The 46,943-nt window shown below is 63.3% G+C and carries 49 protein-coding genes; 28 read left to right on the plus strand and 21 right to left on the minus strand.

What is annotated here, in order from left to right:
- Positions 1-150: 150 nt before the first annotated feature.
- On the minus strand, positions 151-1,404 hold the full coding sequence (locus tag Q0X85_RS11835) for an FAD-dependent monooxygenase (RefSeq protein WP_297772201.1): 1,254 nt from the start codon (positions 1,402-1,404) through the stop codon (positions 151-153).
- A 52-nt stretch (positions 1,405-1,456) separates the two neighbouring features.
- Between Q0X85_RS11835 and Q0X85_RS11840 the strand changes: the two genes are divergently transcribed.
- From Q0X85_RS11840 to Q0X85_RS11850, 3 genes are read left to right on the plus strand one after another with little or no spacing between them, the layout of a single operon-like run.
- A complete protein-coding gene (locus tag Q0X85_RS11840; protein ID WP_297772202.1) occupies positions 1,457-2,788 on the plus strand; it encodes an amidase in 1,332 nt (443 codons plus the stop codon).
- A gap of 31 nt (positions 2,789-2,819) precedes the next feature.
- Entirely contained in the window at positions 2,820-3,440 is a 621-nt protein-coding gene (locus Q0X85_RS11845) for an FMN-binding negative transcriptional regulator (protein ID WP_297772203.1), read from the plus strand.
- A gap of 59 nt (positions 3,441-3,499) precedes the next feature.
- Positions 3,500-4,102: a glutathione S-transferase gene (locus tag Q0X85_RS11850; RefSeq protein WP_297772204.1), complete on the plus strand. Its 603-nt coding sequence runs from the start codon at positions 3,500-3,502 to the stop codon at positions 4,100-4,102.
- A 47-nt stretch (positions 4,103-4,149) separates the two neighbouring features.
- On the opposite strand, the gene Q0X85_RS11855 is transcribed toward Q0X85_RS11850, so the two are convergent.
- On the minus strand, positions 4,150-4,842 hold the full coding sequence (locus tag Q0X85_RS11855; RefSeq protein WP_297772205.1) for an outer membrane beta-barrel protein: 693 nt from the start codon (positions 4,840-4,842) through the stop codon (positions 4,150-4,152).
- 227 nt (positions 4,843-5,069) lie between these two features.
- Here Q0X85_RS11855 and petA point away from each other — a divergent pair, with 227 nt between their 5' ends.
- The 5 genes from petA to Q0X85_RS11880 all read left to right on the plus strand — a co-directional run bounded on the left by petA (position 5,070) and on the right by Q0X85_RS11880 (position 9,759).
- The gene (gene petA, locus Q0X85_RS11860) at positions 5,070-5,630 is read left to right on the plus strand and encodes a ubiquinol-cytochrome c reductase iron-sulfur subunit (RefSeq protein WP_297772206.1); all 561 of its coding nucleotides are present in this window, start codon (positions 5,070-5,072) and stop codon (positions 5,628-5,630) included.
- Between the two features lie 12 nt (positions 5,631-5,642).
- Positions 5,643-6,965 (plus strand): cytochrome b, encoded by a 1,323-nt coding sequence (gene petB, locus Q0X85_RS11865; RefSeq protein ID WP_297772207.1) that lies wholly within the window; start codon positions 5,643-5,645, stop codon positions 6,963-6,965.
- 10 nt (positions 6,966-6,975) lie between these two features.
- Positions 6,976-7,827, plus strand: coding sequence for a cytochrome c1 (locus Q0X85_RS11870; protein WP_297772208.1), 852 nt, complete (start codon positions 6,976-6,978; stop codon positions 7,825-7,827).
- Positions 7,828-8,007: 180 nt separating this feature from the next.
- Entirely contained in the window at positions 8,008-9,048 is a 1,041-nt protein-coding gene (locus tag Q0X85_RS11875) for a fatty acid desaturase (RefSeq protein ID WP_297772210.1), read from the plus strand.
- 42 nt (positions 9,049-9,090) lie between these two features.
- A complete protein-coding gene (locus Q0X85_RS11880; RefSeq protein ID WP_297772211.1) occupies positions 9,091-9,759 on the plus strand; it encodes a cupin domain-containing protein in 669 nt (222 codons plus the stop codon).
- Positions 9,760-10,015: 256 nt separating this feature from the next.
- Here Q0X85_RS11880 and Q0X85_RS11885 read toward each other — a convergent pair whose 3' ends face one another.
- Both Q0X85_RS11885 and mutY read right to left on the minus strand, forming a co-directional pair.
- Positions 10,016-11,155 (minus strand): alkane 1-monooxygenase, encoded by a 1,140-nt coding sequence (locus Q0X85_RS11885; RefSeq protein ID WP_297772212.1) that lies wholly within the window; start codon positions 11,153-11,155, stop codon positions 10,016-10,018.
- Between the two features lie 31 nt (positions 11,156-11,186).
- Positions 11,187-12,248 (minus strand): A/G-specific adenine glycosylase, encoded by a 1,062-nt coding sequence (gene mutY, locus Q0X85_RS11890; RefSeq protein ID WP_297772213.1) that lies wholly within the window; start codon positions 12,246-12,248, stop codon positions 11,187-11,189.
- Between the two features lie 81 nt (positions 12,249-12,329).
- Here mutY and Q0X85_RS11895 point away from each other — a divergent pair, with 81 nt between their 5' ends.
- From Q0X85_RS11895 to Q0X85_RS11905, 3 genes are all read left to right on the plus strand, one after another.
- The gene (locus Q0X85_RS11895) at positions 12,330-12,839 is read left to right on the plus strand and encodes a DciA family protein (protein ID WP_297772214.1); all 510 of its coding nucleotides are present in this window, start codon (positions 12,330-12,332) and stop codon (positions 12,837-12,839) included.
- Between the two features lie 27 nt (positions 12,840-12,866).
- Complete coding sequence (locus Q0X85_RS11900; RefSeq protein WP_297772215.1) at positions 12,867-13,469, plus strand: DsbA family protein; 603 nt, start codon at positions 12,867-12,869, stop codon at positions 13,467-13,469.
- Between the two features lie 112 nt (positions 13,470-13,581).
- Entirely contained in the window at positions 13,582-14,931 is a 1,350-nt protein-coding gene (locus Q0X85_RS11905) for an aminotransferase class III-fold pyridoxal phosphate-dependent enzyme (RefSeq protein ID WP_297772216.1), read from the plus strand.
- Positions 14,932-15,006: 75 nt separating this feature from the next.
- Here Q0X85_RS11905 and Q0X85_RS11910 read toward each other — a convergent pair whose 3' ends face one another.
- From Q0X85_RS11910 to Q0X85_RS11920, 3 genes are all read right to left on the minus strand, one after another.
- Positions 15,007-15,291 carry a hypothetical protein gene (locus tag Q0X85_RS11910; protein ID WP_297772217.1) on the minus strand — a complete coding sequence of 95 codons (285 nt, stop codon included), beginning with the start codon at positions 15,289-15,291 and terminating at the stop codon, positions 15,007-15,009.
- A gap of 114 nt (positions 15,292-15,405) precedes the next feature.
- Positions 15,406-16,962: an alanine/glycine:cation symporter family protein gene (locus tag Q0X85_RS11915; RefSeq protein WP_297772218.1), complete on the minus strand. Its 1,557-nt coding sequence runs from the start codon at positions 16,960-16,962 to the stop codon at positions 15,406-15,408.
- A 28-nt stretch (positions 16,963-16,990) separates the two neighbouring features.
- Positions 16,991-17,425 (minus strand): universal stress protein, encoded by a 435-nt coding sequence (locus tag Q0X85_RS11920; protein ID WP_297772219.1) that lies wholly within the window; start codon positions 17,423-17,425, stop codon positions 16,991-16,993.
- Positions 17,426-17,699: 274 nt separating this feature from the next.
- On the opposite strand from Q0X85_RS11920, the gene Q0X85_RS11925 reads away from it, so the two are divergent.
- Positions 17,700-18,119, plus strand: coding sequence for a TIGR01244 family sulfur transferase (locus Q0X85_RS11925; RefSeq protein ID WP_297772220.1), 420 nt, complete (start codon positions 17,700-17,702; stop codon positions 18,117-18,119).
- A complete protein-coding gene (locus tag Q0X85_RS11930; protein WP_297772221.1) occupies positions 18,116-18,862 on the plus strand; it encodes a 2-dehydro-3-deoxygalactonokinase in 747 nt (248 codons plus the stop codon). Before Q0X85_RS11925 ends, Q0X85_RS11930 begins: the two co-directional genes overlap by 4 nt.
- Before the next feature lie 64 nt (positions 18,863-18,926).
- Here the strand turns inward: Q0X85_RS11930 and Q0X85_RS11935 are convergent, their stop codons facing one another.
- A complete protein-coding gene (locus Q0X85_RS11935) occupies positions 18,927-19,667 on the minus strand; it encodes a glutamine amidotransferase (protein WP_297772222.1) in 741 nt (246 codons plus the stop codon).
- 271 nt (positions 19,668-19,938) lie between these two features.
- Between Q0X85_RS11935 and Q0X85_RS11940 the strand changes: the two genes are divergently transcribed.
- A complete protein-coding gene (locus tag Q0X85_RS11940) occupies positions 19,939-21,159 on the plus strand; it encodes a glycosyltransferase N-terminal domain-containing protein (protein ID WP_297772223.1) in 1,221 nt (406 codons plus the stop codon).
- Positions 21,156-22,178, plus strand: a complete 1,023-nt coding sequence (gene lpxK, locus Q0X85_RS11945) for a tetraacyldisaccharide 4'-kinase (RefSeq protein ID WP_297772224.1) — start codon at positions 21,156-21,158, stop codon at positions 22,176-22,178. Before Q0X85_RS11940 ends, lpxK begins: the two co-directional genes overlap by 4 nt.
- 5 nt (positions 22,179-22,183) lie before the next feature.
- Here lpxK and Q0X85_RS11950 read toward each other — a convergent pair whose 3' ends face one another.
- From Q0X85_RS11950 to Q0X85_RS11980, 7 genes are all read right to left on the minus strand, one after another.
- Entirely contained in the window at positions 22,184-23,497 is a 1,314-nt protein-coding gene (locus tag Q0X85_RS11950) for a pitrilysin family protein (RefSeq protein WP_297772225.1), read from the minus strand.
- Positions 23,494-24,837: a pitrilysin family protein gene (locus Q0X85_RS11955; RefSeq protein ID WP_297772226.1), complete on the minus strand. Its 1,344-nt coding sequence runs from the start codon at positions 24,835-24,837 to the stop codon at positions 23,494-23,496. Before Q0X85_RS11955 ends, Q0X85_RS11950 begins: the two co-directional genes overlap by 4 nt.
- Positions 24,838-24,910: 73 nt before the next feature.
- A complete protein-coding gene (locus tag Q0X85_RS11960) occupies positions 24,911-25,429 on the minus strand; it encodes a DUF3035 domain-containing protein (protein WP_297772227.1) in 519 nt (172 codons plus the stop codon).
- A gap of 51 nt (positions 25,430-25,480) precedes the next feature.
- Entirely contained in the window at positions 25,481-25,951 is a 471-nt protein-coding gene (gene lspA, locus Q0X85_RS11965; RefSeq protein ID WP_297772228.1) for a signal peptidase II, read from the minus strand.
- Positions 25,952-25,959: 8 nt separating this feature from the next.
- Positions 25,960-27,549 carry a bifunctional phosphoribosylaminoimidazolecarboxamide formyltransferase/IMP cyclohydrolase gene (gene purH, locus Q0X85_RS11970; protein WP_297772230.1) on the minus strand — a complete coding sequence of 530 codons (1,590 nt, stop codon included), beginning with the start codon at positions 27,547-27,549 and terminating at the stop codon, positions 25,960-25,962.
- 25 nt (positions 27,550-27,574) lie between these two features.
- Positions 27,575-29,317, minus strand: a complete 1,743-nt coding sequence (locus Q0X85_RS11975) for a heparinase II/III family protein (RefSeq protein ID WP_297772231.1) — start codon at positions 29,315-29,317, stop codon at positions 27,575-27,577.
- Positions 29,318-29,442: 125 nt separating this feature from the next.
- Entirely contained in the window at positions 29,443-30,714 is a 1,272-nt protein-coding gene (locus tag Q0X85_RS11980; protein ID WP_297772232.1) for a transcription antitermination factor NusB, read from the minus strand.
- 68 nt (positions 30,715-30,782) lie between these two features.
- Here Q0X85_RS11980 and Q0X85_RS11985 point away from each other — a divergent pair, with 68 nt between their 5' ends.
- Positions 30,783-30,974 carry a DUF1674 domain-containing protein gene (locus tag Q0X85_RS11985; protein WP_297772233.1) on the plus strand — a complete coding sequence of 64 codons (192 nt, stop codon included), beginning with the start codon at positions 30,783-30,785 and terminating at the stop codon, positions 30,972-30,974.
- A gap of 8 nt (positions 30,975-30,982) precedes the next feature.
- Here Q0X85_RS11985 and Q0X85_RS11990 read toward each other — a convergent pair whose 3' ends face one another.
- Complete coding sequence (locus Q0X85_RS11990; protein WP_297772234.1) at positions 30,983-31,336, minus strand: dihydrodipicolinate reductase; 354 nt, start codon at positions 31,334-31,336, stop codon at positions 30,983-30,985.
- Between the two features lie 59 nt (positions 31,337-31,395).
- Positions 31,396-32,214, minus strand: a complete 819-nt coding sequence (gene dapB, locus Q0X85_RS11995) for a 4-hydroxy-tetrahydrodipicolinate reductase (protein WP_297772235.1) — start codon at positions 32,212-32,214, stop codon at positions 31,396-31,398.
- Between the two features lie 164 nt (positions 32,215-32,378).
- Between dapB and rbfA the strand changes: the two genes are divergently transcribed.
- Genes rbfA through Q0X85_RS12015 form a run of 4 tightly spaced genes read left to right on the plus strand, consistent with a single transcriptional unit; the run spans position 32,379 to position 35,027 of the window.
- Positions 32,379-32,774: a 30S ribosome-binding factor RbfA gene (gene rbfA, locus Q0X85_RS12000; RefSeq protein ID WP_297772236.1), complete on the plus strand. Its 396-nt coding sequence runs from the start codon at positions 32,379-32,381 to the stop codon at positions 32,772-32,774.
- Complete coding sequence (locus tag Q0X85_RS12005; RefSeq protein ID WP_297772237.1) at positions 32,761-33,519, plus strand: phosphodiester glycosidase family protein; 759 nt, start codon at positions 32,761-32,763, stop codon at positions 33,517-33,519. The genes rbfA and Q0X85_RS12005 overlap by 14 nt, the downstream gene beginning before the upstream one ends.
- A gap of 36 nt (positions 33,520-33,555) precedes the next feature.
- Complete coding sequence (gene truB / locus Q0X85_RS12010) at positions 33,556-34,461, plus strand: tRNA pseudouridine(55) synthase TruB (RefSeq protein ID WP_297772238.1); 906 nt, start codon at positions 33,556-33,558, stop codon at positions 34,459-34,461.
- Positions 34,458-35,027 (plus strand): DUF1643 domain-containing protein, encoded by a 570-nt coding sequence (locus Q0X85_RS12015; protein WP_297772239.1) that lies wholly within the window; start codon positions 34,458-34,460, stop codon positions 35,025-35,027. The genes truB and Q0X85_RS12015 overlap by 4 nt, the downstream gene beginning before the upstream one ends.
- 21 nt (positions 35,028-35,048) lie before the next feature.
- Here Q0X85_RS12015 and Q0X85_RS12020 read toward each other — a convergent pair whose 3' ends face one another.
- Both Q0X85_RS12020 and Q0X85_RS12025 read right to left on the minus strand, forming a co-directional pair.
- Entirely contained in the window at positions 35,049-35,681 is a 633-nt protein-coding gene (locus Q0X85_RS12020; RefSeq protein WP_297772240.1) for an enoyl-CoA hydratase/isomerase family protein, read from the minus strand.
- Positions 35,678-36,427: an SDR family oxidoreductase gene (locus tag Q0X85_RS12025; protein WP_297772241.1), complete on the minus strand. Its 750-nt coding sequence runs from the start codon at positions 36,425-36,427 to the stop codon at positions 35,678-35,680. Before Q0X85_RS12025 ends, Q0X85_RS12020 begins: the two co-directional genes overlap by 4 nt.
- Positions 36,428-36,554: 127 nt before the next feature.
- Between Q0X85_RS12025 and Q0X85_RS12030 the strand changes: the two genes are divergently transcribed.
- The gene (locus Q0X85_RS12030) at positions 36,555-38,075 is read left to right on the plus strand and encodes a DUF2125 domain-containing protein (RefSeq protein WP_297772242.1); all 1,521 of its coding nucleotides are present in this window, start codon (positions 36,555-36,557) and stop codon (positions 38,073-38,075) included.
- Positions 38,076-38,088: 13 nt separating this feature from the next.
- On the opposite strand, the gene Q0X85_RS12035 is transcribed toward Q0X85_RS12030, so the two are convergent.
- The gene (locus tag Q0X85_RS12035) at positions 38,089-39,282 is read right to left on the minus strand and encodes an MFS transporter (RefSeq protein ID WP_297772243.1); all 1,194 of its coding nucleotides are present in this window, start codon (positions 39,280-39,282) and stop codon (positions 38,089-38,091) included.
- A gap of 183 nt (positions 39,283-39,465) precedes the next feature.
- Between Q0X85_RS12035 and Q0X85_RS12040 the strand changes: the two genes are divergently transcribed.
- The 3 genes from Q0X85_RS12040 (at position 39,466) to Q0X85_RS12050 (ending at position 42,578) form a co-directional block, all read left to right on the plus strand.
- A complete protein-coding gene (locus Q0X85_RS12040; protein ID WP_297772244.1) occupies positions 39,466-40,812 on the plus strand; it encodes a TldD/PmbA family protein in 1,347 nt (448 codons plus the stop codon).
- Positions 40,799-41,578: a 3'(2'),5'-bisphosphate nucleotidase CysQ gene (locus tag Q0X85_RS12045; RefSeq protein ID WP_297772245.1), complete on the plus strand. Its 780-nt coding sequence runs from the start codon at positions 40,799-40,801 to the stop codon at positions 41,576-41,578. The genes Q0X85_RS12040 and Q0X85_RS12045 overlap by 14 nt, the downstream gene beginning before the upstream one ends.
- Before the next feature lie 79 nt (positions 41,579-41,657).
- Positions 41,658-42,578 carry a DMT family transporter gene (locus tag Q0X85_RS12050; RefSeq protein ID WP_297772246.1) on the plus strand — a complete coding sequence of 307 codons (921 nt, stop codon included), beginning with the start codon at positions 41,658-41,660 and terminating at the stop codon, positions 42,576-42,578.
- Here the strand turns inward: Q0X85_RS12050 and Q0X85_RS12055 are convergent.
- Positions 42,517-43,335: a glycosyltransferase gene (locus tag Q0X85_RS12055; RefSeq protein ID WP_297772247.1), complete on the minus strand. Its 819-nt coding sequence runs from the start codon at positions 43,333-43,335 to the stop codon at positions 42,517-42,519. The genes Q0X85_RS12050 and Q0X85_RS12055 overlap by 62 nt on opposite strands.
- A gap of 347 nt (positions 43,336-43,682) precedes the next feature.
- Between Q0X85_RS12055 and rpsL the strand changes: the two genes are divergently transcribed.
- From rpsL to Q0X85_RS12075, 4 genes are all read left to right on the plus strand, one after another.
- Positions 43,683-44,054 carry a 30S ribosomal protein S12 gene (gene rpsL / locus Q0X85_RS12060; RefSeq protein ID WP_008281863.1) on the plus strand — a complete coding sequence of 124 codons (372 nt, stop codon included), beginning with the start codon at positions 43,683-43,685 and terminating at the stop codon, positions 44,052-44,054.
- A 63-nt stretch (positions 44,055-44,117) separates the two neighbouring features.
- Positions 44,118-44,588 carry a 30S ribosomal protein S7 gene (rpsG, locus tag Q0X85_RS12065; RefSeq protein WP_297772248.1) on the plus strand — a complete coding sequence of 157 codons (471 nt, stop codon included), beginning with the start codon at positions 44,118-44,120 and terminating at the stop codon, positions 44,586-44,588.
- A gap of 21 nt (positions 44,589-44,609) precedes the next feature.
- Positions 44,610-46,733 (plus strand): elongation factor G, encoded by a 2,124-nt coding sequence (fusA, locus tag Q0X85_RS12070; RefSeq protein WP_297772249.1) that lies wholly within the window; start codon positions 44,610-44,612, stop codon positions 46,731-46,733.
- Positions 46,734-46,816: 83 nt separating this feature from the next.
- Positions 46,817-46,943 (plus strand): GTP-binding protein (locus tag Q0X85_RS12075; RefSeq protein WP_297771155.1); only part of this gene is annotated, 127 nt, incomplete at its 3' end.

Here is a 46,943-nt window from a genome sequence, read left to right on the forward strand (position 1 = left end):
CAAACACTCCCGCGTTTTCAATGGCTTGAAACGTTGCAAAAGCGCCCGCCCGAGGGGGCGGTCGGGCGCTGCGCGGCGGTGCCTGCGGCACCTTGATTCCGCGCATTGGTGCTGCACTTGAACGGCAGCTCCAAGCCAATAGCCCCCAACTCACCCCTTCATCAACTCCGGCAAATCCCCCGTCAGCCCCGCCGCCTCGCGGATGAAGCCCCGGCGCAGCCCCGGCATCTGGTTGATCGCCCCCATTCCGAGATCACGCGCCGCGCGCAGAAGCGGATTGTCGTTGGAGAACAGCCGGTTGGTGAGGTCCGTCGCCATCGCCAGCGTCGCGGTGTCGAACCGCCGCCACTGCTGATAGCGGGCGAGCACGTCGGCGGCGGCGATATCCTCGCCCCGGCGGCTGGCCTCGGTCATCACCTGCGCCAGGGCGGCCACATCCCGCAGCCCGGCGTTCAGCCCCTGACCCGCAATCGGGTGCATTCCGTGGGCGGCGTCGCCAATCAAGGCGAGCCGGTCGGCGACAAAGCTGTTCGCCACCGTCAGGCTGAGCGGATAGGTATAGCGCTTGCCGCGCAGCTTGATCTCGCCGAGGAAATCGCCAAACCTTGGCCGCAGCACCTCCATGAACTCTGCATCCGGCAGCGCGGCGAAGCGCGCGGCGGTGGCGTCGGTCTCAGACCACACGATGGAGCTGACATTCCCCGGCAGCGGCAGAATGGCCAGCGGGCCGGGCGGCATGAAGAACTGATGTGCGATGCCGTGATGCGGCAGGTCATGTTCGATGGCCGCGACAAGCGCAGTCTGGCCATAGCCCCACCCCGTCCGGCTGATACCTGCCCGCGCCGCGGTGCCCGAACCGCGCCCGTCGGCCCCGATGAGCACGCGCCCGGCGAGCACCTTGCCCGAGGCGAGTGTGACGCAGACACAGGTCGCCCCAACCTCCTGCGCCGTCACCGTGTCACTGGATACCTGCGCAATCAGCGGCTCCCCGGCCATCGCCTCGATCAGTGCGCGGCGCAGGAAGCGGTCTTCGAGCATGTGGCCCATCGGGCCTTCCTCGATCTCGGCATGGTCGAAATGCAGAAAGAACGGCGAGGGCCCTTCGCCCGCGCGGCCGTCCGAGACCTTGATTTCCAGCATCGGCTGCGCGTTGTCCGCTACTCGCTCCCAGAGGCCGAGATTGCGCAACAGCCGCACCGAGGCCAGCGCCAGCGCGTAGGACCGCCCATCGAACGTGGCGTTCTTGCGGGTGGGTTCGGGCAGGGCGTCGATCACTGTCGAGGAAAGCCCCGCCTGTGCCGCGGCAAGCGCCAGCGCCGGGCCATTCAGGCCCCCGCCGACGATCAGGATATCGCTGTCATGTTCCATAACCCTCAATATGTCCGTGCGTGCGGGATTGTCCATGCGCCGCTCTGCCGCTAGCACTGTTTTGAGCATAACGACAGGGGACGGCACGATGCAGAAATGGCTGAGACTGACGGCGGGCGATCTGGGACGCGGCATTGGCTGTGGTGAGATCGACCCCGAGGCGCTCTGCGATACCTATCTGGCGGCAATTAACGCCCATCCCTTGCGCGACCGCATCTACAGCGCCGTCACCGAGACCCGCGCCCGCGCCGAGGCGGCGGCAGCGGCGGCACGTGCCAAAGCGGGGCAGCGGCTGGGACCTCTGGATGGCGTGCCGATCAGCTGGAAGGACCTCTTCGACAGCGCGGGCGTGGCGACCGAGGCGGGATCGGCGCTACTCAAAGGCCGCGTGCCCACACGCGATGCCGAAGTGCTGCGAAATGGCACGGCGGCGGGGCTCGTCTGCCTCGGCAAGACACATATGAGCGAGCTGGCCTTCTCGGGTCTCGGCCTCAATCCGGTGACCGCGACACCGCCCTGCGTGAACAACGCGGATGCGGTGCCCGGCGGCTCATCCTCGGGGGCCGCGACGAGCGTGGCCTTCGATCTGGCCGCCTGCGGGATCGGCTCGGATACCGGCGGCTCGGTGCGGATCCCGGCGGCCTGGAACGATCTGGTCGGGCTCAAGACCACCTCGGGCCGCGTGTCCCTGCAAGGGGTCGTGCCGCTCTGCGCCAAATTCGACACGGTGGGGCCGCTGGCGCGCTCGGTTGAGGATGCGGCGCTGATGCTGGCCGCCGTTGAGGGGGGCAAAGCGGCGGATTTGCGCGGCGCGTCTCTTGCGGGGATGCGATTCGCCGCGCTGCAAACGGTGGTGATGGACGATATCCGGTCAGAGCCGGAGGCAGGCTATGCGGCGGCTTGCGCCCGCCTGCGCGACGCCGGGGCCGTGATCCAAGAGATCGACGCCCCCGAGGTCGCCGACGCGATGCCGCTCTCGCCCGCGCTCTTTACCGGCGAGGCCTATGGGCTGTGGCGCGACGTGATCGAGGCCGACCCGGGCAAGATGTTCCGCCCTATTCTGGAACGGTTTCGCGGAGGCAAGGAAATATCCGCCGCCGACTACGTGGCTGCGTGGCAAAAGCTCGAAGGGCTGCGCGCGCGATGGTACGCGCGGGTCGCGGGCTATGACGCGGTTTTGATGCCCGCAGCCCCCAATCTGCCGCCCGATCATGCGTGGCTGATGCAGGACGAGCAATATTACGTGACAGAGAACCTGCTCACGCTGCGCAACACACGGGTCGGAAATCTGATGGGACTGTGCGCTTTGACGCTGCCGACGGGCGTTCCAAGCTGTGGTGTCATGCTCTGTGGTCCGCCGTTTCAGGAAGAGCGGCTGTTGCGCGTCGCAAAGGCCGTAGAAGACGCATTGGGCCGATAATCGCGCACGTAGATACAAGAGGTTAGATCGGATGCACCCCAACCCTGCCTTTCGCCAATCCCCCGACGCTGTCAATTTGGCCTTTGCGCGTGCGCAGGGGTTTGGCATTCTTGCCATCAACTCTGACAACGGGCCGCTGATGAGCCATATTCCCTTCCTTTTGTCGGAGGATGGCCGATGCGCGGAATTTCATCTCGTGCGCTCAAATCCGATTGCGCGTGCGATGCATGAACCGCTCAAGGCCCGGCTCGCGGTGGAAGGGCCGCAGTCCTACGTCTCGCCCGACTGGTACGGCATCGAGGATCAGGTTCCGACATGGAATTATGTCGCCGTGCATTTGGTCGGGGAGATCAGGTTGCAGCCACACCAGCGATTGCGCGACCTGCTGGATCGGCAATCGGCGCAGTTCGAATCGCGTCTCCTGCCCAAGCCTGAATGGCGGGCGGACAAGATGACCCCCGACGTTCTAGACCGGATGATGCGCCAGATTGTGCCATGCATGATGCGGGTGGACCAGATCTCGGGAACCTGGAAGCTGGGCCAGAACAAACCCGATGATGTGCGGCTGCGCGCGGCCGACCACCTGGGACCGACTGGCGAGGGACAGGAGACGGAGCGGCTGGCGGAGATGATGCGTGCCCCGCCTGCATGACAGGCTTTACAGGCTGATGACTGCCACCTAACGTCGCAGCACATGATCTGGAGTGCGCAATGCAACTTGTTTCTTCGCCTCTGTCCCCGTTTGTCCGCAAGGTGCGCGTGCTCTTGCTGGAGGCCGGGCTTGCCGAACAGGTCGAGGTGGTCGACGTGGCCACGACCCCGTTCGAGACCGATGCGCAGGCCGCTGCGGCCAACCCCTTGGGCAAGATACCCGCACTGATGCGCAACGATGGCCCGACGCTCTATGACAGCCGGGTGATCACCCGATACCTGGATGAGCGCGCAGGGGGCGGTTTCTATCCGCATGCACGGTTGTGGGAGGTCTTGACCCTAGAGGCGACGGCCGAGGGTATCATGGAGGCCGCGCTTTCGATGGCCTACGAGGCGCGGTTCCGTCCCGAACCGATGCAGTATGCCCCATGGGTCGAGGCGCAATGGTCAAAGGTCGCGCGCGCACTCGACGCGGTCGAGGCGCGCTGGATGAGCCATCTGGCCGGGCCCCTCGACATGAGCCATATCTCCGTGGGATGTGCGCTGGGATATCTCGACTTTCGTCACGATGCGCGCGGTTGGCGTCAGGCGCGTCCGGCACTGGATGACTGGTACGCTGTCTTCGCGGAGCGCGACAGCATGAGGCAAACCGCGCCGGCATGACATGACCGGCGCCAAGCTGAGTTGTAGGTCCGCGCTGCTGCGACAGGTCAGAAGCTGTAGCTGATCCCAAAATTCACGGCGTGCGTCACCAGTTCTGTCTTGAGCTTGCCCTCCGATTGTCCGGGCACGGCCACATCCGGGTCGATTGTGGCATCATTGTCCGACCAGGTAATCTGATATTCGCCGAACAGTGCCCATTTCTCGTTGAGCGCATATTTCAGCCCGGCAATGCCGCGGATGGCGGGGCCGGTCGTCTCATAGTCAAAGGTGCGACTCGCGGCACCTGTCACCTGAATGTCCACATGCGGGATCGCCACACCGACGCCTGCGCCTGCATAGGGTGTGAAATTCGGCGTTGTCTTGAAGGCCCCGGGCCAGCGTTTCATCACGTTGGCGGTGATAATGTTGTGCCCGTCGGTGAATTCGAGCTTGTCGACCCCGAGCGCGGCCCTGTCTGCGGGGTCGGCGATGGCCTTGGTATGCGTTCCCTCTACGCCAAACCCGATATTGTTCCGGGTCCACCACGTCGCGCGGCCGCCATAATAGAGCGGATTGTCGAACGGATTCACCTTCCAGCTGATGTCGCGGCTGACCGGTCCGGCAGGACCAGGCAGATCGACGGAGTCGGTGTCGCTATGTGCGCTCTGAACACCAAGGTAGAGGCTGACCTCGAGTTCTGCCGCGGCGGGCGTCGCCGCGAGCATCAGCGCGGCGGTCGCAAGTTTGAGATTTTGAAGCATGTGCCGGGCCTTCGGATCGGGGAGTGAGGGCATTTTTTGCGTCCTTATACGGCCAGTGGGGCTGCGACAAGCGCGACAGATGCGCGCTCTGATCGCTTCTTGAGTCAATGCAGGCTGGACGGGTGCCGAAAGCCTCGCTAAATAGCCGGGCAGAGTGGTCGCGGGAATCCTGTGGCCCGAACGCCGTATGAGGCCGCAAGCGGCTCTGATATAATGGAGTAAACCTCGTGTCCCACGCAGAAGATCACGAAGGCACCCGGAGGGATTTCCTCTACTACGCCACCGCAGGCGCAGGTGCCGTCACCGCAGGGGCGGCCATCTGGCCGCTGGTCAACCAGATGAACCCGTCGGCGGATGTGCAGGCCCTGTCCTCGATCCGCGTCGATGTGGGCGGGGTCAACCCGGGCTCGCAGATCAGCGTCAAGTTCCTCGGCAAGCCGGTTTTCATCCGTCGCCGCACGGAAAAGGAAATCGAGGCAGCCCGTTCGGTGGACCTGTCAGCCCTGCCCGACCAGAACGCACAGAACCGCAACAATATGTCGCTGGACGCTGCCGACCAGAACCGCACATTGGATGAGGCGGGCGAATGGCTGGTGATGATCGGCGTTTGCACCCATCTGGGCTGCGTCCCGATTGGCGATGGCGCCGGTGACTTCGGCGGCTGGTTCTGCCCCTGCCACGGCTCTCACTACGACACCGCGGGACGTATCCGCAAAGGCCCCGCGCCAGAGAACCTCTGGATTCCCGTGGCCGAATTCGTCGACGACACGACGATCCAACTGGGATAAGGAAACGCGCACATGTCCGGAATTCCACACGATCATTACGAGCCCAAAACCGGCGGCGAAAAGTGGCTTCACTCGCGCCTGCCCATTGTCGGGCTGCTCTATGACACAATCATGATCCCGACCCCCAAGAACCTCAACTGGATGTGGATCTGGGGGATCGTCCTGACCTTCTGCCTCGTGTTGCAGATCGTCACCGGCATCATCCTCGTCATGCATTACACGCCGCATGTCGATCTGGCCTTCGCCTCGGTCGAGCATATCATGCGCAACGTGAATGGCGGGCACTTCATCCGCTACCTGCACATGAACGGCGCGTCGCTGTTCTTTGTCGCGGTCTACCTGCACATCTTCCGCGGGCTCTACTACGGCTCTTACAAGGCCCCGCGCGAGGTGACGTGGATCATCGGCATGCTGATCTACCTGATGATGATGGGCACCGCCTTCATGGGCTACGTTCTGCCCTGGGGTCAGATGTCGTTCTGGGGGGCCACAGTGATCACCGGTCTCTTCGGTGCGATCCCCTTCATCGGTGAGCCGATCCAGACCTGGCTCCTTGGTGGGCCGGCGGTGGACAACGCGACGCTCAACCGCTTCTTTTCGCTGCACTACCTGCTGCCCTTCGTGATCGCGGCGCTGGTGGCGCTGCATATTTGGGCCTTCCACACCACCGGTAACAACAACCCGACCGGGGTTGACGTGCGCCGCACGTCGAAGGCCGAGGCCGAGAAGGACACGGTGTCATTCTGGCCCTATTTCGTGATCAAGGACCTCTTCGCCCTCGCGGTGATCATGGTCGTCTTCTTCGCGATCGTCGGCTTTATGCCCAACTACCTGGGGCACCCCGACAACTATATCGAGGCTGACGCACTGGTGACGCCCGCACACATCGTGCCGGAATGGTACTTCCTGCCGTTCTACGCGATCCTGCGTGCCTTTACCTCCGATGTCTGGGTGGTGATGTTCGCAAGCTGGATCACCGGCGGCATCATCGACGCCAAGTTCTTCGGCGTGCTGGCGATGTTCGGCGCGATCGCGGTAATGGCGCTGGCGCCCTGGCTCGATACCTCTTCGGTGCGCTCAGGCCGCTACCGACCGATGTTCAAATGGTGGTTCGCGCTGCTCTGTGTTGATTTCATCGTCCTGATGTGGGCCGGTGCGATGCCCGCCGAGCCGCCCTATTCCTCCATCTCGCTAATCGGGTCGGCCTACTGGTTTGCCTACTTCCTGGTGATCCTGCCGCTTCTGGGCGTGATCGAGAAACCCGAGTCTCAGCCTGCCACCATCGAAGAGGATTTCGATGCGCATTATGGCAAGGCCGAAACGCCCGCCGAATAAGAAAGGACGGATGACAATGTTCAAGACAACAGGCATTGCGGCCCTCGTGGCCCTGTCCCTTTCGGCCGGCGGCGCGTTGGCCGCCGGGGGCGAGGGGCATATCGAGGATGTCGCTTTCTCCTTCGAAGGCCCGTTTGGCAAGTTTGACCAGAACCAGCTTCAGCGCGGTCTCAAGGTCTATACTCAGGTCTGTTCGGCCTGCCACGGCTTGCAATATGTGCCGCTGCGCACCCTGGCCGATGAGGGCGGGCCCCACCTGCCCGATGACCAGATGCGCGCCTATGCCCAGCAGTTCGAGGTCTATGACGAGGAGATCGACGATTACCGGGCTGCCAAGCCGGTGGATCATTTCCCGATGTCACAGCTGGAAACAGCCCCCGACCTGTCGCTGATGGCGAAAAAGCGGGCTGGGTTCCACGGGCCTTACGGCACTGGTCTCAGCCAGCTGTTTAACGGCATGGGTGGTCCGGAATACATCTATTCGCTGATGGTCGGCTATGAAGAGCCGCCGGAATGCGCGCCGGAGGATTTCGAAGGCAGCTATAACGCCGCTTTCACCGCCGGTGGCTATCCTGACGAGTGCAAGGACGAGCATGGTCACCCGACCGTGCCCGGTAGCTGGATTTCCATGGCGCAGCCGCTCTGGGGTGACGATGTCGAATATGACGACGGCACCGAGGCGACGATGGAGCAGGAAGCCGAAGACGTCGCTGCCTTCCTGATGTGGACGGCGGAACCCAAGATGATGGCGCGCAAGCATGCGGGCCTGACGGGTGTGATCTTTCTGACCGTTCTGTCGGTGCTCCTTTATCTCACCAACAAGCGGATCTGGGCGCCGATCAAGGGCAAGAAGACCAGCTGACCGGCCGACCCTATCAAACCCTAAGCCCCGCAGGCATGCCGTGCGGGGCTTTTGCTTGGCGCACCGGGCGGCCAGATGTCCGTCTTGGCCAAAATAGCGCAGGTCCATGCAGCATGCAGCGTTTGCAAACGCGCGCCAATCCTTTATGCAGTTCGCCAACGATACTAAAAAAGCAGGCCCATGCCCGATCATTCCAATCCTGTCCTGCCGCATCCCGAGATACGGGCCGGCAGGGAGTGGGCCCAGCTCCTGGCAAAGTACCGCGAGCCGAGTTCCCCCCGCGCCGCCTTTGAGCTGGCTGTCACCCTTGTGCCGTTCCTCGCGCTGTGGGGGCTGGCATGGTGGTCGCTTTCGGTCAGCTACGCGCTGACGCTCTTGCTCGCGCTCTGCGCGGCTCCGTTCCTGTTACGCCTTTTCGCGATCCAGCATGATTGCGGCCATGGCGCATTCTTCAAGAGCCGGACACTCAACGACTGGCTCGGGCGCGCGCTGGGCGTGGTGACGCTGACGCCCTATGATGTCTGGCGGCATTCGCATTCGATCCATCACAGTTCCTCGGGTAATCTGGGGCGGCGCGGGATCGGCGATATCCATACCCTGACGGTGGCGGAATATGCAGCCCTCACCCCGTTCCAGCGGCTGAAATACCGGCTCTACCGTAACCCGGTGGTGCTGTTTGGGCTGGGGCCGGGCTATATTTTCCTGCTGGAGAACCGGCTGCCGCTTGGCTTCATGGGCCGCGCGCGCTATTGGGTCAGCGCGATGGCCACCAATGCCGTGCTTCTGGCGGTGCTGGCGATGGTGGGCTGGTTCGGAGGGGTGATGCCGATCCTGTTGATCTTCCTGCCCTCGACCGTGCTGGCGGCGACGGCGGGGATGTGGCTTTTCTACGTGCAGCATCAGTTCGAGACCACCCATTGGGAGGCCGAGGAAAACTGGCAATTGCACGATGCGGCGCTCGAGGGGAGTTCGCATTACGTGATGCCCGGCTGGATGCAATGGCTGAGTGCCAATATCGGCATTCACCATGTCCATCATGTGAACAGCCGCATCCCGTTCTACCGCCTGCCCGAGGTGCTGCGCGATCACGCCTATCTGGACCGGATAAACCGGATGACCATCCGCGAGAGCCTCGCCAATGCGCGGCTGCATCTGTGGGATGAAAAGGCGCGGCGGCTGTTGTCCTTTGCCGAGGCACGGGCGGCGATGGAGGCTGCTTGAATTCGCGGGGCGGGCGCTTATGTCCGGTTCAGGAGGACTGACATGCGCCTGAATGCAGATTTCTCACAGCGGGTCGTGATCCGGCCCGAGGATTACGACTGGGTCCAATCGCCGGCAGGCGGGGTGGAGCGGATGATGCTCGACCGGATTGGCGACGAGGTGGCGCGCGCCACGACCATCGTGCGGTTTGCGCCCGACTCGTGGTTTGATGCCCATACCCATGGCGGGGGTGAGGAATATCTCGTGCTCGACGGGGTGTTCTCGGACGAATCGGGGGACTATCCGGCGGGCACCTATGTGCGCAATCCCATCGGCACCCGCCACAAGCCGCATACGCGCGAGGGCTGCACCATCCTGGTGAAGCTGCATCAGTTCGACCCCTCGGATACCGAACAGTTCCATATCGACACGAACAAGGCCGAGTTTCGGCCCGGTCAGGTCGAGGGGCTGAGCGTGCTGCCGCTGCATGCGGCGGTGAACGAGAACGTGGCGCTGGTGTGTTGGGCCCCCGGCACGCGGTTCAACACGCATCGCCATTGGGGTGGGGAAGAGGTCTTCGTACTGGAGGGGACGTTTCAGGATGAGCATGGCGATTATCCTGCCGGGACCTGGCTGCGCAGCCCGCATCTGTCCGAGCATACGCCGTTTTCCGATGAGGGCTGTCTGATTTACGTGAAGACGGGGCATTTGCTGGATCAGGCGGCGGCCTGACGGGGCTGGTCCGAAGCGCACAATAGATTAAAGCACCCGCGCGATACGCGGCCGTCAGGCCGCCGCGCATCGACGGGCCGCCCCGACGGCACGGCGATTTGGCTGTAAACTGAGCATCACATGGATGTTTTCCTGACTTGGCAGTGATAAAGGTCTGCCGAACGCGCGTTGGATCGCCGCACCGCGGCCCGTCGATGCGCGGCTTGCACCAAAGTGCGTCCTGTCCCGAAAACCGCGATCCGGTGCGTCACCCTGCCTAGCGCGGCAACGGGTTCTGTGCCCGGTTATAGGCCCGCCAGTCGGTGATCTCGGGGTAATACATCTGCCGCCAGCGACGCACGCGCGGGTTCATCACCCGCCGCCAGACGGGCGGCAGCATTGCCGCCATGGTCATCAGCGGATAGCCGTAAGGCAGCTGCGGGGCATCGGCCTCGGTATAGGTCTGCAACAGCGGAAAGCGGCGGTTGGGCTTGTAATGGTGGTCGGAATGGCGTTGCAGGTTGATCAGCAGCCAGTTGGACGCCTTGTGCGCGGCGTTCCAGCTGTGGCGCGGCTGCACATGCTCGTATTTGCCATTGCCCAGGTGTTTGCGCGTCAACCCGTAATGCTCGATGTAATTGACCAGTTCCAGCTGCCAGATGGCGACGAAGGCCTGCCAGACAAAGAGCGCGAGGCCGATCCAGCCGCCGACCAGAACGGCCAGCAGAGCCATCAACCCCTGCAAGGCCCAATAGCGAAAGAACGGGTTTCTCGGATCGTGCCAGGGCCGGCCCTTGCGCGCGAGCATCTCGCGCTCGGCGCGGAAGGCGGAGAGAAAACTGCCCCGGAGCACGCGCGGAAAGAAGCGGTGGAACCCCTCGTTATAGCGCGCTGTCACCGGGTCGCGCGGGGTGCCGACATGGCGGTGATGCACTTGCAGATGTTCCGAGCGGAAATGCGAATAGAGCACCATCGCCAACAGGAGATCGCCGAGAAACCGCTCGCCCCGGTCCTTTTGGTGCATCAATTCATGGCTGTAATTGATCCCGACGGTGCCGGTGATGACCCCGACGCCGAAAAACAGCACGATGGTTTCCAGCGCTGACAGATGCGCGTCGCCGGGCCCGGTGACATACCAGATCATCCAGTAGAGCAGCCCGAATTGCACCGGCGCCCAAATGAGCGTGATCGCCTTGTACCAGGTCAGTTGATCCTCGCGGGTCTCAAGATCGGAGTTCTCGGTGTCGAGGCCCAGAAACGCGTCGAGGATGGAAAAGAAATACCACGTCACCACCGGCAGCAGGATCACCGTCCAGCCGCCGTGAAGCGCGCCGAGGATGGCGACCGGTATGAGCAGCAGGGACATCCAGAACGGCATGGCCCGGCTGAGCCTGGCGACCTGTGGGGCGGGGATCATGACACACTCCTTTTTTACCGCTGAGCGCAGCCTAGGCGCTATTCTTGAACGCGCCTTGCGCAAGGTCAAATACCTTCCGCATGAGGGTGGGAAGATGCGCGGGGCGAAAGCTGTGAGCCGCGTGGAATGCGCCGCGCTCCGGCGGGGTGTCGTGCGGGACCTCTGCCACGAGAATCCTCAGTCGCAGGTGAAAATGGGTGAAGGTGTGCCGCGCCTCGGCGTCGATCATGTGCCAGTCGGCGGCAATCGGCGGTGCCGGGTCCGGCGCGTCGCCCCAGGTGCTGCCGGGCCAGCCCAGCATGCCGCCCAGGAGACCGCTGTCGGGGCGCTCTTCCAACAGCCAGGCCCCGTCGCTGCGGCGGGCGACATAGGCATAGCCCAGCCGGGTCGGCTTGGGCTTTTTCGGGGTCTTGCGGGGCAAGTCCACCGCCGTGCCCGCGCGGCGCGCGGCGCAGGCCTGCATCCACGGGCAAAGGCCGCAGGCCGGCGATTTCGGTGTGCAGATCGTGGCACCGAGATCCATCACCGCCTGCGCGTAATCGCCGGGGCGCGATTCGGGCGTTAGCGCTGCCGCCGCCTCGGTCAGGTCCGGCTTGGCCTTGGGCAGGGGGGTGTGGATGTCATGCAGGCGGGCCATCACCCGCTCGACATTGCCATCGACCACCACCTCGGAGCGGTCGAAGGCGATGGCGGCGATGGCCGCCGCCGTGTAGGGGCCGATGCCCGGCAGGTCCATCAGCCCGGCGCGCGTGTCCGGGAACGTGCCGCCATGCTCAGCTGCCACCACGCGCGCGCATTTCAGAAGGTTGCGGGCGCGGGCGTAATAGCCAAGCCCGGCCCATTCGCCCATCACCTGCGCATCCGGGGCCTCTGCCAGATCACGCACGGTGGGCCAGAGCGTGGTGAACCGCTCGAAATAGGCCTTCACGGCGGCGACGGTGGTCTGTTGCAGCATCACCTCGCTGAGCCAGACACGATAGGGATCGGGCCGAACCCCGGCCGCCCGGTCGGCGGGCGAGACGCGCCACGGCAGGTCGCGGGCATGGGTGTCATACCAGCGCAGCAACTCCTCCGCATCGGCGGCATAACGCATAGTTTATTCCTCATCTCTCAATCAGGTCTGGCATCCCCGGCCACATGTCATAGATTAGCGTCAATGAGGAGGGTGCCAAGCATGGCCGGTCAAAAGGCGACAAAATACGGGTTCAAGCGCACTTCGACGCTGTTGCAGCCGAGCATCCGCCGCGCGTCGGAAACGCGCGGCTTTGCGCAGTCGCGCCTGCTGACCCATTGGGCCGAGATCGCGGGCGAGGATATCGCCGCCATCGCCCGGCCGGTCGAGGTCTCTTATGCCCGGCAGGGGATGGGGGCGACGCTGACCATTCTGACCACCGGTGCGCAGGCCCCGATGCTGGAAATGCAGAAAGAAAAGCTGCGCGAGCGGGTCAATGCCGTCTACGGCTACAACGCCATTGCGCGTCTTCGCATTACCCAGACCGCGCCTGTGGGGTTTGCCGACGGAAAAGTGGATTTTGACCACCGCCCGAAACCCAAGATTCAGACCAAGCCCGCCCCTGAAACAACCCGAGCCGCTGCAGAGCTGACGGCCCCCGTTTCTGATGACGGTTTGCGTGCCGCGCTGGAATCGCTCGCGCGCAACGTATTAAGCAGATCGCAACGCTGAACTTCCCGAACAGACAAAGGTGAGACGATGAAACAACTGATCGCAACCGGGGCGTTGGCCCTTGCCATGCTTGCAGGCCCCGTTCAGGCACAGGACGCCGACACCTCGCAGATCACCGAAATGACGATGGGCCCGGCGGATGCCAAGGTGACGATCATCGAATATGCGTCCTTTACCTGCCCACATTGCGCGAATTTCCACAAAGGCCCGCTTAAAGATCTCAAGGCCGATTACATCGACACTGACAAGGTGCATTTCATTTATCGCGATGTCTATTTCGACCGGTTCGGTCTCTGGGCCTCGATGGTGGCGCGCTGTGGCGGGCAAGAGAAATTCTTTGGCATCTCCGACATGATTTATGAGCAACAGCGGGAATGGACCCAAGGCGAACCGGACGAGATTGCCGATAACCTGCGCCGCATCGGCAAGGTCGCGGGTATTGAGCCTGACACGCTCGAAGCGTGCCTGAACAACAATGACAAGGCCAAGGCTCTTGTCGCATGGTATCAGGAGAATGCCGAGGCGCATGAGGTAAGTTCCACCCCGACGCTGATCATCAACGGGCAGAAATACTCGAATATGGCGTACGATGAACTCAAGACGATCATCGACGAGAAGCTGGCCGAATAAGCGCGACGCGGTGCAGGGCCGGGATTGATGTCCTGGCCCGCATATCTTCTGGACACGGCCCCGCTCTGGTGGCAGGATTTGATCAAATTTTCCAATCTGTCCGGAGGCCGCCATGAAAGACGACAACTTCCTGCGTGAAATGAACGCCCGTCACCTCTGGCACCCGATGGGGCATCCCGGTGAGCAGCAGGCCAATGCGCCCAAGATCATCAAGGGCGCTGAGGGCGTGCGGATCACGGATATCGATGGGCATGATCCGGTGGATGCGGTGGGTGGTCTTTGGTGCGTCAACCTCGGCTATTCCAACGATGCGGTGAAGCAGGCGATCTCCGATCAACTCTGGCAGTTGCCCTATTATTCGGCCTTTGCCGGCACCACCAACCCGGCGGCCATCGAGGCGTCCTATGCGGTGCAGGAATTCTTTGCCGAGGACGGGATGACGCGCGTGTTCTTTACCTCGGGCGGGTCGGACAGCGTCGATACCGCGCTGCGGATGGCGCGGCAGTATCACCGCCTTCGCGGTGAACCGACGCGCACCAAGTTTCTCAGCCTCAAGAAGGGCTATCACGGCACCCATTGGGGCGGGGCGAGCGTCAACGGCAACAACCGCTTCCGGATCACCTATGAGCCGCTCTTGCCGGGCTGTTTCCACCTGCCCAGCCCCTATACCTATCGCAACCCGTTCGACGAAACTGATGGTGCCAAGCTGGCTGAAAAGATCGCCGCCGCGATGGTCGACGAGATCGAGTTTCAGGATCCCAGCACCATCGCCGCCTTCATCATGGAGCCGATACAGGGCGCCGGTGGGGTGATCGTACCGGATGCGAGCTTTATGAAGCACATGCGCGAGATCTGCGACCGCTACGGCATCCTGCTGATCTCCGACGAGGTGATCACCGGCTTTGGCCGCACCGGCGACTGGACCGGCGCGCGGCATTGGGGCGTGCAGCCCGACATGATGACCATCGCCAAGGGCATCACCTCGGGCTACTTCCCGGTGGGTGGCGTTCTGCTGGGTGACAAGGTGGCGGATGTCTTCGAGAACGCGGGACCCGAGGGCAGCATCTGGACCGGCTACACCTATTCGGCGCATCCCGTGGGGGCGGCGGCGGTGGTGGCCTGCCTGTCAGAGACGCTGCGGCTCGATACCAAGACCAACGCAGCGGCGCGCGGCACGCAGCTTTACGAGGGTGTCTGCAAGCTGGCGGAGAAACACGACATCATCGGCGATGTGCGGGGCGGGCATGGCCTTATGACCGGGATCGAACTGGTCAGCGACCGGACGAAAAAGACGCCGCTGGACGGCGAGACGATGAAACGCGTGCATCAGGCGACCTATGAGGCGGGGGCCATGGTGCGGCTCGGCGCGCATAACGTGCTGATGTCGCCGCCGCTGGTGATCACCGAGGCCGAGGTCGATGTGATCCTCGCCTCGCTCGACGCGGGCTTTGCCGCGGCCTGAGGGGCAGGCCAAGCCGTTTCAAACGGCTTGGCACGAGCGCTTTGAAAAGCGCTTGTGCGCTGAGCCTTCGAAGGCTCAGCCAAATCGGCTCCACGCCGATTTCATGGCGTTCGACATGTTGTCCCATGCCTGATCGGCACCGGTCTTGAAATCCTTCCATGCCTCGGCGCTGGCGGCCTGTATCTTGTCATACTCGGCCTCCATCTCACCACGCCTTTCGCGCAGGTCCTTGATTTGCTCGTGATACTTGGCCTGCATGTCGGCGGAGGCTTCCTGGGATTGGGCCTGTAGCTTGTCGATCTCGGCTTTCCACTGATCGAGCTGGGCTTGCAGTTTCTTCTGATAGGTCTCTTTGTCCATATCGCGTCCTCCTTTTGCGTCGGTTTACTGAGTAAAGCTAAGTGTTCTGTATGGAAATGAAAGGGGCCACCGGATTGCCGGTGGCCCCTTCGCGTGTTCTCAAGACGTGCGAGTTTATTCGAACTTCTTGATTTCACCCGATTTCAGGCGGCTCATGTAGCTGTTGAGCTCGCGCTTGACAATCGGCATCAGGAAGTAGAGGCCGATAATGTTCACAACCGCCATGGCAAAGATCGCCGCATCCGAGAAGTCGATCACCGGGCCGAGCTGTGCTGCAGCTCCGATAACCACGAAGATGCAGAAGATGACCTTGAATACCAGTTCCTTGGTCTCGCCCTCGCCAAAGAGGTAGGTCCACGCCTTTAGGCCGTAGTAAGACCAGGTGATCATCGTCGAGAAGGCAAACAGCACCACGGCGAGCGCCAGGATATAGGGGAACCAGCTGATCTTGCTGCCGAAGGCCGCTGAGGTCAGGCCCACGCCCGAGGTGTCGCCAACGGTCTTGACGGCGGTGCCAGCCTCGTTGAGCAGGTAGCGTCCGGTTTCGGGATCCATTACCAGTTGCTGAGTGATGATGATCACCAGCGCGGTCATGGTGCAAACCACGACCGTGTCGATGAAAGGCTCCAGCAGCGAGACCAGACCTTCGGTGATCGGCTCCTTGGTCTTGACCGCCGAGTGCGCGATGGCCGCAGAGCCGACCCCGGCCTCGTTGGAGAACGCCGCCCGCTTGAAGCCCTGGATCAGCGCGCCAACCATGCCGCCCGCAACGCCCAGGCCCGTGAAGGCACCGGCAAAGATCTGACCGATGGCCCAGCCGACGAGGTGATAATTCATCATGATGATAAGCAGCGCTGTGCCGACGTAGAGAACTCCCATGAACGGCACGACCTTTTCTGTCACCCGCGCGATTGACTTGATCCCGCCGACGATCACCGCAAAGACGATGGCCGCAAAGACGATACCGGTGATCCAGCCGGGATAATCGCCGACAACACCACTGATCTGTTGATGGGCCTGGTTGGCCTGGAACATGTTGCCGCCGCCAAGCGCGCCGAGGATGCAGAAGATCGAGAACAGGACGGCGAGGATCTTGCCCCCCGGCAGCCCGCGCTCGGCAAAGCCCTTGGAGAGGTAATACATCGGCCCGCCCGAGACGCGCCCGTCAGGGTATTCGTTGCGGTATTTGACGCCCAGTGTGCATTCGGTGAATTTCGATGCCATGCCCATCAGCGCGGCAAGGATCATCCAGAACGTGGCCCCCGGACCGCCAATGCCGATGGCCACCGCGACACCGGCGATATTGCCGAGGCCCACGGTGCCCGACAGGGCGGTGGCAAGCGCCTGGAAATGGCTGACCTCGCCCGCATCGTTGGGGTCGGAATAGTCGCCCTTCACGAGCGAGATGGCATGGCCCACGGCGCGAAATTGGATAAAGCCGAAATAGAGCGTGAAGACTGTGGCACCGATCACTAGCCAGGCCACGATCCAGGGGAATGTGGTGCCCGGAAAGTTGGAGAAGATCAGGCTGACGAACCAGCCGGTGGAATTGGCGAAAATCTGGTTGACCTTGTCGTCAAGCGAGGCCGCCTGCTCTTGGGCGAAGGCAGGAACGCTCGTCAGCGCCAGCCCCGCCGCGGCGAGGGCCGCGGAAAATACGTTGCGATTCATATGTTTCATCCCTGTTCTTGTTTTTGCATCACGGCACGATGGTGCAGGGCACCGGCGCAGTCTGGACAAGCGCCCCCGCAACGGATCCAAAGACCCGCGCGCCAATCGCCGATTGCCCGTCCCGCCCGATGATGATCTGTACGGCGTTATGCTCTTTCGCGACACGGCCCAGAATTTCGGGGGTGTTGCCATAGCGGATCTCGGTTTCCACCGTCATGCCCGCATCCTTGAGTTCGGCCACGACCGTTGTCATGATCGCCTCTTCGGCACGTGTGAGCTCTTCTTTGCGGCGTTTGTGGCGCTCTTCGAGTTCCGTGGGTGTGAGGAAAGAATAGGGCGACCATTCGAGCACATGGGTCAGAACGATTGTGCCGTTCTGCGCGCGCGCGCGGTCCACCGCGAATTCCAATGCGCGCCGGGCTGACACGCTGCCGTCGTAGCCGACGACGAATTTTCCAGACATAATGAGATCTCCCTTACTGTTGAATGTGCAGGTCCGATGCGCGAGACCTGATGAACCACTCTACCAGAGGTATCTTTTTCGTTTTTCCCTGTTTTCTCGAATTCGCGACCCGAATGCGCCAAAATTTTGCCATTTCCGATCCGTCATGCACGAATCTTCCAGTCTTGCCGGGCGGCCGAATGACGCGTGCGCTTCTGCCACAGGCGGTGATACCCGCCATTGAACTTGGTCGATATTTTGCGCATATGATGGCCCAAGCATCAAGGAGAGGCCGATGGACCTGCGCAAGATCAGTCAAGACTTCACGGTTTCGCCGCAGATTGAGGCTGCGGATATTCCAGGAATCGCCGAGGCGGGGTTTCGCGCGGTTCTTTGCAACCGACCTGATGATGAGGAATACGGCCAGCCACCATATGATGCGGTCGCCGAGGCTGCCGCTGCGGCGGGGCTCACTGTGCGCTTTGTTCCGGTGGTCTCCGGACATTTGACCCAGGTCGACGCCGATGCGTTTCGAAATGCGCTCGAAGAGTTGCCCAAGCCCATCCTTGCCTACTGCCGGACCGGTACCCGCTGCACCATGCTCTGGAGCCTCACCAAGTTCGAGGATCTGGGCGGAGACGAGGTATTGCGTGCCACTTCCGACGCAGGATACGATATGTCGGGCCTGGTCGCTCAACTGCAACGCGCACGATGACGGTCTGGGCCGTTATCGGTCATGACGGGCAGGAGGCGCGCGCGATGTCACTGCGCGGTTCGACCATTGTGCACGAGGCGCGCGGGCCCGATACCAACACGGCCGTATCCCGGCTCGACCCAGTGCCCGAAGCCCGTTACCGCATCGGCGAGGGCCGATCGGTTGATTTGCCGGCGGCCCTGCTGCCCGGGCCGAGCCAAGGTTTGCCCGGGTTGTCGCAAACCAGCCCACCCGATCTGCTCGACGGCTGGGTTCGCTTGTTGCTGATCGGGCTTGTGCGACAGCGCCCGGATTGGGACGGCGTGGCGTGGATCATCGGTCGAGATCTCAGTCATTGGGTCCAGATCAGTGCCGCCGAGGCGGTGAGTTGCCAAAGTTTTCTGACACCGAAATTGAGGGGCATTCTCGGTGGCGGGTTGCCGCCCTGCCCAAGAGCCCTGTCGGACAGTCTAAGCCGGCCCGAGCGTCTCGCGGCGCATTTGCGCACCGCCCAGGTCAGTGGCGACGCGGCTGCGCTCAGTGGTTATCTGCTCGGGGCAGAACTTGCGGCGGCCCGGCCCTATTGGCTGGGTCAGAGCGTCAGCCTTGTCGCTGAATCCGCCTGCGCGGCGGGTCATGCAGACGCGCTCGAAGCGATGGGCGTGCAGGTCGTCTCGTTCGAGCCTGACAGTTTGCTGCCGTCTGCTTGTGCAGCGCTGGCACAGTCGCTCGGCCATGCGGATGCCGGACGCGGGGCCCACTGATCCCGCCCTTGCGGCTTCGCCGTTCCGGAAATACTCACATAAAGCGCTGCCAACGGTGCGCGGCTCAACTGCCGTAGCGCGCGACAAAGTTTCTGAGGATGCGCTCGGGGGCGTGGACATCGGCTGCGCGGCAGGTGGCGATCAGATCACTGGCGGTTTCCGGGGCAAAATAGCCTTTGTGGCGATAAATCCGGATGCGGGTCTCGAATCCGGCGGCGTCGGCCTCGGGATGGAATTGCGTTGCGTAGACATGCGCGCCGTGTCGAACCATCTGGAACGGACAGGCTGGCGACTCGATCAGGTGGGTGCAGTCCTGAGGGAGAGCCTGCAATGCTTCCTTGTGCCCGACAAAAGCGTCGAATCGGTCGGGTACGCCTTCCAGAAGGAGGTCGGTCCGGCCCGCGTCTGTCACCTGGCAGGCGGTCGTGCCGACCGGCTCGCCATGGGCGCGCTTGCTGACATCGCCGTGCAGATGTTGCCCTAGAATGCCGATCCCATAGCAGCAGCCTAGAAACGGGAAATCCCGCGTTGTGATCTGCGGCATCATTGCCATGACCTGTGCCTCGATGCGCGCCTCTTGCGCGGTCTTGTCCTCTGGCGCATCGCTGACACAGCCGGGCCCGCCGCCTACGATGACCCCGGCATAATCGTCAAGTTTCAAATCCGCGGGCAGGTCCTGCTGGTCGAGGCGAATGCGACGGGTGTGCTCGGGTGCCAGCCGCCCCTTGTCCAGAATGGCGGCGTATTCGTTGTCGGCGGCCTCGGTCTCGGGGCGCAATTGCAGGATCAGAAATGGCTTGGACATGAATGAGCTTCCTTTGCGACTGTTTCTGGGTGCCCCGCTGGCATGCGCGGGTCAAGGTGTTTTACCCGCCTGCGCTTGACGGCGGGGTGCAATCCAATAGGGTGCGACTATCCCGAAACGACCCCGAGGAATGGACAATGAGCCAACGCCTGCATCAGGTTTTCAGGGCCGGATTGATTGGTGCGTTGCGCAAAGAGCGAGGGGATCACCGCGCTGGACGACGATCACGTCGTCTTCAGACACGCCCAGGCACCTGCCGGTTGAACGGTCGATGAGCCGCTCTCTCAGTCTTGCGGCGTATCTCGCGTATACCCGGCGCGCGGGGCGTCCCGGTCCTGACCCGGCGCAAGAGCGCCCCGACGGGACGTTGATATGGGTCCATGCCGTAGACGCCGGGCGCGCCGATACTCTTGTGCATTTGGCGGATCGGCTCGTCGGACAGCGTCCGGGTTTGTGCGTGCTGCTGACCACCAAGGGAGAGATCCCGGCGCGGATCAAATCCAAGGGGCCTGTGCTTTGGCAATCCGTGCCCGATGACAACGTCCCGGCAGCCGAAAGTTTCTTGTCGCACTGGCGGCCTGATATCTGTCTCTGGACCGGGGGAGACTTGCGCCCGGCGCTACTGACATGTGCGGCGCGACAGAACATACCACTCTATTTTGTCGATGCCGATGAAGAGCGGCTTGAACGCCCTGTTTGGCGGTGGTTTCCGGATATACCACGCGCCGTTTTCTCTCTTTTCTCCGAGATCCTGACCCGCACCGAGAGTGCCGCACGGCTGGTGCGCCGATTTGGCGCGCCCGAGAGTATCGTTTCGGTCACGGGCGCCTTTCAGGAAGGGGCAATGACCTTGCCTTTCAACGCAGCCGAACGCGACGAGATGGCGGAGCTGTTGCGCAGTCGCCCGCTCTGGCTCGCTGCGATGATACGCCTGGATGAGCTGGAGATCGTTCTGGAGAGCCACCGGGAGGTCAGTCGGCTGGCGCATCGAAGTCTTCTTATCCTGGTGCCTGACGATCTGGAGGATACGGACGCGATCAAAGCCGTTCTCGATGCGCAGGATTGGCGCACGGCGATCTGGTCGGAAGGGGGATTGCCGGGCGAGACCACACAGATCATCCTTGCCGATACCCGAGGCGAGATGGGGCTCTGGTATCGCCTTGCACCCGTTACGTTCATGGGGTCCTCGCTGGTTTCGGGACAGCACGGGCGTGACCCGAACGAGCCCGCTGCGCATGGATCGGCCATTCTCTATGGGCCGAATGTGGGGCGTTATCTCAATCGGTACTCCAACTATGCAGAGGCCGGGGCGGCGCGGATCGTGCGCGATGCCGAAACCCTGACCGCCGCCGTTCAACGGTTGATCGCCCCGGATCAGGCTGCGGCGATGGCGCATGCGGCGTGGGATGTCGCCTCGCGCGGGGCGGCGGTGACGGATCGCATACTCGACATGCTGCTTGACCGGCTTGATCGGCTGGAAGCCGAGAAATGAGACCCCCGGAGCACTGGTTCACCGCGCCTGACCGTCCCGGTCTGATAGCCCGGTTCCTTGCGCCCGTTGGCGCGCTCTACGCAAAGATAACGGCCTGGCGCCTCAGGTCGAGGTGCGGCTGGCGCGCGCCTATACCGGTAATCTGTGTTGGCAATATAAACGCGGGCGGCACCGGCAAGACGCCTACAGTGCTGGCCGTGGTCACGTATCTGCAACGGATGGGTCTGGAGCCGGTAATCCTGTCGCGGGGGCATGGCGGGGCATTGCGCGGACCGGTAGAGGTCGATCCGCGGGTGCACAGCGCATCGGATGTCGGGGATGAGCCGTTGCTTGCTGCGGCCTTCGCCACCACATGGGTCGCGCGGGACCGGGGCGAAGGTGCGCGGGTATTGCTCGGACAGGTGCGCGAGGGCCTGCCCCCGTTTGATTGCATCGTGATGGATGACGGCTTTCAGAACCCTGACCTGAAACAGGATATCTCTATTGTCGTTGTTGATGCGGTGCGTGGGTTTGGCAATGGCCTGTGTATCCCCGCAGGCCCCCTGCGTGAACCTGTAAATGTCGGTCTGGAGCGCGCCGATCTGCTGCTTTCGATCGGACCGCGCGGCGCTCAGCAGTCGTTTGCTGATACCTGGGCTGCGCGTCTCACCCTGCCGCATATGCGCGGTGAGGTGCAGCCGCTCCAGACCGGTATGGATTGGGCTGGCGCACGGGTGCTGGCGTTTGCCGGGATCGGCCACCCGGGCAAGTTCTTTGCCACACTGCGGGGGCTCGGTGCCGAGGTGGTGCGTGGTGAGGCGCTCGATGACCATCAGCGCTTTACCCAAGCATTGCTCTCGCGACTGGAACGCGAGGCACTTATGCGCGGGGCACAACTGGTGACGACGGAAAAAGATGCTGTGCGCCTGCCGGTCGAGTTTCGCCGAAAGGTGTTGACCGTGCCTGTCCGCCTTGAGATCGCAGATATTTCGCCCCTCGATACGGCCTTGCGGCGCGTCGGCTTGTTGCGCAAAAGCTGAGCGCGTCAGTTCACCGTGCTGTCCAGCCCTTCGGGTTGTCCCACCACGACAAAGGTCAGCGCCTCAGGATCCAGCAATTCTTTGGCAACACGATTGATCTGCTCTTGGGTCACGGCATTTACCTTGTCGTTGCGGTTGACAATGTAATCCGTCGGTAGACCCTCCATCTGCATACCCACGGCGATGTCGGCAATCGGGCCATTCCCTTCGAATTGCAGGGGATAAGCGCCGGTCAGATAGGTCTTGGCGTCCTGTAACTCCTGACTGGTTACACCGTCTGTGCGGATACGCTCCCATTCAGAGCGGATGACGGCGATGGCTTCGGCAATTCTGTCATTGGCGGATGCGACCGACCCTTTCCAGAGTTGCGCGGCATCCTTGTCCGACAGGTACGAATACACGCCGTAGGTCAGCCCCCGCTTTTCTCGCACTTCGGTCATCAACCTGCTCTCGAAACCGCCGCCACCCAGAATGTGGTTCAGGATGTAGGCGGCAAAGAAATCGGGGTGATCGCGGTCGATGCCTGGCTGTGCGAAGGCGGCAATGGATTGTGGCGTGGCAAAATCCACGACCTCGACTCCGCCGGGCAAGTTCGGATCGGCGGGCCCGGGCAACGGTGCGCCGGTCGCGGGCAAGTCGCCAAGCAATTCATCGAGAAGCGTGGCCAGCTCGGCCTCGGTGATGTCGCCCACGGCACTGATGTAGAGCCGGTCACGGGCAAGGGCCGCCGCATGGGCTGCCACGATATCCTCGCGGGTCAGACCTTCAACGGACTCAAGTGTGCCATCCAGCGAGGTGGCGTATGGGTGTTCGCCATAAACCAGACGGTCAAACGCCTTGCCTAACAGATCCCGTGGGTCGGTTTGGGATGAACGGATCATGGATGTGACCTGAGAGCGCACTCGGTCAATCGCGTCCGGGTCAAAGCGCGGTTGCACGAGGCTCTTGCGCAGAAGGTCCATCGCCGCGTCCCGATTCTCGGAGAGGAAACGTGCCGACACGCTCACGCGATCATCATTGACCGAGTACCTGAAATCAGCCGCCAGCGCCTCGGTCTGGCGGGCAAATGCCTGGGCGTCCATGTCGCCTGCACCTTCTTCGAGAAGGCCAACCATGAGATTGGTCGCGCCGCGCTTTCCCGCAGGATCAAGCGAGCCACCGCCGCGAAACCGTAGTTCGAGTGCGACGAAGGGAATCGAGTGATCCTCGACCAGCCACGCCTCCAGCCCGCCGGGTGTGGTCATCTCCTGAACGCTTACATCGGCTCGCGCAGGCAGGGCAGCAAAGACGAGGAAGAGACTGAGAAGGATGCGAATCATTGAGTGACCTCCGGGGCCATGAGCCAGCCCGTCACGGAGTGCGTACGGTCAAGAACCTCGCGTGCGGCGGCCATGATTTGATCGGCTGTGGTGGCTTGCAGGATGTCGGGCCAGGCCTGCACGTCCTCGACGGTCAAGCCTTGGGTGAGTGCGCGGCCATATCGATTGGCCAGCCCGCTGGCATCGTCACGGGCATAAATTTCCGAGGCGCGGGCCTGCATCTTGATCCGCTCCAGCTGTTCGCTGTCGATGCCGGTCTCGAGGAAACCGGTGAGCACGTCATCCATCGCCGTCTCGGCCTGCTCTAATGTGACGCCGGGGGCGGGCACGATATAGAGATTGAAGGTCGTGTCATCGAGTGAGAGGCCGGAATACGAGGCTCCGACTTGGACGGCGGTCTGGTTTTCGAATTGCAGCTTTTCCGCAAGCACCGATGTTTGCCCACCGCCCAGAATGTCAGCCAAGAGTGAAAGGGCGGCTGCCTCCTGCTGCGCGCCACTGTCGCGTTCTGGCGCAAGGTAGGAGCGCGTGACATAGGGTTGCGACACGCGCGCATCGCGCAGGGTCAGCCTGCGTTCAGCCAGCTGCGGTGGTTCTTGCGGGCGCGCACGCGCGGGCAGGTCGGGATTGGCAGGGATCTTGCCATAGTAGGTTTGCGCCAGATCGCGTACTGTGTCGGGCATGACATCGCCTGCGACGATCAGGATTGCATTGTTGGGGGCATAGTATTCACCGTAGAATTCGAGCGCCGCGTCAAGGTCGAGCGCCTCCATCTCGTGGCGCCAGCCGATGATCGGCACGCCATAGCGGTGATTGAGATACTGCGTGGCGCTTTTCTGCTCGCGAAACAGAGCGCCGGGGCTGTTCTCGACGCGCTGGTTGCGTTCCTCGATTATCACGTCACGCTCGGTGGCGATATCTGCCTCATCCAATTGCAGATTGGTCATCCGGTCGGCTTCCATCCGCATGACCAATTCCAACCGATCGGCGGCGATGCGTTGGAAATAGGCGGTATAATCGTAGCTCGTAAAGGCATTGTCCGAGCCACCATTTCGCGCGACGGTGGAAGAGAATTCGCCCGGCTCCATCGTCTTGGTGCCTTTGAACAGAAGGTGTTCCAGAAAGTGCGCAACGCCGGAGACGCCCGGTCGTTCATCCGCTGATCCCGCGCGATACCAGAGCATCTGGGTCACCACAGGGGCGCGGTGGTCTTCGATGACCACGACATCGAGGCCATTGTCGAGCGTGAACGTCGTGACCTGATCCGAGGTCGACGCAAGGGTTGCGGGTGCGATAAGCGTGGTTAGCACCAGCGAAAGACAGGCGAGGTAGGCGCGCATTGGCAGGTCTCCGGTCGGTGTCGTATATCTGGTGTTATAGATACGCCTTGGCCGCGCCGTTTCAACCGCCTGTCTATCGCGTGGGCGGCGGCGGGCTTGCGGGGGTGAGCACGCCGCGATTGCGCAGCCTGCGCTCTTCGCGATGGGCGTCGAGCCAGTGTCGGCGATAGGCTTGGGTATAGTCGTCGCCCGGGAGAAACCGGAGCACGTCGACCCGGCCGTGCTGGCGGCGCAGTTCCTTGTCTTCGGCGGCTAGGGTTTGGCGGATGCCCGATGTCTCGCCATAGCGATTGACGTGATTGACGATCGCCGCGTTTCCGGCACCTTGGGTCGCCGTCCTGCTCCCGCCAAGCGCCGCGATGCCGTCGCCGAGAGGATTTTGATCCGTAAGGTTCGCGCCGCCTGGGTTGGGGGCCGGCAACCTAGCGAAATCTTCGGGTGTTTGCAAAGGCTTGCCGGGTATGATCGAGAATTCATCTGGGCCATTGCCGCTCTGCCGGATACGGGTCAGGGTCACATCGTCACGACCGCCGCAACCGGCCAGAACGGTCGCCACCAGAAGGCCTAGAATTGTCTTGCGCGGCATCGCCATCGCCACTCTCCTGTAACTTGCCAAGTGCCTTACCGCATTCAGGGACCAAGGTCACGAGGGCTTTTTGCCAGACGGTAGCAGAACCATGCCGAAGGCACCCACGAATACTGCGATGTCGGCAATGTTGAACGCATAGGGGTTGTTGATCCCACAGCAAGACATGTTCAGAAAATCTGCAACCGCCCCATAGATCAGCCTGTCGATCACATTTCCGAGCGCACCGCCGACGAGCAACCCGGCAGCGAATCGGTGCCATCGTCCGGCGGGATCGGTGTGCACCCACCACAAGACCGCCCCGGAAATCACCAGGGCCACTCCGATCAGCACCCACCGGGTTAACCGATCGTCGCCCGCGAGAATGCCAAAATTGATGCCGTAATTCCAGGCCATACGCAGGTTGATGAAAGGCGGCCACACATCGATCGCGCCAAGAGTGCGCAGGTCCATCAGGTGAACCACGATGTATTTCGAGGCCTGATCCAGCAGGAAGACCCAAAAAGCTGTCCAGAATACAGTGCGCATACGCTCGCTCAGTGCCGGAAATGACGCATGCCGGTGAGCACCATCGCCAGACCTGCCGCATCCGCCGCCGCGATCACATCGTCGTCGCGCATCGAGCCACCGGGATGGATGACGGCCGTGGCCCCCGCCTCGGCCGCTGTCATGAGACCATCGGCAAAGGGAAAGAACGCATCCGATGCCACCACGCTACCTTGGGTCAGCGGTGAACTGAGCCCCAGAGTTTCGGCCATGTCCTGCGATTTGCGCGCTGCGATCCGGCAACTGTCGACGCGGCTCATCTGGCCCGCGCCCACGCCCACCGTGGCGCCGTCCTTGACATAGACGATGGCGTTGGACTTGACGTGTTTTGCGACCTTCCAGGCAAACAGCATGTCCGACATCTCGCGATCTGTCGGCGCTCGCTTGGTCACGACCCGCAGGTCATCTGCGCCGATTCGCCCGGTATCCTTGTCCTGCACCAGATAGCCGCCCGCCACCTGTTTGATCATGCGCCCAGCCGATGCCGGATCGGCAAGACCCTCGGTCAAGAGAAGCCGCAGGTTTTTCTTCTTGGCAAAAATACCCAATGCGTCATCATCTGCCCCGGGCGCGATCACCACTTCGGTGAAGATCCCGGCGATCTCTTCAGCCGTGGCCCCGTCAAGCGGCTGGTTGAGCGCGATGATGCCCCCGAATGCACTGGTGCGGTCGCAGTCGAAGGCCTGCCTGTAGGCCTCTACAAGGCTTGCCGCGCGCGCCACGCCGCAGGGGTTGGCGTGCTTGATGATCGCGCAGGCAGCGCCGTCTTCGGGCGCGAATTCACTGACCAGTTCAAACGCTGCATCGGTGTCGTTGATGTTGTTATAGCTCAGTTCCTTGCCCTGCACCTGCCGCGCGGTGGCGACGCCGGGCCGGTCCGAGCCATCGGTGTAGAAGGCCGCCGCCTGATGCGGGTTCTCGCCATAACGCAAGGTCTGCGCGAGCGTGCCCGCCACCGCCCTGCGGCGCGGTGTCGCCTCGCCGATGGCCTCTGCCAGCCATGTGCTCACTGCCGCGTCATAGGCCGCCGTGCGCGCATAGGCTGTCTGCGCCAGCTTGCGGCGAAATTTCGGGCAGGTGCCGCCGCCATGCTGATCCATATCGGCCAGCACGTTGCCGTAATCCTCGACATCGACCACCACGGTGACATGCGCATGGTTCTTGGCCGCCGCGCGGATCATCGCCGGGCCACCTATATCGATATTCTCAACACAGTCGTCATAGTCGCCGCCGCGCGCCACGGTTTCTTCGAACGGGTAGAGATTGACCACCAGCAGATCTATCGGCCCAATTCCATGCGCCTCCATCGCCGCCACGTGATCGGCGTTGTCGCGCAGGGCAAGCAGACCGCCATGCACCATCGGGTGCAGCGTCTTGACACGCCCGTCCATCATCTCGGGAAACCCTGTCACATCGGCCACGTCGCGAACGCTGAGCCCCGCCTCGCGCAGCGCCTTGGCGGTCCCGCCGGTCGACAGAAGCTCCACCCCCCGTTCGGCCAAGGCACGACCCAGATCAATGAGCCCGGTTTTGTCGGATACAGAGAGAAGGGCGCGGGTGATAGGCGCGTGTTCGGTCATGTCGGGCGGTCCTGCCTTGATCGTTTCATTCATCGGCCGCCGGGTCGAGCGCATCCTCCGTGACATCTCGGATGCCAACCGGGGTGTCCTGCGCCTTGGCCAGTGACCATCTTAGATGTGTCGCATACGCCATTGCGCGTCCGGATAGAACGATCTGTTGTGTCGCACGCGGTTTGAGGCGCGTTTTTTCAAGATACACACTCGGTTGCAAGGACAAAGCGGCGTGGCCGTCGTTGCGGAACACCCATATCTCGCCGCTTCGGAGCGCCAGCGATACGGCCGTTCCGCCCATGTCGATCGAGGCATCGACTTCGGGATGCAGATGAAACCGAACGTCATAAGGAATGCCATGCAGTCGGGTTTCGTCCAGAGCACGGTCGAATCGGCGTTTGTCCGCATCCTCGATGGCAAGCAGCATCTCTTCTCCCGCAAGGCCGCGCCCGTCGGAAGACAGATCGAGCCGGCGCACGTGGGTCAGGCCATGGCTGCGCAGATAGCCATCATGCGCGCCGTCGAAACGCAGCCCATCCGGAGCCTTGGATTGACTGATCGTAACATTTCGAGGCGCGTCGCTCAGCCAGTCGGAATGGCGTTTGTCGTTGCTGAGCCGCGCGCTCGATCCGCTCGCCAGCACCAGCGCGGAATGCGAGGGCGTGGCGCGCCCGGCGCGCCGCCAGTCCGGCCCGAAGCTGTGACCCGATCCGCAATTGACGATCAGGGGGCGACGGCCCGATGTCAGCTCAAACGCGAGGGTGGAGGCATGGGCCCCCGCCGAGGACGGACCGGTCGGCGGCGGGGCGGCGTCGACGATTACACTTGTGCGACCGGCACCCAAACGCGCAAATCCCATGGCAAGGCCATCGTCGATCTGGGTTTTGACCCCGCTCGTGGCAAGGGCACCGTCAAGCCGTCCTTCGAGGCCACGGCCCCCGCCATGGAACCGTGCCAGCCCGCCGTCGGCGTGTCTCAGGCTGCGCAGGGTCGGCGCGATCCGCTCGATCGCGCGCCACAGCGCGTCATCGGTGGTCTGGCCCTGTTCGCTCAGTGACAGCGCCACCCATGTCAGCAGCGTGAACACGTCCAGAAGCTCTTCGGGGTTGCGGGTCGAAAGCCCGCCTGTGGCGTCAATCTGTCCGTCGCATTCTCGCGCGAGTGCCGCGAGCGCCGGGGCGACATGAGCCCGCATGCCTTCCAGTGACAGACCCGCATAGATGAGCCCGGTCAGTGCCTCGAAACGCGGCAGGCCGGGATAGGCGGCCTTCCAGCGTCCCGACAAAAACCGGGTCTGACGAGCCAGAGACCGATAGATCGGCGCGGAGGAGTCCGAAGGTTGTCCCCTGAGCAGAAAGAGGGCGTGGCTGATCCAGCGAATCAATCGTCGCCCGGTCAGATCGGGGGTCCATCCCGGACCTGCTCCATTTCCGAACCGGGTGATCCACTCCCAGAGCCAGGCCTGCGCGCGCTCACGTGCCGCTGCATCGCCAGCGGCGGCCAGATCGTCAAGCCAGCCAAACCCGTGCAATTCCGCCGCGAAGGCCGCATCGGGCGGCTTAATATCCCAGATCGATACGCCGGGCGCCTGCACCAGATGCCCTGCAAAGACAAAGTTCCCGGCGCAGAGCTGACGCCCGCGTGCCAGATAGCCGATGCTGCGCGGCTCTGGCTGTGACAGGAAGGCGGTTGCAGGACGACTGAGGCCGGCGCGTCGCGCGGCCAATCGATTCATTGCACGCGACCAGCGCGTTGACAGGGTCTGGGATGTCGACATGTGCCGTGCCTCGGGACGCTTCTTGCGGCGTTGATAGAGGCAGTATAGCCAGCCCTTTGCCGCAAGTCACCGCTTGATTGAAGATCGTGCAGGCTGACGCGTCCGACATGGCCTACGGCTGGAGGCTAGGGTTTGCGAAGGCAGACGATATAAAATCCGTCCATGCCTCCGATTTCCGGCCAGTAATCGGGCCTGAGCCGCAAGCCGCCTTCTTCCGTGATCCAGCCGGGATCGATGCCTGGGCGGTCAAGCGCGGCGGGGTCGGTTTTCAGACCGGCGTGACGGGCCAAGGCCTCTTCGCTCTGGCACTCGCCCTCGTCGGGCAAGAGCGAGCAGGTGCAAAAGACCAGCCGCCCGCCGGGTTTGAGCAGCGTAAGCGCATGATCCAGCAAGGCCGCCTGCATGTCGATCAGCGCGCCGAAATCCGAGCCGTCCTTGGCATGCGGCAGATCCGGGTGTCGGCGGATGGTCCCGGTGGCAGAGCAGGGTGCATCGAGCAGGATTGCGTCATAGGGGCCGTCCGCATACTCGAACGCGTCACCGACGACGCAGGTGGCGTGCAGGCCGGTGCGCGCGAGGTTTTCGGTCACGCGGGCCATGCGACGCTCTGATATGTCGAGCGCGGTGACATCGGCCCCTGCCGCCGCCAGTTGAAGCGTCTTGCCGCCCGGGGCTGCGCAAATGTCGAGGATGCGCTCACCGGGCTTCGGGGCCAGCACACTGACAGGCAGAGCGGCGGCGGCGTCCTGCACCCACCATGCGCCCTCTGAGTATCCGGGCAGGGTCGAAACCTGCCCGGCATTCGAGAGCCGGAGCGAGCCTGTGGGCAGGCGGTCTGCCCCGAGTTTGCCGGTCCAGCCATCCAGGTCGGAGCGCACAGTTATATCAAGAGGGGCTCCGGCGAAATGCGCGCGCTCCATTGCGGTCACGGCGCCCTTGCCCCACGCCTCGACAAGCGGTTGTCGGAGCCAATCCGGCAGGCCGGGCTGGCGCAAGTCATTCCAGCTGCGCGGTGCCTCTTCTGCCATGCGACGCAGGACAGCGTTGACCAGCCCCTTGAGATTGCCGTGACGCGGGCTTTGGCCGATTATGCGGACCGCCTCGTTTACGACACCATGCGAGTCGCCGCCATGCGCCAGTTCCACCGTGGCGACGCGCAAAATATTGAATACCCGCAGCGGAGGCGGCTTGCGAAGATGGCGCGACAAGAGCCGGTCCGCGCGTGCCAAGCCGCGCAACGTATCCGAGGCGAGGCGTTGAGCGCGGGCGCGGTCGGGGGCGGTCAGCAGATCAAGAGCTCCGCCCGCGATCAGGTCTGACATGAGCCTGCCATCGCCCAGAACCCGGTCCAGCAGATGAACCGCGGCTGCGCGGGCAGATGGTGGGTGCTTTTTCATGGGGCTATCCTTGGCGACGGCATGGCTGCGCGGTATATCAGGGGGGTATCAACAAGGAAAGCCCGGCCATGAGCAACCAAGACATCGACACGCCGCGCGACCTGCCGCCTGCCGCTCAACGTGCGCTGGCTGAGGCCGAAGAGAGACGTAAAGCGCTTGATGAGGCGGAATTGCCCAAGGAATTGGGCGGGCGACGCGACGGGCTGGAACCGGTGCGTTACGGGGATTGGGAGAAAAAAGGGCTGGCCATCGACTTCTGACCCACGCCTCAGCGCAGGTTCAAGTCGGCGTAACGCCCGGCGCCCTGGTCCGAGATGAAGCGCATTGTGCTGCCTTGAACCCGCACGGCTTGGCAGTTGGGGCCGAGATCAGTGCTGCCCCAATAGAGATCGCGGCAGAAATAATCGCCGTTCCAGCGCCATGCGCCGGTGACATCCCGCCCGAATGCCCTGCCTTTGATCTGGCCATCGCGCGTCACATTGATCGTGATGCCAAATCGGGTCAGATCACGGCCCTCTATCAGTGATACGAAGCGCTCGCGCTCTGTGACCGTTGCAAAACCCTCGGCCAATGCGGGGCTGGCCACGCCAAGCGCGATCAAGATTACAAGGACTGCACGCATATCTGTCACCACTCACGTTAAAAGATATGAGCGGAATACGCATGGGCGGTCGATCTGGATCAGTTTGCGGACAGGCCCAGGACATCCAGCATGTCATAGCTGCCGGGTTTGCGCCCTTGGCCCCAAAGCGCTGCCTTGAGCGCCCCACGCGCGAAAACCGCCCGGTCAGTGGCGATGTGGCGCAATACGACCCGCTCGCCCGTGGCCGCAAAGACCACGTCATGCTCGCCGACGATATCGCCGCCGCGAATGGCCGAAAAGCCGATATGCCCACGTTCACGCTTGCCGGTGATGCCGTCGCGCGCCCGGTCGCTCACGTGGTCGAGCGACACGCCTCGCCCCTCTGCCGCCGCCTCACCCAGCATCAACGCGGTGCCAGATGGCGCGTCGACCTTTTGGTTGTGATGGGCCTCGACGATCTCGATGTCGAAATCCTCGTCCAATGCCTCGGCCACGCGCTTGGTCAACTGGGTCAAAAGGTTTACCCCGAGGCTCATGTTGCCGGCCCGGATGATGACCGCGTGACGGGCTGCCGCCTCCAGTTTCTTGAGGTCCGCCGCCTCGAAACCGGTGGTGCCGATCACATGGACAACCCGTGCCTGCGCCGTCAGGGTGGCGAATTCGACGGTTGCGGCAGGTGCGGTAAAGTCGATCACCGCATGCGCAGTTGCAATCGCCTCAAGCGGGTCATCCGAGACGATCACGCCCAGTTCTCCCCCGCCCATTGCCGTTCCCACATCCTGCCCGATCCAGGGGTGGCCGGGCCGTTCGAGCGCCCCGACGAGGCGCGCACGCGGGCTCTCGCCGAGGGCCTGGATCAGCATCCGGCCCATCCGGCCCGAGGCCCCGGTGATCACGATTCCCGGCTGATCGGTCATGGCATCCAGTCCTTTGTCACGGTTGATGGCCTGCATAGCGTGGGCCGCGCAGTGCGGCAAGGGTGGCACGGTCGGCCCGTTTCGCCGATCGGGAATTGTGTCAAGATGAACTGCTGGCAATTTCCCCGCTTGGAAATGCGCGTCCGAGCGATTAGATGCGGGGCATGGCAAAGAACAAGTTTCATGACGGGCCGGGCCCTTCTCAACGTCAGCTGCGCGTGGGCGAGCTGATCCGTCGCACCCTGTCCGATGTGCTGATGCGCGGTGATATTCACGATCCGGAGCTGAATCGGTTGTCGGTGACGGTCGGCGAGGTGCGCACATCACCCGACCTAAAGATCGCGACCGCCTACGTGATGCCCTTGGGCGGCGAGGGTCAAGAGGACCTGATCGCACTTCTCGCACGCAACAAGCACGAGTTGCGCCGCATCATCGGCAAGAAAGTAGAGTTGAAATACGCCCCCGATCTGCGGTTTCGACTGGATGAGACATTCGATCAGATGGACGAGACCCGCCGTCTCTTCGCGCAGGAAACGGTGCGTCGGGATGTGGAAAACTAGGCTCTTTCTGGCGGTGGTCGGGGGGCTCGCAGCCGCCGGTGCGGGCGCGGTCGAATGCAGCGATCAGCAATTCGAGGGTCTGGCCTACGCGGTCTGCGAGGTCGATACGACGCGCGCTGATCTGCGGCTTTTCCTCCAAGAGCCGGAGAGCGGCATGCCACTTGGCAGCTTTGGTGCCGTCGACCGCCTCCTGAAGTCCGAGGGCAAGACGCTCGGGTTTGCGATGAATGCCGGAATGTACCACTCCGACCGCAGCCCCGTGGGGCTATATGTCGAGGATGGCAAGCAGGTGGCGGGGCTGGTGACCAGCGACGGGCCGGGCAATTTTGGCCTGCTGCCCAATGGTGTGTTCTGCATCCGCGAGGGTCGTGCCGATGTGATCGAAGCCCTGCGATTCGCGCGAACCCGCCCGGCATGCCGTCACGCAAGCCAATCAGGGCCGATGCTGGTAATAGATGGCGCGCTCCACCCTCGGTTTCTCACAGACAGCGACAGCCGCTATATCCGCAACGGGGTCGGCACATCGGCGGATGGATCGCGGGCATGGTTCGTCATCTCCGAGAGGCGGGTGAATTTTCATACATTCGGGCGGTTTTTCCGGGACCATCTGGCGGTGCCACAGGCGCTCTATTTCGACGGCAAGATTTCGCGGCTTTATGCGCCTGCGCTCGACCGGTTCGACATCGGCTTTCCGATGGGGCCTATGGTGGGAGTGGCGATTGACGCGGACGCGTCAGTGGACTAGGCCCTGCCGCCTCAGGCAATCATCAAAGGGCCGGGCATGGCACGCAAACGCAAGGGGCGCGATATCTCTGGGTGGCTGGTGGTGGACAAGCCCGCCGGAATGACCTCGACCGCTGTTGTCAACAAGGTGAAATGGGCGCTTCAGGCGCAGAAGGCGGGCCATGCGGGCACGCTCGATCCAGAGGCGACAGGGGTGTTGGCGGTGGCGCTGGGCGAGGCGACCAAGACGGTGCCCTTCATCACCGACGCTCTCAAGGCCTATTCGTTTTGTGTGCGGTTGGGGCAGGCCACCAATACCGATGACACCGAGGGTGAGGTGATCGCGCAAAGCGATAGTCGCCCGACGGATCAAGAAATCAAATCCTCGCTAGGGGCTTTCGTTGGTGACATCATGCAGGTGCCGCCGCAATATTCTGCCGTCAAGATTGACGGGCAACGCGCCTACAAGCTGGCGCGCGATGGTGAGGCGTTCGAGGTGGCTGCCCGGCCTCTTTGGGTGGAAGAGCTGTTGCTCGTGGACCGCCCGGACGCAGATCACGCCGTGTTGGAAATGACCTGTGGCAAAGGCGGCTATGTTCGCTCGGTCGCACGCGATATGGGGCAGGCGCTGGGGTGTCATGGACATGTGGCGTGGCTGAGGCGGATCTGGTCAGGGCCGTTCGAGACCGAGGGCGCGGTCAGCGTCGCGCAGATCGACGAGATGGCCCACTCCCCCGAACTTGACCAGTACATTCGCCCCCTCGAGGACGGACTGACCGATCTGCCGATGGTCACCGCCACGCCGGAGAGCGCCGCGAGGTTGCGCAATGGCAATCCGGGTCTGGTGATCGCCAGAGACATTGAGTACGGCGACGAATGCTGGGCCGCGCTCGACGGCAAGGCGATTGCGGTCGGACGTTACAAGGCGGGAGAATTGCACCCGAGCCGGGTGTTCAACCAATGAGCGGCGCGGCCCCCGATCACCTGCATGATCCGGGCGGAAAGGTACGGCTGCGCCTGCCCGATGGGGTGATCGGCGGCGCCGCATATTCCTCCTGTGGACGCTACCGCCAGATGCTGAGCCGGGACTGGACGCCAGACGGCACCGCCCCGCGCAGGGTGCTTTTCGTGGGCATGAACCCGTCCGTTGCCAGTGCCGAGGTGTCCGACCCGACCTGTCACCGCGAAGTCATGTTCGCGCGGGACTGGGGGTTTTCATTCTATTTCAAAGGCAATGTTCTGGATTGGCGCGCGACGTCGCCAAAAGACCTGCCGCGTGACCCGAGCGCGGCATGCAGTGCCGCGAACATTCCTGCGCTTGTCAGTATGGCGGAGCAATCAGAGCTTGTGGTGCTGGCCTACGGCAAGCTTCATGCGCGTTATCAGGACGTCGTAAGGCATGCCTTGCAGGCGATCGCCGCGACGGGGCGGCCGCTGAGATGTCTTGGTCTGAACAAGGACGGGTCGGCCAAACATCCGCTTTACCTGCGTAAAGATACGCCGCTCATGCCGTTCGCGCTGCCGGTTTGATACCCGTTGCGCGCGCGATGTTCAGCCGGTCGTGCGGCACATCGCCTTTATCGCCGCCGCGTGCTCGGGTGAGGCCGAAAGCCCGTCCTTGGCCAGAGCATAAGCGTCAGGCAAAAGCGAGTCGCCCTGCACCACACGGTCGAACAGCCCCCAGTCGAGCGCCTCTTGCGCGCCGAGGCGTGCTCCGGCCAGTAGGATCATCCGGGCGCGTGATGGCCCGATCAGCGCGGTAAGACGGGCCGGATCGCTGGGTTGTGGCAGAAATCCCAGCTTCATGACCGGATAGAACGCGCCGGCCCCTTCGGCGGCGATACGAATGTCGCAAGCGAGGACCATTCCCATGGCCCCGCCCGCGACAGTGCCGTTGAGGGCCGCGATGCTCAGGCCCGGCAGGGCGGCGATGGCACCAGAGAGGCGTTCCCACTGTGGGCTGGTAGCAAGGCCCAAGCGGGCCGCCTCCAGATCGGCCCCGGCCGAAAAGACCTTGCCGCTGCCTGTCAGAACAAAGACACGCGCTGCAATGGCGGCCTCGGCGATATCGGCCAACTCCGTCAACATGACTTCGGTCAGGGCGTTGGCCTTGTCCGGACGGTTGAGTGTGACGGTCCAGAGCCCGCCGTCACGCTCCAGCGTGACAAGGCCGGTCGGACTCATTCGAGGCCGACCCGGCGGCGGATCGCGTCGTCGCGCAACGAGATTTCCTGCCCCGCAAACTCTGCGGCATCCGGGCCGCACATCCACAACAGGGCGCGGGCCGGCCAATCGGCCGGGATATGATCGGACCAGTCAAGTTGGCTCACGGCGTTGACGCCGCTGGCCTTGATCTCTCGCTGCATGTCGGTGGCCACGGTGCCCGGCGAGAGGCCCATAACCCGCACGCCGGCCCCCGCCGCTTCGACATCTGCGCATCGGGTCAGCATCGCCGCGCCCGCCTTTGACGCGCAATAGGCGCTCCAGCCCTCAAGCGGGTTGTGCGCCGCGCCCGAACTGACGGTGATTATCGTGCCCGCGCCCCGCGCCATCATACCGGGCAGGGCTGCGTGCATGCCGTTGAACACACCTTTGAGATTGACGTCGATGGCGTGACCCCAACTGCCAGGGTCGGTTTCGCTGAGCATCGAGATCGGCTCGATCAGACCGGCGTTGTTGATGAGGATGTCAAGCTGCCCGAACGCCGTGTGGCACGCTGCGACCGCGGCCTCGATTTCCCAATAGCGGCTGACGTCGCAGGGGATGGCGATGGCGCTTGGTCCAATTTCGCCTGCGAGATCAGCGATGGCGTCGCGGTTGCGCGCGACAAGTGCCACATGAGCGCCAGCCTCGGCGAAAACTCGCGCAGCGGCGGCACCTATGCCCTTGCTCGCACCGGTGATAAGAACGCATTTGCCCTTCATGTCCATAATAATCCCCCGTTTGTTTCCCCTGTTCCTAACCGCGTGATGTGTCGAGTTCCAGTCAGATCATCCCTTGACCCGATCCGCGCGACAACCGAAGCTAATCCAGATCGCGAACCCGAAAGGTATTCACATGTCCGTTTTCCGCTCCCTGGCCGTATCGGCCCTTGTTATAGCTTTCAGCGGGTCCGCCGCGTTGGCCGATCTCTCGGCAGATCAGGTCTGGCAGGATTGGAAGGCCTATCTTGAGGATCTGGGCTACCGCGTCGATAGCGACGAGAGCCGGTCGGGCGAGACCCTGACGATCCGCGACCTGGCGATGGAGATAGCTCTGCCCGAGGATCAGGGCGCGGTGTCGATGCGGATGGGGCAGGTGGAGTTCGTCGAGAATGGCGACGGCACCGTTTCGGTGGTTCTGCCCGAGACGATACCGATCGCGATTGCCGCCTCTGACGATGAGGCGCAGCAGGTTACGGCAACGATGGAAGTGACGCATACGGCGCTGGAGATGGTCGTCTCGGGCACGCGCGACGCGATGGAATACGACTATGATGCCGAGGCGGTGACGATGGCGCTGACCGAACTTCAGGCCGGGGACGAGACGCCAGAGATCCGCGCCGCGCAGATCCGTCTGGAGAATTTGAGCGGCAAGAGCCAAACCGCTCTCGGCGAGGCGGCGCGCACCGTGCAGCAGAACATGACCGCAGGTCCGGTCACCTACGATCTGGATTTCACTGACCCAACCGAAGGCGGCACGCTGGTTTTTTCCGGCTCGCTGGCGCGTGCGAATTTTGCAGGAGCGGGCACGATCCCCGATAGTTTCGATGCCGAGGATATCGCCGCGGCCCTGCGCGACGGGTTCCAGTTCGACAGCCGGATGGAATACGAGACCGGCAGCACCGCCTATCGGTTCGAGGATGCGGGCGACGTGCTGGAAGGCACCAACAGTTCCGAAAGCGGCAGTCTCAAGACCTCCATTGGTCCTGATGGTTTGCGCTATGGCGGCGCTGGTGACGGGGTGAAGATGGCGATCAGCGCCAGCGACATGCCGTTTCCGGTCAACCTGAGCATGGCGCGGATGGCTTTTGACATTGCCATGCCGGTGATCGAGAGCGAGGCCATGCAGGATTATGCCCTCGGTCTGGAATTTAGCGAATTCACTATGCCCGAGCAACTCTGGTCGATGTTCGATCCCGGCGCGCAATTGCCGCGCGATCCGGCGACGTTGTTGATTGATCTCAGTGGCAAGGGGCGCCTGTTCTTCGATCTGCTCGACCCCGAGCAGGTGGCGAACATAGAGGGCAACGAGGCCGCACCCGGCGAAGTCGAGAGCCTGACCCTGCATGACCTGACGCTGGAGCTTGCCGGTGCGAAGCTGACTGGCGAAGGGGCCTTCACCTTTGATGCGACCGATACGACGAGCTTTGGTGGCGCGCCTGCGCCCGAAGGTGCGCTCGACCTGCGGCTGGTGGGTGGCAATGGCCTGCTCGACCAGCTGATCACAATGGGCCTCGTGCCGCAGGATCAGGCCACGGGCGTGCGCATGATGATGGGGCTGTTCGCGCGGCCCGGTCCGGGCGAGGATGAGTTGGTGTCCAAGATCGAAGTGACCGAGGACGGCCAGGTTCTGGCCAACGGGCAGCGGATCAAGTAAGCGGCGCGCGGGCTCAGGCCGGGTCCAGATCGTCCAGCATCGCCGCGCGTTCGCGGATGCGCGGCGGCTGCAAGACCAGCGTCAATGTGCCCGGCAGGGCCGCTGCCGCGAGGAACATCATCTGCGCGCCGAGTGCATCGGCGGCGACACCGGCGAGGGCGGGGCCGATCATGCTGCCGCCTGCGGTGGCGAGCAGGGCGGCGGTGAAGCTGAGCGAGGGCAGCGCGGGAAAGAGCCGTTCCGACCATGACGCCAGCACCGCGCTGACCATCATCACGTGCAGCCCCTGAAGGCCCGCCGACAGGACAAGCCCGGCCCAACTGCCGGGGATCAGCGCCACCAGCGCGAGCGAGCCTGCCCCGGCCAGCATCAAGAGGCGCAGGAGCGTCGCCAGCCCGATGGCGGCATTGATGCGCGCGGTGGCGAGCCCCGCCAGACCGCAGAGCCCGTAGGTCACGAAGACCAGACCGGGGGTGGCCGAGGCGGGCAGGCCCGGGGTGCCGCCTGCGGCGCGGAGGTGGTCGGCGGCGAAGGCGATGTAGATCGCCGAGGTGGTGCCGTAGGCGAAGGCCACGGCAAAGAGCGGCAGGGCGGCGATGTGGCACAGCTCGTCCCATGCCGTGCGGGGCCGGGGCGCGCCGCCCGGTTCGACATCGCGCAGGGCTGCCCAGTTGGCCGCGAGGGCGATCAGGCTGGCCACGGCAAAGCCCGCCCAGCAGGCCCGCCACGAGAGATCCGTGGCGATCAGCCCGAGGGCGGCGAGCCCGGCAATGGCCACGCCGAGGCTGGTGCCGGTGCTGATCTCGGTGAGCGCCGTGGGCCGGTCGACATCGCGGATTTTGCGGTGCACCGCGTCGTTGAACGGGGTCCAGGCAAACCCCGCGCTGGACCCCGCCAGAAAGACACCGAGTGCGAGCGTTGCGACACCTTGGGCGAGGGCGATCAGTGCCATGCCGGTCGATGCGGCGATGAGGCCCGAGGCCACCGGCGCGCGTGGCCCCGCCCGCCCGAGCATCGCCTGCGCGAGCAGGAGCGCCACGAAGAAGCCGAGGAAACCGAGGCCCGAGACCAGCCCGACGGTGGTGTCGGACATCGCGAAACTGGCCTTGAATTCGGGCACGAACAGGCCGAACCCCATGCGCCCGGGGCCGAAGCTGATGGCGGTTGCGGCAAAACCGGCGGCGGAGAGGCTCTGGAAATGGGTCATGGCAGGCGGCCCCTTGTCGCGCGTCACAGACTCTGTCCCCGTGCGCCCCGCCGGGGACCCCCCTGATGTGTGGACCCGTCGAAATATCTGCAAGGGTCGGGGCGCGGCGCGGCTTTTCACGTGGCATGGCCTTGCACCATGGGCCGGGCCGGTCTACCTCAGTGCGGCATTCAGGAGACGCCCATGCCCCAATCGCTCGATGATCTGTCCCATGCCCTGATCGGTGCCGCGCTGAAAGCCGGTGCGCAGGCGGCCGATGCCATCGCGATCCGGGGGCAATCGGTGACCGTCGACATGCGCGGCGGCACGCTGGAGCAGGCGGAGCGGGCCGAGGGCACCGATATCGGGCTGCGCGTGCTGATTGGCGGGCGGCAGGCCAATGTCTCGGCCTCGGACACAAGGCCCGAGACGATAGAGGCGCTCGCCACCCGCGCGGTGGCAATGGCGCGCGAGGCGCCCGAGGACCCCTATGCCGGGCTGGCCGAACCTGCGCAGCTTGCCCGCGATTGGGATCTGGCGGCGCTGGACCTGTGCGACCCGGCGGCCGAGCCCGCGCCCGATGCGCTGATGCAGATGGCGCAGGAGGCGGAGGCGGCGGCGCTTGGAGTCGAAGGAGTCAGTCAGGTGCAATCGGCGAGCGCCGCCTATTCGCACAATGCCGCGCATATCGCGGCGAGCAACGGGTTTTCGGGCGGCTATGCGCGCACCGACACGGGCCTGTCCTGCGTGGCCATCGGCGGCACCGGATCGGGGATGGAGCGCGATTACGACGCCGATAGCCGCGTCTTTGCCAGCGATCTGCGCGGGGCCGAGGAAATCGGGCGGATCGCGGGGGAGCGCACGGTCGAGCGATTGAATGCCCGCCGCCCGCGCACCGGGGCCTATCCGGTGCTGTTCGATGAGCGCGTCGCATCCTCGCTGATCGGGCATCTGCTGGTGGCGGCAAGTGGGGCGTCGGTGGCGCGGGGCTCGTCCTGGCTGATGACCCGGCTGGGCGAGCAGGTTCTGCCTGACGCGCTGTCGCTGCTGGAGGACCCGCACCGCCCGCGCGCCACCGGATCGCGGCCGTTTGATGCCGAGGGGCTGCCGACCGCCCCGCGCGCGATTGTCGAGAATGGCCGTCTGATGGGCTGGACGCTCGATCTGGCGAATGCGCGCAAGCTGGGGATGCACTCCACGGCCAATGCGTCGCGCGGGACATCCGCGCCGCCGTCGCCTGCGACATGGAACGTGGCGCTGACGCAAGGCAGCCAGAGCCGCGCCGACCTGATCCGCGAGATGGGCACGGGCCTGTTGGTGACCTCGATGATCGGGGCCACGATCAATCCCAATACGGGCGATTATTCGCGGGGGGCCGCCGGGTTCTGGATCGAGAATGGCGAAATCGCCTATCCGGTCAATGAATGCACCATCGCGGGCAGCCTGCCCGAGATGCTGCGCACGGTGATCCCCGCCAATGACGCGCGCCCGCATCTGAGCCGGGTGGTGCCGTCGCTTCTGGTCGAGGGGCTGACGCTTGCCGGCGAGTGACCTTTCCCTGCTGATCGAGGCCGCGCAGGAGGCGGCGGAGATTGCGACGCGCTATATCGGCGCGCCGCTCGATATCCGCGACAAGCCGGGCGGGGCGGGGCCGGTGACCGAGGCCGATCTGGCGGTTGATGCGGCGCTCAGGCAGATCCTGTGCGACGCGCGGCCCGACTATGGCTGGCTGTCGGAGGAGACCGAGGACGATGCCACACGGTTGCAGGCCGACCGCGTCTTTATTGTCGATCCCATCGACGGGACGCGCAGTTTCATCGAGGGCAATGATATCTGGGCGCATTCCATCGCCGTGGCCGAACGCGGCGTGGTGACGGCGGCGGCGGTCTATCTTCCGATGCGCGACAAGCTATATGCAGCAGGCGCAGGGCTGGGGGCGACGCTGAACGACGTGCCGATCCGGGCCACGATGCGGGCCGATCTGGGGGGCGCGTCGCTCTTGGCGGCAACGCCCGCCTTTGCCCCCGAGGTCTGGCGCGACGGGCGCGCGCCGGAGGTGACGCACGGCTTTCGGCCCTCCTTGGCCTATCGCCTGAGCCTTGTGGCGGAAGGGCGCTATGACGCGATGATGACGCTGCGCCCGACCTGGGAATGGGACATTGCGGCGGGCGATCTGATCCTGCGCGAGGCCGGGGCGGTGACATCCGACCGGCGGGCTGCGGCGCTCAGGTTCAACAACCCGGTGCCGCGTCTGGACGGGGTGCTGGCGGCCAATCCGGCGCTGCACGGCGCGCTGCACGCGGCGCTGGCAGACTGATCGCCCTCTGATCCCCTCTTGCACCCGGGCGCGATCCGCGTCTAATGCGCGGGACGTTTGATCAAAAAACAGGCAGGCCATGCCCCGTTCCGACAATCTGACCGGCGCGCTCCTGATGATGGGGTCGATGGCGGCGTTCACGATAAACGATGCGATGATCAAGGGCCTGTCGGGGCAAGTGCCGCTGTTTCAGGTGATGTTCCTGCGCGGGGTGGTGACGACGATCCTCGTGGCGGTGATCGCCTGGCGGATGGGGGCGCTGACGCGGCACCTGCCGCGCGAGGACCTGTGGCCGGTATTCTGGCGCATGGTGGGCGAGATCGGCTCGGCCTATTTCTTTGTCTCGGCGCTCTTTAACATGCCGATTGCCAATATCAGCGCGATCATGCAGGCGCTGCCGCTGACGATCACGCTGGCCGCCGCGCTGTTTTTCCGCGAGCCGGTGGGCTGGAAGCGGATGTCGGCGATCCTTGCGGGGTTCATCGGCGTGATGCTGATCGTGCGGCCCGGCACCGAAGGGTTCAACGTCTATTCGGTCTATGGTCTTGCCGCCGTCGCGTTCGTGACCCTGCGCGATCTGGCGACGCGCAAACTGTCGCGCGATGTGCCGTCGATGCTGGTGACGCTGATCACCTCGTTCTTCATCATGATTTTCTTTGGTCTGGCGAGCCTGACCGGGGACTGGGCCCCCATTGACGGGCGCGCCATGCTGCTGATCGGTGGCGCGGCGGTGATGATCATCGGCGGCTATCTGTTTTCGATCATGGTGATGCGGGTGGGCGAGATCGGCTTTGTCGCGCCGTTCCGCTATACCAGCCTGATCTGGGCGCTGATCCTCGGTTGGGTGGTGTTTGGGGACTGGCCGCAGACCGTGACGCTGATCGGTGCGGCGATCGTCGTGGCCTCGGGGCTGTTTACGCTCTACCGCGAGGCACAGGTCAGCCGGCGGGCAAAGGCGGAGCGGAAAAGACAGCTCGCACTTGGTCCTCGTCCACGTTGAACTGGCTCTTGAAGAACGCGCGCTCCTTGTCGGTGAGCGGCTCCATCGGGCCCGTTTTGTACTTGGCGGCCGAGTCATTGTCGTCATGCTTGGAACGCAGATACATGTAAGGACCCGGCTGGATCAGGGTGGACATCTCGTGATGCAGTTTGTGATGGCTGAAATTCATGACCGTCAGCGGATCGCCCGGGCGGAACAGCACCGCAAGGCCGCAGGCCCAGAATGCCGTGTGCACCTCTTCTGCGACAATGCCCTGATCCGAGAGTGAGACCGAATATCCGCGATTGTACTCTATGGCCATGTAGCGCCAGTTCTTGCGCATGGTGCGGGTGTGCTTTTCAAACCAATGCAGGCTACGGACAAAGCCAAGCCCGACCGCGTCATCGTCATCGAGGCGGAACTGCATCGAGGGTGCCGTGTCCTCGCCCAACTCTTCCTTGATGGCCAGCTGCATGGCCAGCCGGTGCTTCATCGGCTCACGTTCGACGATCCTTATCTGCGGTACGCTTTCCGTCAGATCATTGAGCCTGTCGCGATAGGCCTTCGGCAGGCTTTCCCCGACGAGAATGAGAAAGGTAAAATCGGGATGTTGCTGTGCTGCAATGGAGGGCAGGGTGAGGCATTCGAAGTGCCGAAACCGAAGCTCCATCCGCTCGGGTGCATAAAGGTAGCGCTCACGGTCCTGAACCGTATCGTGCATGCGCTTGAAGCCGCCGAGGGCAGGATAGGAAAACCGGCAAATCCCGATTACGCGCATCGCTCTGGCACTCCGTCGCTTCGCAGGTTTACACCGCGTTTGGTGCTCGATACATCGCACTCGCCGGGCGGCTCCGCAAGGGTTGGCAGGGCTGTTGACAACCCCCGCGACTCCCCCTATACGCGCCCCATCCATGGCTGAGGGGGTCGCCCCGTCGCCTGTATCATAACTGTAGTGGTCAAGATCCGGGTGTGAGTGCCCCGATCCTCTGGAAACCCACCGCGTCGGACCCGAAATACAGGGTGCGATTGCGGTCTTTGCGTATTGCGGACGCGCGACACGCTTTTGATTAACCGCACGGGATACCCCGTGCAGACACATGTGTTGAGAGACGGGGAAAAACCGGAATGCCAACGATCCAACAGCTGATCCGCAAGCCGCGGCAGCCGAAAGTCAGAACTACCAAGTCACAGCACCTTCAGGGCTGCCCTCAGAAGCGTGGCGTGTGCACGCGCGTCTACACGACGACGCCGAAGAAGCCGAACTCGGCCATGCGGAAGGTTGCCAAGGTGCGCCTGACCAATGGCTTCGAGGTCATCAGCTACATTCCGGGCGAGAGCCACAACCTTCAGGAGCACTCGGTGGTTCTGATCCGTGGCGGTCGTGTAAAAGACCTTCCCGGTGTGCGGTATCACATCCTGCGCGGCGTTCTGGATACGCAAGGCGTCAAGGATCGGAAACAGCGCCGCTCGAAATACGGCGCCAAGCGTCCGAAATAAGGATTTCGGGCGTCCCGGCACTGGCCCGGGGCCTCGCCCGCAGAGGAACAAGAGGAATATCAGATGTCCCGTCGTCACGCCGCTGAAAAACGCGAGATTTTGCCCGACGCCAAATATGGCGACCGGGTGCTGACCAAATTCATGAACAACCTGATGATCGACGGCAAAAAGTCTGTCGCCGAAACCATCGTCTACAACGCGCTCGACCGTGTCGAGGGCAAGATCAAGCGCGCCCCCGTCGAAGTGTTTCACGAGGCGCTCGACAACATCAAGCCGTCGGTCGAGGTGCGCTCGCGCCGTGTTGGCGGTGCCACCTACCAGGTGCCCGTCGAGGTCCGCCCCGAGCGCCGTGAGGCGCTGGCGATCCGCTGGCTCATCATCGCATCCCGCGGTCGCAATGAGAACACGATGGAAGAGCGCCTCGCCGGCGAACTTCTGGACGCCGTTCAAAGCCGCGGCTCGGCCGTGAAAAAGCGCGAAGACACCCACAAAATGGCCGAGGCGAACAAAGCCTTCAGCCATTACCGCTGGTAAACCTTTAGAGGTATCTCAATCATGGCACGCGATTATCCGCTCGAACGCTATCGCAACTTTGGCATCATGGCCCATATCGACGCAGGCAAGACCACCTGCTCGGAACGGATCCTGTTCTACACCGGCAAATCCCACAATATCGGTGAGGTGCACGATGGTGCGGCCACCATGGACTGGATGGAGCAAGAGCAGGAACGCGGGATTACGATCACCTCGGCTGCGACAACAACATTCTGGCAGTGGCAGGAGGACCCCAGCAAAGAGGGGACTTACGACACCAAGTACCGGATGAACATCATCGACACGCCGGGACACGTCGACTTCACCATTGAGGTCGAGCGCTCGCTCGCCGTGCTCGACGGCGCGATCTGTGTTCTCGACGCCAATGCCGGTGTTGAGCCGCAGACCGAGACGGTGTGGCGTCAGGCCGACCGTTACAAGGTCCCGCGCATCGTCTTCGTCAACAAGATGGACAAGATCGGCGCCGATTTCTACAACTGCGTCAAAATGATCGAAGACCGCACCGGCGCGCGCGCTGTGCCGGTCGCGCTGCCCATCGGCGCGGAGACCGAGCTCGAGGGCATCATCGATCTGGTGACCATGGAAGAATGGACCTGGAAAGGCGAGGATCTGGGTGCGTCCTGGACCCGTCAGCCGATCCGTGACGAGCTCAAGGAGACCGCCGACGAGTGGCGTGCCAAGCTCATCGAGAACGCCGTCGAAATGGACGACGACGCGATGATGGAATATCTCGAAGGCAACGAGCCTGACATCCCCACATTGCGCAGCCTCGTTCGCAAGGGCACGCTGTCGCTTAGCTTCGTGCCGGTTCTGGGTGGCTCGGCGTTCAAGAACAAAGGCGTGCAGCCTCTGCTCAACGCCGTGGTCGATTATCTGCCGAGCCCGCTCGACGTGGTCGATTACATGGGCTTCAGCCCCGATGACGAGACCGAAACCCGCGACATCCCGCGTCGTGCTGACGATACGATGCCGTTCTCGGGTCTCGCGTTCAAGATCATGAACGATCCGTTCGTCGGCTCGCTCACCTTCACGCGTATCTATTCGGGTGTGCTGAACAAGGGCGATACCGTCCAGAACTCGACCAAGGGCAAAAAAGAGCGCATCGGTCGGATGATGATGATGCACTCCAACAACCGCGAAGAGATCGAAGAGGCATTTGCCGGCGATATTATCGCGCTTGCGGGCCTCAAGGACACCACCACCGGGGACACGCTCTGCGATCCCAAGGCGCAGGTCGTGCTCGAAACCATGACCTTCCCCGATCCGGTGATCGAGATCGCGGTCGAGCCCAAGACCAAGGGCGACCAGGAAAAGATGTCTGCCGGTCTGGCGCGGCTTGCCGCCGAAGACCCGTCCTTCCGCGTGGAGACCGATATCGAAAGCGGTCAGACCATCATGAAGGGTATGGGCGAATTGCACCTCGATATTCTCGTGGATCGTCTCAAGCGGGAATTCAAGGTGGACGCCAACATCGGCGCGCCGCAGGTCGCCTATCGCGAGACCATCGGTCACGAGATCGAGCATACCTACACCCACAAGAAACAGTCGGGTGGTTCGGGTCAGTTCGCCGAGGTCAAGATGGTCATCTCGCCGACCGAAGCGGGCGAAGGCTATTCTTTCGAGAGCCGGATCGTCGGTGGCTCGGTGCCCAAGGAATACATTCCGGGTGTCGAAAAGGGCATCACCAGCGTTATGGACAGCGGTCCGCTCGCAGGCTTTCCGGTGATTGACTTCAAGGTTGCGCTGATCGACGGCAAATTCCACGATGTGGACTCCTCCGTGATGGCGTTCGAGATCGCGGCCCGGATGTGCATGCGTGAGGGCTTGCGCAAGGCCGGCGCCAAACTTCTCGAGCCGATCATGAAGGTCGAGGTCGTGACGCCCGAAGAGTATACCGGCAACGTCATCGGCGACCTCACGTCGCGTCGTGGGCAGGTCTCGGGGCAAGAGCCGCGCGGCAACGCCATCGCGATCAACGCGAATGTACCGCTGGCCAACATGTTCGGCTATATCAACACGCTACGCTCGATGTCCTCGGGACGTGCCCAGTTCACGATGCAATTCTCGCATTACGACCCGGTGCCGAACAACATCGCCGAAGAGATCCAGGCGAAATACGCATAAAGGCGGTGGGCAATCTGCCCACCCTACCACCCCTGTAGGGTGCGCCACCGCGCACCGCATATGAACAAAAAGGAGCCAAGACCATGGCAAAGGAAAAGTTTGACCGTTCGAAACCGCATGTGAACATCGGCACGGTTGGTCACGTTGACCACGGCAAGACGACGCTGACGGCGGCGATCACGAAGTATTTTGGTGATTTCCGGGCCTATG

This window comes from uncultured Roseovarius sp. (assembly GCF_947259555.1).
GTDB lineage: Bacteria > Pseudomonadota > Alphaproteobacteria > Rhodobacterales > Rhodobacteraceae > Roseovarius.

Coding starts and splice junctions, on each gene's coding strand:
- rbfA (WP_297772236.1), top strand. CDS start 32,379: ATGGCAAAGAACAAGTTTCATGACGGGCCGGGCCCTTCTCAACGTCAG.
- Q0X85_RS11940 (WP_297772223.1), top strand. CDS start 19,939: ATGAGCCGCTCTCTCAGTCTTGCGGCGTATCTCGCGTATACCCGGCGC.
- Q0X85_RS11955 (WP_297772226.1), bottom strand. CDS start 24,837: ATGCGCGCCTACCTCGCCTGTCTTTCGCTGGTGCTAACCACGCTTATC.
- Q0X85_RS11910 (WP_297772217.1), bottom strand. CDS start 15,291: ATGGACAAAGAGACCTATCAGAAGAAACTGCAAGCCCAGCTCGATCAG.
- Q0X85_RS11975 (WP_297772231.1), bottom strand. CDS start 29,317: ATGTCGACATCCCAGACCCTGTCAACGCGCTGGTCGCGTGCAATGAAT.
- Q0X85_RS11880 (WP_297772211.1), top strand. CDS start 9,091: ATGCGCCTGAATGCAGATTTCTCACAGCGGGTCGTGATCCGGCCCGAG.
- Q0X85_RS11935 (WP_297772222.1), bottom strand. CDS start 19,667: ATGTCCAAGCCATTTCTGATCCTGCAATTGCGCCCCGAGACCGAGGCC.
- Q0X85_RS12020 (WP_297772240.1), bottom strand. CDS start 35,681: ATGAGTCCGACCGGCCTTGTCACGCTGGAGCGTGACGGCGGGCTCTGG.
- Q0X85_RS11875 (WP_297772210.1), top strand. CDS start 8,008: ATGCCCGATCATTCCAATCCTGTCCTGCCGCATCCCGAGATACGGGCC.
- Q0X85_RS11920 (WP_297772219.1), bottom strand. CDS start 17,425: ATGTCTGGAAAATTCGTCGTCGGCTACGACGGCAGCGTGTCAGCCCGG.
- dapB (WP_297772235.1), bottom strand. CDS start 32,214: ATGACCGATCAGCCGGGAATCGTGATCACCGGGGCCTCGGGCCGGATG.
- Q0X85_RS11885 (WP_297772212.1), bottom strand. CDS start 11,155: ATGATCCCCGCCCCACAGGTCGCCAGGCTCAGCCGGGCCATGCCGTTC.
- rpsL (WP_008281863.1), top strand. CDS start 43,683: ATGCCAACGATCCAACAGCTGATCCGCAAGCCGCGGCAGCCGAAAGTC.
- Q0X85_RS11925 (WP_297772220.1), top strand. CDS start 17,700: ATGGACCTGCGCAAGATCAGTCAAGACTTCACGGTTTCGCCGCAGATT.
- Q0X85_RS12005 (WP_297772237.1), top strand. CDS start 32,761: ATGTGGAAAACTAGGCTCTTTCTGGCGGTGGTCGGGGGGCTCGCAGCC.
- Q0X85_RS11960 (WP_297772227.1), bottom strand. CDS start 25,429: ATGGCGATGCCGCGCAAGACAATTCTAGGCCTTCTGGTGGCGACCGTT.
- rpsG (WP_297772248.1), top strand. CDS start 44,118: ATGTCCCGTCGTCACGCCGCTGAAAAACGCGAGATTTTGCCCGACGCC.
- lpxK (WP_297772224.1), top strand. CDS start 21,156: ATGAGACCCCCGGAGCACTGGTTCACCGCGCCTGACCGTCCCGGTCTG.
- Q0X85_RS12050 (WP_297772246.1), top strand. CDS start 41,658: ATGCCCCGTTCCGACAATCTGACCGGCGCGCTCCTGATGATGGGGTCG.
- mutY (WP_297772213.1), bottom strand. CDS start 12,248: ATGCGTTATGCCGCCGATGCGGAGGAGTTGCTGCGCTGGTATGACACC.
- purH (WP_297772230.1), bottom strand. CDS start 27,549: ATGACCGAACACGCGCCTATCACCCGCGCCCTTCTCTCTGTATCCGAC.
- Q0X85_RS11915 (WP_297772218.1), bottom strand. CDS start 16,962: ATGAATCGCAACGTATTTTCCGCGGCCCTCGCCGCGGCGGGGCTGGCG.
- Q0X85_RS11855 (WP_297772205.1), bottom strand. CDS start 4,842: ATGCTTCAAAATCTCAAACTTGCGACCGCCGCGCTGATGCTCGCGGCG.
- Q0X85_RS11985 (WP_297772233.1), top strand. CDS start 30,783: ATGAGCAACCAAGACATCGACACGCCGCGCGACCTGCCGCCTGCCGCT.
- Q0X85_RS11930 (WP_297772221.1), top strand. CDS start 18,116: ATGACGGTCTGGGCCGTTATCGGTCATGACGGGCAGGAGGCGCGCGCG.
- Q0X85_RS12015 (WP_297772239.1), top strand. CDS start 34,458: ATGAGCGGCGCGGCCCCCGATCACCTGCATGATCCGGGCGGAAAGGTA.
- petB (WP_297772207.1), top strand. CDS start 5,643: ATGTCCGGAATTCCACACGATCATTACGAGCCCAAAACCGGCGGCGAA.
- Q0X85_RS12040 (WP_297772244.1), top strand. CDS start 39,466: ATGCCCCAATCGCTCGATGATCTGTCCCATGCCCTGATCGGTGCCGCG.
- Q0X85_RS11900 (WP_297772215.1), top strand. CDS start 12,867: ATGAAACAACTGATCGCAACCGGGGCGTTGGCCCTTGCCATGCTTGCA.
- Q0X85_RS11870 (WP_297772208.1), top strand. CDS start 6,976: ATGACAATGTTCAAGACAACAGGCATTGCGGCCCTCGTGGCCCTGTCC.
- Q0X85_RS11950 (WP_297772225.1), bottom strand. CDS start 23,497: ATGATTCGCATCCTTCTCAGTCTCTTCCTCGTCTTTGCTGCCCTGCCT.
- Q0X85_RS12030 (WP_297772242.1), top strand. CDS start 36,555: ATGTCCGTTTTCCGCTCCCTGGCCGTATCGGCCCTTGTTATAGCTTTC.
- Q0X85_RS11905 (WP_297772216.1), top strand. CDS start 13,582: ATGAAAGACGACAACTTCCTGCGTGAAATGAACGCCCGTCACCTCTGG.
- Q0X85_RS11895 (WP_297772214.1), top strand. CDS start 12,330: ATGGCCGGTCAAAAGGCGACAAAATACGGGTTCAAGCGCACTTCGACG.
- fusA (WP_297772249.1), top strand. CDS start 44,610: ATGGCACGCGATTATCCGCTCGAACGCTATCGCAACTTTGGCATCATG.
- Q0X85_RS11990 (WP_297772234.1), bottom strand. CDS start 31,336: ATGCGTGCAGTCCTTGTAATCTTGATCGCGCTTGGCGTGGCCAGCCCC.
- Q0X85_RS12055 (WP_297772247.1), bottom strand. CDS start 43,335: ATGCGCGTAATCGGGATTTGCCGGTTTTCCTATCCTGCCCTCGGCGGC.
- Q0X85_RS11840 (WP_297772202.1), top strand. CDS start 1,457: ATGCAGAAATGGCTGAGACTGACGGCGGGCGATCTGGGACGCGGCATT.
- lspA (WP_297772228.1), bottom strand. CDS start 25,951: ATGCGCACTGTATTCTGGACAGCTTTTTGGGTCTTCCTGCTGGATCAG.
- Q0X85_RS12025 (WP_297772241.1), bottom strand. CDS start 36,427: ATGGACATGAAGGGCAAATGCGTTCTTATCACCGGTGCGAGCAAGGGC.
- Q0X85_RS12035 (WP_297772243.1), bottom strand. CDS start 39,282: ATGACCCATTTCCAGAGCCTCTCCGCCGCCGGTTTTGCCGCAACCGCC.
- Q0X85_RS11835 (WP_297772201.1), bottom strand. CDS start 1,404: ATGGACAATCCCGCACGCACGGACATATTGAGGGTTATGGAACATGAC.
- truB (WP_297772238.1), top strand. CDS start 33,556: ATGGCACGCAAACGCAAGGGGCGCGATATCTCTGGGTGGCTGGTGGTG.
- Q0X85_RS11850 (WP_297772204.1), top strand. CDS start 3,500: ATGCAACTTGTTTCTTCGCCTCTGTCCCCGTTTGTCCGCAAGGTGCGC.
- Q0X85_RS11980 (WP_297772232.1), bottom strand. CDS start 30,714: ATGAAAAAGCACCCACCATCTGCCCGCGCAGCCGCGGTTCATCTGCTG.
- Q0X85_RS11845 (WP_297772203.1), top strand. CDS start 2,820: ATGCACCCCAACCCTGCCTTTCGCCAATCCCCCGACGCTGTCAATTTG.